This is a genomic window from Shewanella colwelliana ATCC 39565, from assembly GCF_000518705.1.
Taxonomy (GTDB): domain Bacteria; phylum Pseudomonadota; class Gammaproteobacteria; order Enterobacterales; family Shewanellaceae; genus Shewanella; species Shewanella colwelliana.
The window spans coordinates 57672-101002 of the sequence record NZ_JAEC01000022.1; the positions used below are offsets into that span (position 1 = coordinate 57672).

The window sequence follows — 43331 nt, forward strand, 5'->3', positions numbered from 1 at the left end:
CTGCCGATGATCTTTATCTCGCGCCAGGACGTGTCAACCTGATTGGTGAACACACAGATTATAATGATGGCTTTGTATTACCTGCTGCAATTAATTTTCACACCATTATCGCGGTAAAACGCCGTGATGATGATACCTATAGAGCGGTATCGGATGCGTTCCCTGGTAAAATACACAGCTGGCAATTTGGTCAAGAGGGCCAGATGAGCCCAGATGATGGCTGGATAAACTACCTTAAGGGATTTACTGCCGCCATGGCGGCTTCAGGACTGCCAGCCAAAGGGTTAGACCTTGCCGTTGTCGGTAACGTCCCGCTTGGTGCAGGCCTCTCTTCATCGGCAGCGTTAGAACTTGCTTTTGGCACTGCTGTAAATGATTGCAGTCAGTTACGCCTGTCACCATTAGCGGTGGCACAAATGGCGCAACGCGGCGAAAATCAATATGTGGGCTGCGCCTGCGGCATTATGGATCAGATGATCAGTGCCCTAGGTGAACAAGATCATGCGTTGCTCATCGACTGCGAAGATCTCGACAGTGAACCTGTGCCTATTCCTGAAAGCTTAAGCCTTATCATCGTCAACTCCAATGTGCAACGTGGACTTGTCGACTCAGAGTACAATCTACGTCGTGAGCAGTGCGAAGCGGTCGCTAACCATTTTGGCGTCGAGAGTCTGCGCCATGTTGAGCTCCATGCACTTGAAGCTGCCAAGTCGCAGCTCCCAGAGGTTAACTATCGCCGCGCACGACACGTGCTAACCGAAAACCGTCGCACTCAAAATGCCGCCCATGCCTTACAAGCAGGTAATATCAGCAAACTCAGTGAACTGATGGCACAATCTCACGCCTCGATGCGAGATGACTTTGAGATCACCGTCCCTGAAATTGATTCCTTGGTTGAGATTATCGCTACAGTAGTGGGGCAACAAGGTGGAGTAAGAATGACGGGGGGTGGTTTTGGTGGCTGTGTGGTGGCACTCGTCGACCATGAGCTCACCGACGCAGTGGTTGAAGCGATTGAAAGCCAATATCAGGCCAAAACCGGTATTGAGCCCACCGTCTACTTGTGTTCTGCAAGCGATGGCGCCACGCGCTTAGATGAAGAGTTGTACTAAAGGCTGCTAAGTAAAATGATTTTTGTTAGCGCTTTTGGCCTCTGGCTGAGTCATGGTCAACAATAGCCCAGCTTCCTTTAACTTACTGACTCGACATATAAACGCGGCTGTAGACACTGTGCTAGTACAACAATCCATAGAATACGTATTCACCATCTCTTATCAGACAAAATAGATAAACTGGGCCTAAATAGCTCAGTTTGTTATCAACAAGGACAGTGTATGGTTCGCTTTCGCCCGTTAGATGCTTGGATAGACCCTAGAGGAGGCTCAATTGAGCGTATTAATATCGATAACGGCATCATTGCCATAGAGGTATTGAGCCTTGGCGGTATTATCCGCTCACTGTGGACACCCGATAGAGAAGGCGAGCGAAGCAATATCGTATTAGGTTGCGATAGCGCTAGTGATTACTTAACCCAGCAAGCCCATCTTGGTGCTATTGCGGGCAGATATGCCAATCGCATTGCTGGCGCTAAACTCTCCCACCAAGGCACTGACATTATTCTTGATAATAATCATCAAGATAATTGCCTTCACGGTGGCAAAGAGGGTTTTAATCGCAAGCAATGGCATATTGGCCAACTCAGCGATGGGGTGCACCTCTCATTATTGAGTGCCGATGGAGATATGGGGTTTCCCGGTAACTGCACTGTGCAGCTCGACTACCGACTGGTTGCTAATAACCTGTACGTTGAAATCTTAGCTGTCAGTGATAGGGCCTGCCCAATAAGCCTTACTCAGCACAGTTATTTTAATTTGCAAGGCAGCAGCGGCATCACTAACCATAATCATCTACTCAGCAGCCCTAGCCGTCACTACTTGCAGTGTAATGAGCAAGGTATTCCAACAGAGATAGCCAAAGTCGATGGTACCATCTTAGACTTACGCCAAGGGCAAACCATGGCAGAGATTCAACAAGGATTGGCCCATACTGCCACCAAGGGTATAGATCATTGCTATTTAACGGGTAATACCGATAGCAAAGAACTCACTTACTTTGGCGCGCTAAGTGACGCCACATCTGGCAGGAAGATGAGTCTCTACACTAACCAACCGAGTGTGCAAATTTACGGAGCCAATTTTTTGCACGGTACCATAGGTAAGCATGGTGACAAATTAGCATCTTATCAGGGGGTTTACCTTGAACCTCAGCAACTTCCCGATGGCCCTAATCAGCCCCATTTACCGGGGAAAAGTTGGTTCGAAGCAGGTGAGGTATATCATCACATCAGTCGCTATCAGTTTGATACCTTCTAGGGACTTGGACTGGGGGAAATATTGAAACACATAATACCGAGCAGTCTAGCAAGAGGGTGGCAATATTGCGGCCTACTCAACAAGGGGTTTAGGTAGGGGGTCTAGCGCACTAGACCCTCATACCTAAACAGCTGATCACAAGGCTTTATGAGCGGTCATCGTCATCAGACCAATCATCAAAACCATCATCGAGACTATCGACTTCTAGCTCAGCAGTCTCATCGTCATCAGCATCAACCTCCGGCTCGGGCTTCGCTTTTTTAGGTGCAGGAGTAGGCTTAGCATGAATGGCTTCTACCCAACCCGCATGTTGCTGCATAAAGCTGTCTCGCGTCACCAACCAGTTAGCTTCAAACTCAGCCTTGGCAGTCTTAATCTCTTCATCATTGAGGTCGTGTAAATTGACCTTAACGATATCTTCAGCATACTCAATCACCGCATCTCTGAGCGTATTATAAAAATAGACTCGCCCAGCAGAGGCTTCAGGAAAATCCTTGTCATGGATAAGGATTGTATTACCTCGAACAGTGCGAAGTTCACCATACCAAACAGGTTCTTTAGACGTGTTATACATATATGCTAATACCCTTAAATCAACACATACCAACTGAAAATTAGTAAGCCAACAAATGTCCGCTTAGTCGTTGTCATTGCGGGAAAATACTTACCCCCAATAACCCTCACATTCTTAATAATTAGCGACAGAAATCAATAGCCAAATGGATCTAATTTATTCGATTGCTAGCAATTTGTGCACTGTCCCCTTACTAGTAACGAATTTAGCCGAACAAATCAGTTATTCAAGTTTTTTTTGCGTTGACCAACTTCATTTTTCCAAACGTTTCTGCTGGCTAATGGAATCGCCATGCACAGTAAACTCGCACTAGCCCATTGAAGGTAGCTTTAAGACTAACTTGCCTCGATGCTCTCCAGACTCCAACAACTTATGTGCCTCGACCACATCATCAAAATTAAACTCCGCAAAAATGTGGGGCGTTAATGAAGTTGCGTTGCCAGTAAATAATGGCCACACCTTGTCTAATAATGCCTGAGCAATACCTGCTTTAGCTTGCACCGATTGCGGCCGTAGCGTCGCCCCCGTCCAGGTAATACGTTTGCTCATTAAGCGAAATACATCAACATTAGCGGTCACACCACGTTGCAAGGCAATGGTCACCATTCTCCCCTCTTCAGCTAATGCCTTAAGGTTGAGATTAATCAGATCGCCAGCCGCCATGTCGAGTACTACATCGACACCGCCGTCCGATGCCGACAAGATCTGTGAGAGTAAATCATCATCATGATAATTAAAGGCAAAGTCAGCACCTAAAGATCGGCAATATTCACACTTATCAGCACTACCAGAGGTGGTAATGACCGTCACCCCAAACTGCTTTGCTAATGTAATAGCGGCTGAGCCAATACCACCTGAGCCACCATGGATAAGCAACGTTTCACCAGCCTTTAGCGCTCCCCGTATAAACAGGTGACCCCACACGGTAAAGAATGTCTCTGGTAACGCGGCTGCTTGTGCCAGTGTCAATCCCACAGGGATTGGCAAACAGTGGCTCGCATAGGTGGCAACCAGTTGACTATAGCCGCCTCCAGGCACTAACGCGCACACCCTATCGCCAACTTGCCACTGTGTCACTTGCTTTCCAATGGCCACAACCCTTCCCGATACCTCTAACCCCAACACATCGCTGGCTCCTCTTGGTGGTGGATAAAGCCCTTTACGCTGAGCAATATCGGGACCATTTACCCCTGCATAAGCCACCTCAATCAACACTTGTTCGTCGAGTAACGATGGCACAACACCGTCAGTGAGATAAAGCGACTCCGGCCCACCTGGTGAATCAAATCTTGCCTGCAAATTTTGTGTTTGATTTGCACTACGCATCGCGTTCCCCTCAATGTGACTGACCAAGTATTAACTATTTGCGCAAGTTAACCCGTTATTTTGCTCACTACAACCGCTATTTCAGCTCAAAATACCTTGCGCAGTGGCGCAGTCTAACTTTGCTTTTTCTCCTTTAATCCTAATGAGTATCAGATTCTAGCGATGAGACTTCTCAGGCTAAGCGTTATCACTAAAAATCCAACGATCTAGCTAATAAAAATTCAACAACTCCTCATCAACATTCTTTAGTTACTCAGCACAAAGCAAAAATCATAAATTATTTTTGCGATAGAAATTGTTATTTCATCGGCTAGGCAGAGGCTTTAAAACTCTTTATAAAGCAACCGACTATTCATTACTATTGCGCAAAAAACACCATAAATAAGCGCAAACCAATGGCGCAAAAAAACAACCCGGATATTGTATATTATATATTTATAGATATATTGTTAATTAGTTGTAACAGCTCTAGGATTTAAAATGTGGTCTCTTCGACGCACTTTGACATCACGTCAATCGATGTTTTCGGCGAATAGTTAAACCTGATCTGTATAGAGATAACAAGACCTGCTCAGCAGGCTAGCCACTTTGTTGCAGACAACAAAGTCATTTAAATTATGGAGATCTCATGAAACTAAAACTATTGGTCGTTGCATTAGGATTGGCTACCGCTACTGGTATTCAAGCCCAAACAGAGGTTTTACCCGCCTTGCAAACGTTTACCCCTCAGGTAGACACCAACTCACCTTGGCTAACATCAACAACGCCTATGGGCGCTCCAGGAATGGTTGGTCCAAATGGTCCTGCCGCCGATGAAGACTGCAGCAGCTTTATTGGCCTTAGCGGTGGTCCACTCGTAACAGCGGTCGCTAGCGCCAATCCGCAATGTGTGAGTCCGCTCTATAACCTAAAAGGCGCGGACGCAACCGCACTCTTTAGCGAAGCAAATATGCGCTCAATCGCAACAGCAATTCGCGATCGAGGCACCCGCTACAGCGGTACCGATACCGATGGAATTGAATCACTTATCTATTTCCAACGTGCAGCCCTATACGTGCAATTTTACAGCCCAGAAGATGTACCAGCTTATTCAAGTGCTGTCACCAGTGACATCAAAGCTGCGTTAACAAACCTGTTCAACAACAATAATATTTGGACTGCCAGCGAGGCTAACGCAGGCGTGCTTAAAGAAGCATTGATCTTGGTTGATTCAGCCTATCTAGGCGCCGACTTTAATCACATCACTAAAAAAGTACTCATTGAATATAACGCTGATTGGCAAGCCAGTAGGGGCATGAATGCAGCTGCAAATGCCATCTTCACCACGCTGTTCCGCGCACAGTGGGATGATAAGATGAAGGCGTTGTTTGCAACCGATCAAACCATTCTTGATGCCTTAAATAATTTTCAACTCAATCACCGGGATTTATTGGGTACCGATGCTGAGTACGTCCTCATCAACGCAGTCAATGAGATGTCTCGCCTATACTATGTGCCTGAAATGAAAAGCCGAGTAACAACCTTGGTTAAGTCAGTTCTCGACAGCAGCAGTAAAAATGATACGTCAAAAGTCCTCTGGATGGCCGCAGCATCAATGGCCGACTACTACGACCGCGCTAACTGTAACTATTACGATATCTGCGGCTTTAAGACTCAGCTGGAGGCCGACACCCTAAGCTTTAATTGGCAATGTTCTGATACCCTAAAAATGCGTGCACAAAGCATGTACCAAGCTCAGGCTAAATGGGCGTGTGATGTACTAGGTGGGCAGGAAACCTATTTTCACTCAAAGCTAGCCACCAACAATAGCCCTGTCGCCAATGACAACAACAGCGCCTTAGAGCTTATTGTTTTTAACAGCTCAAGTGACTACCAATCTTACGCGGGGACCTTCTTTGGTATTGCCACCAATAACGGCGGTATGTATTTAGAGGGCTCGCCCGCTGGTATTAAGAACCAAGCACGTTTCATCGCCTATGAAGCCCAGTGGCGACAACCCGATTTCCATATCTGGAACCTGCAGCATGAATATGTGCATTATCTTGACGGACGCTACAACTTAGCGGGTGACTTTAGTCGAGGTATCTCCGCAGATACCATTTGGTGGATTGAAGGTTTAGCCGAATATATCTCCTATCGCGATGCCAATACTCGTGCTATCGAAATGGGTGAAACCACCGAATTTGCGTTATCAGAGATCTTCAAAAATAACTACGAATCAGGCCAAGACCGTATCTACCGTTGGGGCTACCTTGCGGTTAGGTTCATGTTTGAGAATCATAAGTCCGATGTCGACCAGATATTGGCTTATCTACGCAACGACCAATACGAAGCCTATCAAACCTTTATGGATAACATAGGTACTCGCTATGATAATGAGTGGCGCGGTTGGCTCACTAGCGGCTTAAGCACGGCCGACAATGGCATCGTCGATCATGGGCCATCAGACAGCGAAGCACTGGCCAGTGGCAGTGAAGGAAACTGGGCGGGACCTAGCTCAACCATCAGCACCGACTACAGTCCTTGCAGCGTAAGCAACGAAGCCTACCGCTACACTCCTGATGCAAGCCTTGCTCTTGATACCCCAATGGAGTGTATTGATTCACAAAATGGCCGAGCTAGTTTTGCCATTGCCAATGTCGATCGCAACAATCAAGATGTGTGGATTAAAGTTGGCGGCGGTTGGGGTGATGCGGATATCTATTACAGCAGCACTGGGTGGGCAAATGGTGAGAACAATGAAGGTTATGGTATAGGCAATGGTAACCATGAGGTGATCAAGGTCAGTCTCAATCCTGACGAGTATTGGCACTATATTACCTTGTCTGGTGACTTTGGCGGTGTCGATCTGCTCATCAGTACCACAGAGGTCTCGGCCGATCCCGATCCCGCCCAAGGTGGCGATAATGGCGGCGGAGATAACGGAGGGGGCACAGATCCTATAGCAGATTGTGGCGTATCGACGCTCAGCTATGGCCAAATCTATTTCGGTCAAGATGAGTGCATCGCTGGCGGTCGCAGTAGCTTCTATTTCTATGTCGAAGAAGATAATACTGCTATCACTGTCACAACAGCTGGCGGTAGTGGCGATGCCAACTTGTATTATCACGCCGATACTTGGCCTGATAACAGTAATGCACAAGCACGCTCGAGCTCTGGAGGAAATAATGAATCGGTTCAAATAGTCGCCAATCGTGGCTGGCGCTACGTCTCGGTAGATTCAGACACCGAGTACAGTGGCGTCACATTATCGGTGACGTTATCGAATGACCATACCAGCCCAGTGGAACCGCCTGTTACGTCGATTGAAAATGCCTGTCTGACCCTGGGTTCACAGGGCGGTGGACGCCTAATCTCAAACCAAGCTATCTGTACTTCCCATGGGGTGAACTACTTCTCAATGTGGATTGACGAAGGTACAAGCCAGTTAGTGGTTAATACCGACCACGGAAGCGGTGATGTCAGCCTTTATGGTGGCCGCAGTTGGCCAAGTGCTACCAGCTATGAGCAAGCGTCAACCAATAGCAAGAGTAATGCTGAGTCGTTTACCGTGAATAATCCAAGTTCTGGCTGGTATTACATCACCATGATTGGCGATGCCACCAGCTCAGGTGTCGCCTTAGAAGCTCGATTGAAATAACCCAACTTGGCCCTAAGCATCCGCTTAGGGCCTTTATCGCTTTTATAGGAGTTGTCATGAAGTCAATTTACTCCCTCACCCTATTACTACTCTTCCTACCGACTGCCAATGCAGACAATCGCAGTCATCAGCTTGCCGCAGAGCAGGTACTACAGGCCACCTATGCTGAACAAGTAGTACCGCAAGCTTTACAACAACTTAAAGCCAGTTACAGCCATATGGTTAAAGACTTACCTTTACATCCATCTCAGGCTCCACTGGAAACGCGGTATCGTCAGCGAGCCTTTTTATTGGCTCAGCAGCAACTCTCTTGGCAGCAACTTAAACCACAATTTATCCAGCTTTACACCGATACCTATACCGAGTCAGAACTGAAAGAGATCGCACAGTTTTACCGCACTGAATCGGGAAAAAAATACTTAAAAAACATGCCCTCAACCTTAAGACAAACCAGCGTCATTGTGCACAAATATATGCAGACCATTCAGCAAGAATTTACCACTATCGTCAATGAACTCGCAGAGCAAGCAGACCTTAAAACACCGCCATCACACGCTCACTAAAAACAAAAAGGCCTGCTGTTAAGCAGGCCTTTCGTGATCTCAATAAACCGTCTGCTAGAACGGGATATCATCATCCCAACCATCATCCAAATCTGGAGTGAAGTTTTGTTGTGGCTGAGGAGCAGGACGCTGTTGCGGTGCTTGCTGCGGTGCAGCTTGCGGCTTAGGCGCATAAGCGGGAGCTGCTTGCTGTTGTGGTGCGTAACCCCCTTGCTGAGGTGCTGTTTGCTGCGGAGCTCCGTAACCTTGCTGTGTTGCAGCAGGTTGTGGCGCCGTAGGTTGAGCTGCTGGCTGCTGTCTGGCAGCTGGGGCACTTTGCTGCTGTGGTGTATACTGGTTTTGCTGCGGGGCATAACCACCAGCACTTTGACCCGTACCACCTTGTTGCTGTCCACCTTGACCACGGCTATCTAGCATCTGCATTTCACTAGCGTTAATCTCAGTCTTGTAGCGATCTTGACCAGTTTGCTGATCTTGCCACTTACTGGTTTGCAGTTTGCCTTCAAGATAAACTTTTGAGCCTTTCTTTAAGTACTCACCAGCCACTTCGGCAAGGCGACGATACATTACAATGTTGTGCCACTCTGTACGCTCTTGCATTTGACCTTGTTGGTCTTTCCAAGACTCACTGGTCGCCACTGTAAAGTTGGCTACGGCATTGCCATTTGGCATGTAGCGTACTTCAGGGTCTTTCCCTAAGTTACCGACCAAAATTACCTTATTGACACCACGACTGGCCATTGAAATCTCCTGCGATATTCTTACAAATCTAAATACAAATTCTGTCTTAGGCGAGCACTAAACTCAAGGCCCAAACAGTTAATTGACAGAGCCTAACACAGCTCGCGCTTCTCTCAAATCGAAATGCTCATCTACTTTTAAATAAGCCACCTTCTCTTCGAGTACCACAATGGCCTCCGCCACCCCTGTTAACTTAGAGAGTGCTGTAGCCATGGCGCGCGCCTGCTCTCTCCCTTCAACCGCAGCCTCTAAAGTGTAGCTCTTTAACAACACTGGATTTTTCATACCAAGCGTTAACAGTAACCAGACAAACATCAAACCTAAAGCCACTGCAAACACACCCACAGCACCTAATAATTGGTACGCTCCACCACCGAGCAAACCACCACAAAAAGCCCCTAAAAATTGACTCGTAGAATAAACGCCCATCGCAGAGCCTTTGTCACCTACCGGGCAAAACTTAGCAATAAGACTGGGTAGCGATGCCTCAAGGTAATTAAAGCCAGTAAAAAACAGCACCACAGCAATGCTCAGCATGATTAAGTTATCGGCATACAATGCCATCGTGGCGAGTGCAGCCATCATAATCAGCAGCGCCACTTGGAATGTGGCCTTGGTATTTTTCTTTTTCACGCCGATGATTATCAATGGCACCATTAAGAAAAACGCCCCCATAAATGCGGGGAAATAGAGCATCCAATGTTTCTCTTTAACCAGTCCGGCATCGACTAAATCCAGTGGCAGCGCAACAAACACTGCCGTGAGGACTAAGTGAAGAATAAAGATACCGGCGTCGAGACGAAACAGTTGTGGATCGCGAATCATCGCTTTCAACTTGGCTGGCGCGGCAACAGTATCGCCTTTAGGCGCCTGAGAAATCGGGGTGGGTACCAGTAATTGCACAATCAACATGCCTAGTAACGCCAGCCCTGCAGTCATGGCAAATAAGCCAGACAAACCAAGATGCTGCGCGACAATAGGACCCACAAGCAACGACAAGGCAAAGGAGAAACCGATACACATACCAATGATTGCCATCACTTTAGTACGCTGCTCATCACGGGTTAAATCAGCGGCTAATGCCAATACGGCTGCAGCAATGGCTCCCATGCCCTGCAGCGCACGTCCAGCCACCACGCCATAAATAGAGTCGGCCGTTGCGGCCACAATGCTACCAAAAGCAAACATCAGCAGACCCAAAAGGATAATAGGCTTGCGACCATACTTATCAGACAAAATCCCCATCGGAATCTGTAATACGGCTTGCGTCAGTCCATATGCACCAATCGCAATCCCCACCCATAATGGCGAGAATCCCTCTAAGTGTTGCCCATAAAGCGCAAACACGGGCATGATCATAAACAAGCCCATCATGCGCAAACCGAATACACTGGCTAACGAAAACGCGACTTTTTTCTCAGTCTTAGACAGTCCATTATTGGCCATTTTTCGCCCTGATCATAATTCATAAATAAGTCGCGCATGTTATCACGAAGATTCGATTCAGCTCAAAAAGAAAAAGCTAAAGATGCGATAACAATGCGAGATTAGCGATATCTTCCAGTGAGTAGCCAGATGTCAGTAGTCAACACGTTACGCGTCGCTTTTCTATGACCTACTTCAATTTTTATGCGATAATCAGTCTCTTTTTTCATTGGTGGCTGTTGAGCTTTACTGTTTCATTCTGCACCGATTTGGTGGCTTGTTAAACAAATCAAAAAGTGCAATAACGTTAGACAGTAGATAAGCCTGCGACATAAACAGACCCTAGACTATCAGAGAGACAGATGGACAAGATTGAAGTTCGTGGGGCGCGCACCCACAACCTAAAAAACATCAACCTGACAATCCCAAGAGACAAGCTGATTGTTATCACTGGTCTGTCAGGTTCAGGCAAATCCTCACTCGCGTTCGATACCCTGTATGCAGAGGGTCAGCGCCGTTATGTTGAATCTCTCTCGGCCTATGCGCGTCAGTTTTTGAGCTTAATGGAAAAGCCTGATGTGGATCACATTGAGGGTCTAAGCCCGGCTATTTCAATTGAGCAAAAGTCTACCTCACATAATCCCCGCTCAACCGTGGGTACGATTACAGAAATTTACGACTACTTGAGGCTGTTGTTTGCCCGTGTCGGTGAACCCCGATGCCCGACCCACAATCTGCCGCTGGCTGCGCAAACGATTAGCCAGATGGTCGACAAAGTGCTGGAGATGCCAGAAGGCAGCCGATTAATGCTGTTAGCACCAGTGATCAACGACCGCAAAGGTGAGCATGTCAAACTGCTAGACAGCCTCTCGGCTCAAGGCTTTATTCGCGCTCGTATCGATGGCGAGGTTTGCGACCTATCAGATCCGCCAACCCTTGAGCTGCATGTAAAACACACCATCGAAGTTGTGGTCGACCGTTTTAAAGTCCGTGACGATATTCAGCAGCGCTTGGCAGAATCTTTCGAAACCGCGTTAGAACTCTCCGGCGGTATTGCCACCGTTGCATCGATGGATGGAGACACCGAGGAACTGCTGTTTTCAGCTAACTTTGCCTGCCCTCATTGTGGGTATTCGATGGCAGAGCTTGAGCCGCGCATCTTCTCTTTTAACAATCCAGCAGGTGCTTGTCCCACCTGTGATGGTCTAGGCGTACAGCAATTTTTTGATGCCGACAGGGTGATCACCAACACTGAGTTGTCGTTAGCTGGCGGTGCAATACGCGGTTGGGACCGACGTAACTTTTACTACTTCCAGATGCTCAGCTCATTGGCAGAACATTATAAATTTGATGTGGAAGCCCCCTACGAACAACTCAGTGATAGAGTGCGTAAAATTGTGCTCCACGGCTCAGGCAAAGAGAGCATCGCCTTTAAGTACATCAACGATCGCGGCGATGTCGTGGTGCGTAACCATCCCTTTGAAGGGATATTGAACAATATGGACAGACGCTATCGGGAAACAGAATCTAACTCTGTGCGCGAAGAGCTAGCCAAATATATTAATACCCAATCGTGCAATAGTTGTGGCGGCTCACGCCTGCGGGAAGAAGCGCGCAATGTCTTTATCGACGATCTCACGTTGCCAATGCTCACCGAATGGTCAATTGGCGAAGCGATGACCCACTTTGAGCAGCTGTCCCTAACAGGTCAACGTGCACAGATCGCTGAAAAGATCTTAAAAGAGGTGCGCGATCGTCTTGGTTTCTTGGTCAATGTAGGTCTTAACTATTTGAGTCTTTCTCGCTCTGCCGATACCCTATCAGGCGGTGAAGCACAGCGTATTCGCTTGGCAAGTCAGATTGGTGCTGGGCTTGTGGGGGTGATGTATGTCCTTGACGAACCCTCTATTGGTCTGCATCAACGAGATAACGAGCGATTACTGCAAACGCTTATCCACCTGCGGGATCTCGGTAATACAGTCATCGTGGTTGAACATGATGAAGATGCGATCCGTATGGCTGATCACATTATAGATATCGGCCCTGGGGCTGGTGCGCATGGTGGCGAGGTGATCTGCGATGGTACGCTTAACGACATCATCAGCTGTAAAGACTCGATAACGGGTCAATACATTTCCGGCACCAAGCAGATCCATATTAGCGAAACTCGGGCCGAGTTCGATCCTAAACAGGTCATTGAACTCTATGGCGCCACGGGCAATAACCTGAAAAATGTCGATCTGACCATTCCAGTCGGTCTATTTACCTGCGTTACCGGTGTGTCTGGTTCAGGCAAGTCAACGTTAATCAACGACACCTTTTACAAGATAGCCCACCGCTTACTTAACGGTGCTACGGTCGATGAACCCGCGCCTTATAAACGGATAGAGGGGATGGAACACTGCGATAAGGTGGTCGATATCGATCAAAGCCCTATTGGCCGCACACCACGCTCAAACCCAGCGACTTATACGGGTATCTTTACCCCAATCCGCGAGTTATTCGCCGCGACTCAAGAGTCGAGAACCCGAGGCTATAAGCCAGGAAGATTCTCTTTCAACGTCAAAGGCGGGCGCTGTGAGGCATGCCAGGGCGATGGCTTAATCAAAGTAGAGATGCATTTCCTACCCGATGTGTATGTGCCTTGCGATAGCTGTAAAAGTAAGCGCTATAACCGCGAAACATTAGAGGTGCGCTACAAAGGCAAAAACATCCATGAAGTGCTAGATATGACAGTGGAGGAGGCGCGCGAATTTTTCGACGCCGTGCCTGCCATTGCGCGTAAACTGCAAACCCTGATGGAAGTCGGCCTTTCCTATATCGGCCTAGGCCAGAGTGCCACCACGCTTTCAGGCGGTGAAGCACAGCGGGTCAAATTAGCCAAAGAGCTGTCTAAACGCGATACAGGCAAGACACTGTATATCTTAGATGAGCCAACAACCGGCTTACACTTTGCCGATATTCAACTCTTGCTTGATGTGCTCCATCGCTTAAAGGCTCATGGCAACACTATCGTGGTCATTGAGCACAACTTAGATGTGATCAAAACTGCCGACTGGATTGTTGACCTTGGGCCTGAAGGTGGCTCAGGTGGCGGCACCATCTTGGTTACGGGCACACCAGAACACGTTGCAGAACATCCCGACTCGCATACGGCACGCTTCTTAAAACCATTATTAACAGACACCTAAACTCAATAAGCCCGCCCTTTTACGTAAGGTGCGGGCTTTTTCTCGCTTTATCGCACAACTCACGCTAGGTTATCCATTAAGTCCCCTTAACCATTATCGCCATGACATTGACCCGTTTTCACTCATTGGTATGTCGAATAAGACTTCCTATCCACGTCTTTACAGTGGCACTGCTCATACTGCTTAATGGCTGCACTAGCAACGGACCAAGCTGCAAGCGCCTATTTGAACTCACTTGGAGTCAGCACTCACCGCTACAGCAAGATGTAACACTCTTAAGTTCAGCAAAATTTGAAGGCAGAAAAACCGGTACCCAAGGGGCCGAATTGACACGGAAATTTCTAATCTCGCGCATGCAATCTATCGGCCTACAACCATGGAACAATACCTATCAGCACCCATTTGAATATGATTATCAATTTGATACACGCCAAGGGGTAAATATTATTGGCGTACTCAACGCAACACAAACCACACAGGATTGGCGAGTAGTTGTGGCTCACTATGACCATTTAGGTAAAAAGGGGTCGCGGCTCTACCCTGGTGCCGATGACAATGCCTCAGGGATTGCTGCGATGCTCGCCATGGCCGCCCACGCGAGTACACAACCGCGCCCCGTCAATATCCTATTTGTCGCCACAGATGCCGAAGAGCCCGGCCTGTTTGGTGGCAAAGCATTGGTGGACCAATTAAAACTTGAACAAAGTAACCCTAATAGTACGCAAATAGAGTTAACGGTTAACCTTGATATGGTGGGTCACCCAGGCAGACCATATTCTATCTATGTAGAGGGGCGCAGAAACTTTACTCAGTTTGACGCCATACAACAACGGCTCGAACAAACAGTTGGCCTATGTGTGCGGGCCAATCATCCACCAGAAGCTGGACGCACGACTCAAAGAGTTGACTGGCTAAGAGCATCAGATCACTATCCCTTCCATCAAGCTCAAATCCCCTGGCTCTATTTTGGCGTCCCCCCCCATGCCGACTATCACCAACCAACTGATAGTGCAAATAAGTTAGATTACAATTTTCTAGCGGCTGTTGCTGAATCCGCTTATGAACTGCTAATAATTGATAGTTATCTTCTAAAGAAATAACTTAATTGACTAGATTCTCTGTGTTTTTTGAAATACTTAACACTATGTTTAATAATGATTTTAACTCATAAATAGAAGCCTTTAATGCCAAATGCTAGTTGTTGGTATGGTAAAATATATAACATCTTGCTATAATAATCGGCTTACTGATTCGTTTTCGGTGCGGGAAGTCGACACGGGGTTGATTTTCTGTCTTATAAAATCTTTAGGTGCAGTCTCTGCACTTTGTTACACCACAAGGCTACAACCCATGTCATCCAGTGAAAAAACTTTCCGCGAACTCGGCCTTGCCGAGCCTTTGTTGCGTGCTCTTGACGAGCTTGGTTATGAAAAACCAACGCCAATTCAATCTGCTAGTATCGACCCTCTTATGGCCGGTAAAGACATTTTGGGTCAAGCGCAAACAGGTACCGGTAAAACCGGTGCTTTTGCACTACCACTTTTAAATGCTATCGACCCTACCTCAAATACGCCACAAATCTTGGTATTGGCTCCGACTCGTGAACTTGCTGTTCAGGTTGCAGAAGCATTTGGTAGCTACTCTAAATTCATGAAAGGAATGCATGTACTGCCAATTTACGGCGGCCAGAGCATGCATCAACAACTTAACGCGTTGCGTCGTGGACCACAGATTATTGTTGGTACACCTGGCCGAGTTATGGACCACATGCGTCGTGGCACTCTTAAATTAGAGTCGCTAAAAGCAATGGTACTTGATGAAGCTGATGAGATGCTAAAAATGGGCTTCATCGATGATATCGAATGGATCCTTGAACACACGCCTAAGCAACGCCAACTTGCATTATTCTCAGCCACTATGCCTGAGCAAATTAAGCGTGTTGCTAACAAATATTTGTCTGAGCCTGTACACGTTAAAATCGCTGCAACGACTACCACAGTTGAAACCATTGAACAGCGTTTTGTACAAGTATCGCAACACAACAAACTTGAAGCACTTGTACGTGTGCTAGAAGTTGAGAAGACCGAAGGTATTATCATCTTCGTTCGTACTCGTAACAGTTGTGTTGAGCTAGCTGAAAAATTAGAAGCTCGCGGTTACGCTTCATCACCATTGCATGGTGATATGAATCAACAAGCTCGTGAACGTGCGGTTGATCAACTTAAGCGTGGCAAGCTAGATATTATCATTGCAACAGACGTTGCCGCTCGTGGTCTTGACGTTGAGCGTATTGGACACGTAGTTAACTACGATATTCCATACGATACAGAAGCTTACGTTCACCGTATTGGTCGTACTGGTCGTGCTGGTCGTACTGGTATGGCGATACTCTTCGTGACACATAGAGAGATGCGTATGCTACGCACTATCGAACGTGCCACCAATAGCCGCATCTCACCAATGGACGTACCAAGCCCAGAGACTGTGACTGAACGTCGTCTTTCTCGCTTAGGTGAGCAAATTGGCGAAGTGATTGCTAAAGACTCTTTAGACTTCATGAAAGGTGCAGTTGCACAACTATGCCAAGAATTAGAAGTCGATACCGACGTGCTTGCAGCGGCCTTATTGCAGCAAGTTCAGAAAGATCGTCCGCTACAATTACCTGCGATTAACGAACGTCAACGCGATAGCCGCGATGACCGTAGCAGCCGTGAACGTGGTGATCGTGCTCCGCGCGAACGTAACCGTCGTGATTCTCGCCCGACACCTACTAACCTAGGTAAGGCCGATACACTTAAAGATCATCCAGACGTTAAGATGTGTCGTTATGTCATCGATGTGGGTCGTGATCACGGTGTTGGTGTAGGTAACATTGTTGGTGCCGTCGCAAACGAAGCGAATATTGACAGCCGTTATATCGGTCAAATTCAATTATTTGATTCAATGACTGCGATTGATCTTCCTGATGGAATGCCAAAAGATGTGCTTCAGCACCTTAAGAAAGTACGTGTATGTGGCAAGCCGTTAAACATCCGTGAAGCCGGTACAGAATTACCAGCAAGCAGTGGTGACGATAGCCGTCCACCACGTCGTCGCAAGCCATCTGGCGATCGTCGTCCAGCGGGTGACAGAAAGCCACACCGTAAAGGTGGCGCGCCAAAAGATAATGGCTAATTAGCCTATCGATTTTAAAAGGGAGCCTTTAGGCTCCCTTTTTTGTTTCCAGCCCCCAGATCACACATAACCTACAACTCCCTTCAACGACCACAACACCCATAAAACTGCAAACAAACAAAATAGATACAGTCACTTAAACAATGAAGGTTTAATCTGTGCTGGCTCACATAATGCCATTTTTATAGGTTACCTTTTCACGTTACTGAATAAACTCAGCCGCGAGCCAGATAAGTGTAGGTGTTGTAATAACACATACCAGCTTTCACCGTGGAGTCGCTCTGTGTTGCAATTGAATCAAGAAGTTTGCATGAAAGTGGATGATATCTTCGTTCAGTACTACCTCTTCAATATGTCTAGTCCTGTGATGATCACTTTCCCACCTGGATGCCAGTATTTAACTCAGGAAAACATCGATGCGGGTAAAAGTGCATGGAGCTTTGATTTTTTCACCAAACAACAGATCAATGTCATCGCCTGTAACCACATTGGTGCTGATAACTATTTCGACTCCCCCCTGTTTGCTGAATTCATTAATACGCTTGCAATACATCTAGCACAGTTCCCTAAACGTTTAGGCTACGGTATCAGCCGTGGCGGTTATGCCGCATCTTTGTATGCCGACACTCTAGGCCTTGATGGCGCACTCCTGTTAATGCCTCTTAGCACTTATAATCCAACGTTGGCGCCATGGGATATTAAAGTCATTTCGGCAAATAAGCAGCATCCTGCGACTACAGAGCGAAAAGATGCAGCAAACTGCTCAACACCGCTGACCATTATTTACGATCCGCTATCACCCGCCGATAGAAAACACGCAGAGCGTTATGGGGAATCAGTTGAGAGAATTAGGTTACCCGGTGTTGGCCATAGAATATCAAGAACGCTGCAAGCATTAGGTATACTCAAATCAATCGTACTCATGTATCAACACGGCGAGATAGATAAGCACTATTTCTATACAGAGGTACGAAGAAGGCGACAGACAAGCTTTTACTTTAAAGGGCTATCGGTCAACCCAACAAAAAAACTCACGCTGAAACGCTTAGGCATTATCTATTACCATCAGCTTCGCTTCAAGCTCATGCATATTGAGCAACAGCCACAAAAAATAGCGTGTCGATGGCGAGATAGTTTACGCAAGCGTTGCCCAACAATAGTAATCAGCTACAAGTGGCTTTCTCCGTTATCAAATAATCACCTAATGCTGGCTAGTGGCGCGTTTGTATTTTGCTAAGTGTGATGATCACTCAAGCAATTCATTCGCAACATACTCAGCAATAGCCAAGCTTGCAGTCAATCCTGGTGACTCAATGCCAAATAAGTTCACTAAGCCTGGAATATGGTGCGTCCCAGGTAATTGAATATTAAAGTCTGCAAATCCACTACTTGGCCCCTGCAATTTAGGCCGAATACCCGCATAAGCTGGCTGTAACCGCTCCAATTCAACCTTAGGAAAATAGTTGACTATCGCTTGATAGAACGTCTCTCTTAAGGCTTCTGGAACCGTATAATCGGCACTATGATGCTGGGAAATATAAAGCGTATCTGGTCCAAACTTTAATTGCCCAGCCATATCAAGCGTTGCATGCACACCAAGGCCTGTGGTGTTAAGCTCAGGCATAGGATAAACCAGATGCGAAAAGGGATGACGACCCCTGTATGAGAAGTAGTGTCCTTTGCACCAATGCAATTGCGGAATATCTTTACGGTTGAGCCCCTCTATTCGCTGTGCGATATCCACACAGTGAAGTCCAGCGCTGTTAATAAGGTAACGTGTTTTAAGGCGCATGGTTTCACCACTATTTTCTAGTCGTAAAATAAAGCCATCATGCACTCTCTCGGCTCCAACAAACTCCGTGAGCCCAACAAAGTTACCGCCTTGGCGTTCAGTTTTTGCCATCAGGCTTAACATATAGTTATGGCTATCAATAATACCTGTAGAGGCAGAATAGAGAGCTTCACTCGCACGAATATGAGGAGCAAGCGCAGCAGCTTGAACCTTAGTCAGCAATGCTAAGTTGGTAACACCGTTATCCTTGGCCTGCCTAGCAAGTTTATGCAATGCCAACGTCTGCGCTGCCCCATTAGCGATAATCAGTTTTCCCGCTCGACGACAGGGTACCTGCCACTCTCGACAGTGTTGGTACAAAAGGTGCTGACCCTGAACACATAACTTGGCTTTTAAGCTATCGCTAGGATAATAGAGTCCAGCATGGATCACTTCACTATTGCGACTGCTTATTTCACCGCCAATATTTGTGTGGCGATCAACGACCAGTAAATTGGGGTAGCACTGACTTAACTTAGCTGCGATAGCTAAACCTATAACCCCAACCCCAACTACAACAACGTCAACTTGTTCCATCGAATATAAAATCCAGTTAAGTAATTTACAACAGATGCCATAGGGCAGATTTCGATATTAATACGTAAAACTGCGAGTAGTCAGTTCTCCTATTGTGTCGCTTTTATGACCATTGGCACCAAAGCTATAGTGAGCATTCAGAGTGCGAATTAACCTAATATTAACCATTCATAACAAAAACTTAACAACAGAGAATAGTACTAAAGTGCTATGGAGTTAATTAAATGTAACTGTTAGTAATAGATATTAACATTATCCAAGGATTCGGTTTATGAAGGGCACCATCGCACGACTGTTATTATTCATTACGCTCATGCTTAACTCTCAGGTAAGTTACAGTATCAATTTAGAAGCTTGCGATACCCTTTTGTGTAAAGAGTACTTTGAGGCCTACACGATATTGACCAAGCGCGGACATTCAGATGCAATGGCAACCTTAGGCGAACTTTATTACGTCGGTTATGGTACTGAAAAAGATCTGGATAAGGCATTTAAGTGGTTTCGACGTGCAGCAAAATTCGGTAATACTACCGCCCAGTATAAAGCTGGAGTCATGTATCTACAGCAATCTGACTATCAAGATATCGACAAAGGCCTTAGTCTGCTTGAAAAAAGTACTAAAGTATCCTTTTCGCCAAGTGCATTCCTATTAGGCAAACTTTACTTACAGAGTCATTTGATCAAACAAGATCTCGAACTCGCCGATAAGTGGCTATCAAATGCCTACCAACTTAATAATGTTGAGGCAATGAAGTTTGCTAAAGCCCTACGCCTAAACCCGCAATCACATAATTTAGCCCTACCAACACTGTTTGCACTGGTCGATGACGAAGCGCCAGTCTCTAAGGAATACGCCAGCCCTGTCGGTGAAATGGAGGTGATCATTGTTACTGCACCCGATTACACCGCCTATTTCGATGATGAAATTGCACGTTTAAATCGTACTCGTCCAGATACTGAGTCAGGCACTGGCTCAAATATCGCTGGCAGAACCTGTTCAGATCTCTGGGCCTGCTCTAGTGAAGGAGATGGCGAACGAATAAGAGATTTCATGCTCTCTGGCTGGGGCGGCGCAATTTAAATCCTAGATAAACAACCCACATCAACTAGTTGTACGCAGGGCCTTAACCAAGGCTCTGCGGGTTGAATTTACTCATTAAAAAAGGATCAACCATGATACGGAAAATCAAACAACTCACGCTATTTACAGCACTGTTACTTGCACTGCCATCCAGCTATGCAACAGGCTTAGAAGCTTGTAATACGGCTGAATGTAAAGACTATTTTGACGCCTATAAAATCTTAACCAAACGTGGTCACTCTGATGCGATGGCAACCTTAGGTGAGCTATATTATTCCGGCTACGGCACAGAGAAAGATATCAAGCAAGCATTGAAATGGTTTCGACGTGCAGCAAAATTTGGTAATACCACAGCTCAATACAAAGCGGGAGTAATGTACCTGCAAAACACCGATTATCAAGATATCGATAAAGGGATCACCCTGCTGAAAAAGAGTACTAAAGTCGATTTTTCCCCAAGTGCGTTAGTCTTAGGCAAGATCTACCTAGGCGGACATTTGGTAGAACAAGATCAGCAAGAAGCTGATAACTGGTTAGCCAAAGCGTACGAGCTAAATAACAGCGAAGCTAAAGCACTAGCTAAACAGCTTAAAGAAGCAGAGTACGCCAATACGTTGGCACTACCTAAGCTGTTTAGCTTAGTGGAGGCTGATAAAGGGGCGGCATCTGGTAGTGATTCGCCAATAGGTGAAATGGAAACAATCACAGTAACAGCACCAGATTATAAAAAGTACTTTGACGATGAAATTGCCCGCCTAAACAATACTCGTCCAGATACTGAGTCAGGCACTGGCTCAAATATCGCTGGCAGAACTTGCGCCGAGATGTGGGGTTGTAGCTCGGAAGGAGATGGTGAACGAATTCGAGATGTCATGTTTTCGGATTGGGGAAGAGAAACCATTCAATTCCGTATAGAGGGAGCAAACTATTTTCAATAGGTTAAAGCATTATCCCTAAGTAAAAAGGAGGTTATCTAAACCTCCTTTTTCTTTAGTCAAAAATTAAATATGGTCAAAATCCACACTATAAGCCAGTGCTCGACAACTTAAAAAATCGGGACAGTCATTATTAATTTTATAGTCGACACACTCCATCACAACAATGCCATTGGCCCCTAACTTCTGCGCTTTATATTTTAGATTACCGAGCAATAAGGATTCCGTTGGCCTTGGCTGATCTGGACGTGTACGACAAAAAGACGCTTCTACTTTTCCTAAAGATTGAGCGCTATAGCGGCTAATTTCCGCTAACGAGTACTCTTCAACCTTGTAGGTTTTTAACGCATCTTCTGGATTAGGGCTAAAGACAGAATTAACCCTCACCCCACTGCACCCGGTTAAAACACTCAATGTCAGGATGATGCCATAAACTTTATACATCTTGATTCTTCCCTAAATCTATCCAACTAAAAATTAATCCACTCTTTTGATCGCAATATCATATTCCACCGCTAACGCCAGCATGCAACGTTGGCACACACAGGTTCCTAGTGATAACACTTTCTCATCCACCATGACTTTCGGTGGGAAAGCGACCTGCTGACACCAACAGTCATCGATGCTTTGCTGATTGGCAACGGCACAAGCATTGGTACCATGGCATATCGGACATTGCTTTGTTTCGTCATCCATTGGAGGCTCAGTTAAAAAGGTGTAAAGAAAGTGCTAATAAGGCAAAACTAACACTCCCATAATCTAGACTCAAACAGTTTTACTACTTGTCTGGATTCACGGGATAAGCCTTACTACCCAGCATAGGGCCATTATCAACCGCCTTGCCATAGTACCCCTGGTGCTGGTGATATTGTTTCGCCAAATCGGCAACACCTTTATTGGTCAAGCGAGGATCTTGTGGGCGCTCTTTTGAAGTAACATAAGCCGCCACATCCCAGGCTTGCTGGTTTGTCAGCGTAATACTCTTACCAAAAGGCATATTCTCATAAATAAAGTTCGCTGCGGTATTCACTCTGTGCATTCCTGCTCCCCAGTTAAAGCTATCTGGTCCCCACAGTGGTGGTAAGCTATAAATACCAGCGATGGCTAATCCTTGCCCATTATCACCATGGCAAGCTTGGCAGTGAGCTTTATAGACCTCTGCTCCACGCTCAGGTGAATAAGCGAGCTCTGGCTTAGGGATTGCGGGGAAGCCTCGTCCAGCAAGCTTGGCACGCTCATCCATCGTCATCGCCGAAGCGATCGCCTCTGGCAATGAAAAATCATCACGTTTACCCCCCAAGACTAGCGCTTTATCGCTCAACTCAGGAACCTCTCCAGCCACTTGATATTGATCCATCAACCCACCCATCGCTAACCAATAGGAGTAAGCAGATAAAGCTATTAACTCAGGACTATCATTGTCAGGCGCTTGCCCATTCATCGAATAAGTGAAACAGCCTTGTAAGCGCTCTTGATAGCTGTTTACTTTGTCATTTTTTTTACGATAAGCGGGATACGCTAAATAGGCTGCCCATAATGGCGATGCATTCGCTTTGCGCCCGGCATCCATATGGCAATTAGAGCAATTCAACTCATTACCCACATACTGACCACGCAACTGCTGAGTATTTACAAATAGCTGATACCCCATACGGACTTTGTCGCCAAACTCTCCTTTAGGGATACTTGCCAACGATCTAACTGGTAAATAGCTGTCGGTTGGCTTTTTCGGCGATGTAAACAACTCCGCTTGTTTATCAGGTAACGCCTCAGATACGCCTTGAATACTCACACTGCTTAGCAACAATAGTGGAACACTCCATAAAATAACCTTATTCATTACTCGCTCCCTATTTTATTGCGGCTAAATAACTGGCCAGCGCATCAATCTCTGCGGCGGTGAGCTTATTGGCAATGGAGGCCATCATCCCATCGACATCCCCTTTGCGGGTCCCGGTTTGCCATGCCAATAATTGCGTCTTTATATAACTGGCTTGCTGGCCAGCGAGCCTTGGAAACTGCCCGCCACCCAAGGTTGATGAGCCGTGACAGGTCACACATGCCGGTATTAACCGCCCCCAATCGCCTTGGTAAACCAAGGTCGAGGCGGGCTCATTAAAACTCACCGTGTCACCACGAATATGCAGTTTGATTTCAGGCAGCGCTTGACTGGCGAAATATTCAGAGACCTGTGTAATCTTATCCCCTTGAAGTGTCATCGCCATCGGCGCCATAATGGGGTTTTGCCGTTTACCTTGTTGAAACAGCGCTATTTGCTGCGCAATATACTCAGCAGAAAGTCCGGCAATACGAGGACCAACAGGTTCTATCCCTCCCCCTGTAGGGCCATGACAACCGACACACAGCTGGGCGGATGCGGGCATAGGAAGCGGTTCTGAAAAAGCGGGCTGTGCAAGTAAACACAAGCTAATTAGACAGGCAAATACTCTCATCTCAATCTCCTTATTCTTAGAGACTAATCATAGAGGGATTTGCCCAATACAACATAATCAATTGGACTTAAACTGCAAAAACAAAAACGCCCCATAGCAATATGAGGCGTTATCTTAACCAGTTGCAGCCTATTTTCCCGGTCTAACCCCTAGCGTATGACAGATAGCATAGGTTAACTCAGCACGATTTAGCGTATAAAAATGGAAATCTTTCACCCCTTCACGAGACAAGACTTTTACCATATCAATCGCCACATTCGCACCGACAAGCTGACGAGTGGACGGGTCATCATCGAGTCCTTCAAACTGCTTATGTAACCAGCCAGGAATAGAAACGTTAGTCATCCCTGCAAAGCGTTTAAGCTGCTTAAAGTTAGTTACTGGCAAAATACCAGGGACTATCTCCACATCAATCCCTGCCGCGACACAGCGGTCACGAAAACGCAGGTAAGACTCAACATCGAAAAAGAACTGGGTAATGGCACGATTAGCCCCTGCATCGATCTTTTTCTTCAGGTTGATCAGATCTGCCTGGGCATTGGTCGCATCAGGATGAACTTCAGGATAAGCAGCGACTGAGATATCAAAATCAGCCACCGAACGAAGCAAACGAACTAAGTCGTTTGCAAACCGAGTGGGTTTTGGGCTGCCATCGGGTAGGTCGCCACGTAGGGCTACAATATCGCGCACGCCAGAATTCCAATAATGCTTGGCTAACTCGACCAATTCTTCATCACTGGCATCGACTAACGTGAGATGAGGAGCAGCAACTAAATCGGTCTCTTTTTGGATACGCTCTATCACACCATGGGTGCGATCTCGAACACCGGAGTTAGCCCCATAGGTCACCGAAACAAACTTAGGATTTAGCGGCTCCAATCGACGAATCGAGTTCCAGAGGATCTTCTCCATCTCTGGCGTCGCTGGCGGGAAAAACTCAAAAGAGACATTAATATCACCATTTAGCTCAGACAAGCTTTGGTTCAACGAATTTGCATGTTGTGCGTGGTGAAAAGCCATCTTATTTCCCTCAACGTTCGAATAGTTACCAAATAGACGTTTGGACGTCTATATGTCCATATACTAGAGAAACTGAGTTTGAAGTCAAGCGTAAAAATGAGTAGAAGATAAAATAATCTATTCCCGATAACAGGCGACTGAAAACCACATGGCAAGAGTAAACTCAAGCAGCTGTTTTAAATAGATTTATCAATATTAAATCACAAGGGGAACAGCAACAAAAAATACTTGTGGAAAGTCAGGGGAATGATAAGAGAGTGCCTTAATACGGATTAAGGCACTTTATAACGCCAGTTATTCTTGTAACAGATCGCGGCAGATCTGAGCCAAATCTGACTGCACAGCGGCGGCAGTCACCTCACGCCCAGCACCAGGCCCACGAATAATGAGTGGATTGTCTTGATAAAAAGCGCTGCGGATAACAAACACATTGTCACCAGGGGTGAGGTTGGCGTACGGATGAGTGCGATCGACCCATTGTATACCGACCTCAGCCTTGAGCCCCCCTTCAAGCCAATCTAACGAGGCGACGTAGCGCAATACCTTGCCTTGCTCTGCAGCGGCTTGATATTGCTGCTGCATTTCAACATCTAACTCTGATAACCGCTCAATAAACTGAGGCAGAGGAATATCGACTAAGTGCTCAGGGACTAAAGAATTTAGCACAATCTCATCGAGCTCAATGTCATGCCCTATCTCTCGCGCTAATATCAACAACTTGCGTTGCATATCTCGCCCTGAAAGATCGTCTCGCGGATCCGGTTCAGTAATACCCAGCCCTTTGGCTTCTAGCACTAATTCTGAAAACGGCTTTTTACCATCAAAGTGCTCAAACAGCCAGCATAGTGTACCGGAGAAAATCCCACCAACAGCCTCAATATTGTCGCCGCTATTATGCAGATCATTAAGCACATGTTGCACTGGCAATCCCGCACCGCAGCTGGCATTGTAGCGCCAAAAAAGGCGGCGATTTCCCAACTGTTGCTTAAGCTCTCGATAGAAAGTTAACGGTCCAGAACCTGCCAACTTATTCGCACTCACCACATGAATGCCGCGAGCAAAAAATTCGGGGTACTGCAAGGTTAAATCGGCGCTAGCACTGATATCTAAGGCAATAATTTCATCACAATCTAGTTGCTGTAGTTGATCAAACAGGCTGGCATATTCCCAATCTGTTGCTGTTTGCTCAAATTGATCTTGCCAGGTATCGAGCGCAATATCGTCATCACTTATTAGTGCTTTCTTCGAGCTGACTAAACCGATCAACTCAACACTCACCTCGAGCTCTTTATTCAGTACTGGCCTTGCACGTTTAAACAGATCGATCCACGCTTCACCGATATTACCAATTCCCAGCAGTAACACGCCAATACGCTTACGTGGTCCCGCACAACGTCGATGAACTTTTTGCGTAAGCAGATTAACCTGACCTTTAGGCACCAAGGTGACTAAACTTAAACCATCGTTGCACAATGGGTGGGCGTCACGATTGAGTAAGCGCGCGAAGCCACGGCGATATAAGCCAGCATCAGCACTCACTAATGCCACCAGTCCGAGATCATCTCTGATCTGCAAGCCTTCAATATGCAAATAATCATTATTGGCTTCAAAAATGGCTAAAGCCTGCTTTTGATTTTCATGAGTAAAGGCTAGTTCAGCACGGCCATGAGCGAGTGACCAATAAGCCAATGGGGTTAACCCTGCTTCAGCAAAGCAGCTTAATAACTGAGGTAGCTCCGCCTTTAAGGTCACATTGAATAAGGAAACACTTGGCAAGCTAGTCACGACTGGCGCACTGGCTGAGGAGCTTTTAGGCGCAATGAGAGTAAAGTCAGTATGGGGGGCGTAACTAGAGCGAACTGCTAAGCTAACTTCGGTATCAAACAGTGGCTGTAAGGTACGATTGTGCAGCACGGGCGATCCAAGATGTGCCAGTCGATTAGCCTCAGTAAGCGACATACTCTTGAGCAACTTTGCGTCATTGATACGGTTTGGGTCCGCATTAAAGACCCCTTCTACGTCGGTCCATATCGTGACGCGTTCTATATTGGCAAGGCTTGCCAATAGGGTGGCACTAAAGTCTGAACCATTGCGACCTAAGAGTAACGTGTCACCTTGTTCATTGGCACAAATAAAACCAGTGATCACCAAGCGCTCATTAGGGTGAGCCGCAAGCATCTGCTGCACTTTATCTTTTGACTCTTGTAGGCGGATCTGCGGCACTGCACCTTCATCGGCCACCAATAGTGTGCGAGCATCAATATCTGCCGCCGCAACACCCGATTCACGCAGTAACGCTGCCAATAAACGTGATGACCAACGCTCGCCGAAACTCACCACTTGATTACTCTGGTAATCGTTGAGCTTTTCCAGTGACAGTAAACTGGTCAACTGCGACTTATCAGTCGATAGACGCTCACGTAGACTGCGAGCTTGCTCGTTAGATAACAGCTGTTCAATCAGGTTCTGTTGGTAACTAATGAGGACTTGAAGCTCCTCTTGCCAAAGTTGCTTACCGTCACTCAGCTCCAATAACTTATAAAGAAAATTCGTACTCTTACCCGCGGCAGAAACCACGATTAAATCATCGCTATGGCCATGAGTAAGTAGAATATGAGCTACGCGGCGGTAACAATCAGCGTCCGCTAGACTAGAACCACCAAATTTATGCAAATGACATCGTGTCATTTTTCGCTCCTCAAACCTTTTAACAACTTGCTGCAACAGCGGCATCTAGACCTAATTGAATATCGGCGACCAAATCGTCGCTATCTTCAATGCCCACTGACAATCGAATTAGAGTATCTTTAACGCCCGCTTGCGCGCGAGCTTCTGGTTCCATTGCTCTGTGGGTCATTGTAGCAGGAACCGCGACTAAGCTCTCGACTCCCCCCAGGCTTTCAGCCACAGAAAAACATTTTAACGCATCTAAAAAGGCAATAAGTTCGGCTTCGCCACCTTTTAGCTCAAAGCTGAGCATTGCACCGAAACCTTTTTGCTGTTTTGCCGCAATTTCATGCCCTGGGTGGTCGCTTAGCCCAGGATAATAAACCTTTTCAACACCAATATGGGACGTTAATACCGCCAGCACCTTTTGAGCATTGGCTTGGTGCTCACGAATTCTTACGGCCAGAGTACGCAAACCACGCAGGGTTAAGTAACTGTCAAACGCAGACCCCGTTAAACCTAAGGTATTTGACCACCAATGAAGTAACTCACCCACCTCAGCGTCTTTAGCCACAACAGCCCCACCAACCACATCGCTGTGGCCATTGATATATTTGGTCGTTGAGTGGATAACAATATCTGCGCCCAACAGTAACGGCTGTTGCAAAATAGGAGAAAGGAAGGTGTTATCTACCACAACTTGAGCGCCAACGTTATGACTCGCATTGGCAATAGCCTCAATATCAACCACACGAAGCAGCGGATTAGATGGGGTTTCTAACCAGACCATTTTAGGCTGTTGCGCAATAGCGGCATCGAGGGCGGCCTGGTCAGTTTGATCTACCACGGCGAGTTTAAATGCCCCTTTCTTAGCAAGGTTGGTGAATAAGCGGTAGCTTCCGCCGTAACAATCATGAGGCACTACGAGCAGATCATCCGGACCCAGTAAACTTGTCACTAAGGTGATAGCAGCCATACCTGTACAAGTCACGACACCCGTCGCCCCTTTTTCAAGCTCGGCGATGGCATCCCCCAAAATAGATCGGGTCGGATTGCCTGAACGGCTATAATCGAAATCTCGTGGGTTTTTATGGCCATCAAAGGAGTAGTTGGTCGACAGATAAATTGGCGGAACAACCGCACCATGTTGGGTATCAGATTCGATACCTCGACGTACTGCGGCGGTGGCTAATTTTCGCTCTGTCATCTTGCACTCCTATCAATCAAATTGGTTTCATTCATCGGTAAAGATGTCTGGACGTCTAAATGTACCTAAGCTAGCCCTGACCGTCAACACATTTAGACGTTTAGACGTCCAAACATTTAGAAATCTATTTGCAATTAACAAAAATTACAGGCAATAATTTGACTGTAATTTGTAAGGGTATAAAATCTGCCCCGAATTTGAGAATTTACAGGTGAGTCGATGACTGAGTGGAATGGCGATTATATCAGCCCATATGCTGAACATGGTAAGAAGAATGAGCAGGTCAAAAAGATCACTGTCTCAATTCCTCTAAAGGTACTTAAAGTGTTAACCGATGAGCGCACTCGTCGTCAGGTTAATAACTTGCGCCATGCCACCAATAGTGAACTGTTGTGCGAAGCCTTTTTGCACGCATACACAGGTCAACCCTTACCAGATGATGAAGATCTTTCAAAAGATAAGCCTGATAGCATCCCTGCTGAAGTGAAAAAGCTCATGACCGAAATGGGCATTGAATGGGAAGAGCTAGAATAGATATCACTCGCATGAGTCGTTAGTGACAACAGCGCGAATAACAGCAACAGGGATCGCTTAGCGGTCCCTGTTTGTTTTTTCACTCGCATCACCCCGTAAGGATAACTAACACGTGACCGACATCTCCTTAGATCTTGTCACTTTTGGACTTGCCTTTATTATCATTTTCCTTGGTGCACTCACCCAAAGTCTCATTGGCTTTGGGCTTGCGGTAGTGGCATCGCCACTGCTCTATCTCGTGGATCCAAGTTTAGTGCCTGCACCTGTCATTATAATGGGGTTTTCTATCTCATTGATGACGCTATTTCGTGAGCGTAACGCATTAGAATTTAACGGCTTACAATATGCCTTACTTGGAAGGATTCCAGGCGGCTTGCTCGGTGCCTCGTTACTGCTATTCGCTCCTCAAGCGGTTCTGGGCTTAGCCATTGCCACCATTGTTGCGCTAGCCGTGCTATTAAGTTTGTTAAAATTCAGTATTCCCGTCAATCGTCGAAGTCTATTTGCCGCAGGCATAGTGTCAGGCATATTTGGCAATATTGCAGCCATTGGCGGACCGCCACTGGCAATACTGCTATCAGGTAAAGATGCCAAACAATTTCGAGCCGCACTCTCAGCCTTTTTTATCTTCAGTTCAACCATTGCATTGCTAATTTTAGCCTTGGCGGGGCTATTGACGACGTACCATTTCTACATCTCATTGCTTTTGTTGCCGGCGGTGTTGTTTGGCTATCTCGTGGCGGGACGTCTCGTTGGTCAAATCGATAAAAACAAAACACGCTCAATGACCTTAATACTTTGTTCTGTGAGCGCATTAATATTAGCGACTAAGTCATTCATAGAGCTATAGGTCTCTCTTTAAAAAGCAAAAAGGCTGATAGTGAGTATCAGCCTTTGAGTCATATCCACGTTAATTAAAAATGATAGGATGTTTGAATCACACCACCAATGGCATCGTCACTGCCTACAATACCGGTAAAATCAAGATTAAAAGATTGGCCAAAGGTAAAGCCTGTGCCCACAGAATAAACATCTGTGGTGCTATCTTTCAAATCATGTCGATAACCTAAACGCACCGCTAACCAATCAGTGGCTTTCACCTCACCACCGACACGCCAATACTGGGTAGAATCAATCCCATCAAATCGTTTATGACTATTCAGGTCAACATCAGTGGTTACACTAAAGTTCGACCAATCATAGGCAACACCTGCCGTGTATAAGGCATCGATACGATAGGTAAACTGTCTGCCCAGTGATTCAACAGTATCCACTTTTTGGCTAATAAGGTTACGACCAGACAAACCAACAGTCAGGCCATCCATCGGCTGCATCGCAATACCAACGTCAAGGTTAAAGGCGGTTTCGTTGTTGCGATACTTTTCATCATCAAAGTCATCGGCATCATAATTGTTTGCACTGACAACATAGTTGTATGTGTCGATACGTTGCATTTTGGGTGAAATTCCCACAGCGATAGGCATATTAACGATCGATAGGGGAAAGCTAAGGGCAACACCCAAATCCGATACGGCGCCAGCCACGACAGCGCCCTGGGAATCTAAATCAGTCACCGCAGGAGGGTTATTGGGATCTAGGCCGTTGAGAGCATCTAAGTCACTCTGCTCAATAGCGGCCACACTCAACGCATCAAGATACGTCTTATAAAAAATAGCCATGGGCATACGCTTAGTTGGCAGCACCACTGATAGGCCTAAACCAAAGCTCGCATAAGCATTGTCACCGTTTAACGATTCAAGATCGCCTACAAGCGCGTTGCGATAGGTATCGATAGCTGTGGTATCTCCCGAATCAATCGCAGCCTCTAAGCCATCATAGGACAGCTGCAGCGCATCGAATTTATCGGTGAAATTACTGACATTGCTGGTATCAAAGCCCAGAGCAGGTAGCATCACCACGCCACCAGCATAATGTGGCGCATGAATCGCGAGCAGCGCGGGGTTTATGAACGCAGCGCCTTCGCGATTAGAGGCTGCGACACCCGCACCGCCCATTGCATCACCGCGCGCTTCGTAAAACTGTTGTCCCGCCAATGCGGTAGACGTAACACAGCACATAGATAGAACAAGAAAAGCATTCCTCAACTTCATCCCTTCACCCCTGTCATTTATTCTTATTCTGACTGCAAAAAACCAACACAGATCGAATATAAAGATAGTCCATTGCCAGAAATTGTGGCGGATATTCCGGGTAAAAAGCAAACTATTTCGCAACATATTCTTAGCACCACACTTATCGCCATTTTCCATACTGATACGAGGTGCTAAAAATAGCGCTATTGTCATTTAAAAGTGGTGGTTAAAATACTCAGTAACAAACTTGGTAAATGCCTTCAACCGTTCAGGCTGGTAATTATCCTTGTGATAAATCAAATAAAAAGGTGAATCCGCCATAAACCAATCATCGAAAACAGGGGTGAGTTGTTGGTTGTCTAATTCGGTTTGGCAATAGAGATAGGGCAAACGCGCAATGCCATTTCCCGACAGCGCAATATTTTTCATCACACGTCCATTTTTGCAGCGTACATTGCCAACAATATCGACCTCCACCTTTTGAGTAACATCGCTTTGGTGCAAAAACTCCCAATGGCTGACCGAGCCAGAGATGCATTGGTGTCGCAGTAGATCTTTGGGATGCTGCGGAGTGCCAGCCATGGATAGGTATTTAGGCGATGCAAACACACCATTTTTAATCATCATCAGCTTACGTGCCACTAAACCTGAGTCTGCAAGAGCCCCCATTCTAAAAACCATGTCAAACTTACCCAAAACCAGATCGACTCGCTCACTGCTAAAATCGAGATTAACTGTGACCTCAGGATGAAGGTTGATAAATTCACTCACGACATTCGCCACCACCTCTTCGCCGAGAAAACCACCGACACAGTTGATATTGATATGTCCATGTAGGTTTTGCGCATTATCCATCGTCATTGCAACGGCACTGGCAATGTTATCTAACGCCGTTTTGCAGTGACTAAATAGCTGTTCTCCTTGCTCGGTGAGGCGCTGCGCTCTCGTTGTACGAGTGATCAAACTCACCCCAAGTTCCGCTTCTAGGTGAGTTAACTGCCTAGAAAGGTAAGAGCGAGAACACCCCAATAGCTCTGCGGCCGCCGTAAAACTGCCCGCCTCTGCGATAACCGTAAATGCCTTAATATCTGCGAGACTAATCTCTTGATTCATACAGACTCCCTGCCAATACGCACACAATTTGTCATTAATAGTAAACAATAATGTTACTTGGGAACTATATATCAACAATAGTGTAGAGGCTAAACTTTGCCTCAATGAAATAATTTTTTAATGAGGTAGACAATGAAACCACTTATCGTCATAACAGGTGCATCTTCAGGGATCGGCGCAGCAATGGCACAAGCCTTTAGCGTAAAAGGTCATCCGCTATTATTGCTTGCTCGTCGCGTTGAACCAATGGAAGCACTTGGGCTAGACAATACCTTATGCATCAGTGTCGATGTGACCGATGCGACAGCGATGAAAGATGCCATTGCTAGAGCAGAAAAGGCATTTGGCCCGGTTGGTGGCTTAATCAATAATGCTGGTGTCATGTTACTCGGCGCTGCAGACGTGCAAGATCCGGCAGAATGGAGCCAAATGCTCAACATCAATGTCATGGGAGTACTCAATGGTATTCATGCGGTACTTGCTGAAATGAAAGCGCGCAAAACTGGTACCATCATCAACATTAGCTCAATTGCCGGACGTAAAACCTTCCCTAACCATGCCGCTTACTGTGCAACAAAATTTGCCGTACACGCCTTAACAGAAAACATTCGTGAAGAGGTAGCCATGGATGATGTGCGTATGGTCACGATTGCGCCGGGTGCAGTTGAAACCGCCCTACTGAGCCATACCACAGATGAAGAGATCAAAGCTGGCTATCAAGAGTGGAAAGCGTTCATGGGCGGTGTGATAGAACCAACTGCCGTTGCAGATGCCGCCGTGTTTGCCTTCGAACAACCACAAAATGTTTGTGTACGTGAAATCGTTCTAGCACCTACTCGTCAACAGCCTTAATTCGGCACTCGATTTTTGCTTTGCAGCGCCCTTTAAATAGGTGTCCTACTTATTTAGAGGGTGTTTAACTACAAAAATGTGACTTAAATCCAGTCTTAATTCACTTACAAAATGCTCATCACTTCAGCAATCATAAAAATAAAAATTAATTTTATCAATAAATTAACGCCAATCCATTAGATTTTTATTCATGATATTTTTATCAATTAGATTTTTATTATAAAAGTGATCAACATCAAGTTCACATCTACCTCCTTTTGGTAAATTTATTAACAAGAAGCAAGCATTTTGTTTCAGGTTAATAAATCACTCGGAGTAGTGATTAAGGAAATGATGATGAAAAATGTAGTAAAAATTGCCACCTGTATCATGTTAACTCTCTCACTCGGCGCCCATGTTTACGCAGTAGACGGCGGCAATCCTAAAAAGGGCAAACATCTCTACAAAAAAGAGTGTAAAGCCTGTCATAGCAAAGGTGATGCCGCCGGCGAACTCACACCGATGACCAAAACCATGAGTCAGTGGGATCGCTTCTTTAAGCGCGACCAGCACAAGGTAAAGCCTGAAGTATTCGAAAAGTTATCGGAGAAAGATCGTCTAGATATTCAGCAGTTCCTTTATGACCATGCTGCCGATTCAGACCAACCACAGACTTGCGGTTAACCACTCATTTCGATATTGACGCGCTCCATTAAAGTAACAATGACGATGAGCGCACTAGGAGAGATAAGATGCGTACTCTACTTTCTATACTGATCGCCAATGCGTTAGCTTTTTCCGCTACCGCTTATGCAACCGACACAGAACAACAAAAACTTGCTGATCTCAAACAACAGCTCGCTGAATTGACCGAAGAGATCGATGATATCAATAGTCGTGTGGACAAAAATGAGCGCCACACTGCGTTAGATAGACTTGAGATCACCGGAGATTTTCGTACCAAAGCCCACTCATTGCACTACCGTAATGTCACCTGGAACCCTGCAATCAAGGTCGACTTTAATGATTTCGGTGCTAAAGCGATGTCTGGGGCTTTTGGACAACCTAATGACCCAAACTCCCCACTAGGACAGATGCTTAGCGCTAATCCAGACCTAGCAATGGCATTTCAAAGCGGCATGTTACAAGGGGTTATGCCTTACGTTTTAGCCCCCAAAAGCACGCAAGATATCGATAATGATATTTACTACACCACACGCCTACGCTTAAACCTTAAAGCAAAAGTTTGGGATAACGTCAGCTTCGCAGGGCGACTCACCATGTTCAAAAACTGGGGAGATTCAACTGGTGTGCAAGTATTTGACTCTTGGCGTTCATTCACCATGGATGGCACCAGCAGCGGCAACCCAAGTGGTGACTGGTTACGTGTCGAGCGCGCTTACTTCGACTGGAAAAATATCGGTGGCACGAACACATACCTTTCTATAGGTCGTCGTCCTTCAACCTATGGCCCACCTAGCCAATACCGTGAAAATGAGAAACGTGGCGGTACACCATCTGGACACTTAGTTAACTTTAACTTTGATGGGGCAACACTGGGCTATAACTTAGGTGAAATTACAGGTATTGATGGTCAGGTAGTACGCTTTTGTTACGGCCAAGGATTTGAATCACAGTGGGGAAATGGTGAGATGTTTGGCGACATCGTCACTAAAGACACCCACCTTGGCGGCTTTAATATCGACGCAATTAATGACGGCAATCACTTCCTTCAATTCACCCTATTTGGCGCCAAAGATGTCAATGATGGCTTTAAAGGAACCATGGCGTTCCCTACACAGTTAGCGGGTATTTTTGCCCCAACCATGTACCAAGATATGCAAAAGTTCTCTAACTTCAACTTCGAAACGCGCGTGCAGCCCAGTGGTGTCATAGGTGACATGTATTTAGGCGGTATCGGTTATGCGTATGAAAGCGATGACGACTTGAAAATGTTTGCATCACTAGGTTGGACGCGCGCCGAAGGTAACGGTAATGCGGGGATGTTTGGCGGCATGCTAAGCGACGCTGTATTTGAAGCACAACTCAACGCCGATGGCAGTGAAATCATTATGATGCCAAGCGCTGCAGACTCTGACGATGCAAAAGATGGTTACGGCGTCTATGTCGGTATTCAAATGCCAGCACCGTACGGTAAGTTTGGCCTTGAATATAACTACGGTTCAAAATATTGGACACCATTCACTCAGGCACAAGATGACCCTATTGGCAGCAAGCTCGCTACTCACGGTCACGTCGCTGAGGCCTATTACATGTTTGACATCAATCCTCGCATGTTTATCAAAGTCGCAGGGCTTTACTACGACTATGAATATACAGGCAGTGGCACCCCGGTTGGCGCACCGCAGAAAATCGATGATGTGATCGCTGGCAGTGCATTCTCAATGCTACCTGTTGTCGATACGGCTTACGATGTGAACGCCTCATTAGTCGTCAACTTCTAGTACTACTGTTTTTCCCCCAGCATTAGCTGGGGGTAGGGATTCTCCAATGAAATATCCACGTTCCATAGCCACCATTGCGTTCAGCGCATTATTAGGGATGGCGACATTCAACGTCACCGCCGAAAACCCTCACAAAGAGGCAATAGAAGGCCCGTTCACATCAGGCTCACAAGTCACAGAACTGTGTATCGCTTGCCATGAAGACCATGCGAAAGATTTTATGAAGTCTTCACATTGGACATGGGAACTAGAGCAAGAGCTACCAGGCAGAACGGTGAAACGCGGTAAGAAAAATGCCATTAACAACTTTTGTACTTCAATTTCGGGCAATGAACCACGATGCACCAGTTGTCATGCGGGCTACGGTTGGAAAGATGATAGCTTCGACTTTACCGACATGACCAAGGTCGATTGTTTAGTGTGTCATGACACCACCGGCACCTATATTAAAGATCCAGCTGGGGCCGGCGAAGCGCTCGCTAAAGTAAACCTTGAGCGCGTCGCACAAAACGTAGGAAGCCCGGTGCGTGATAACTGTGGTACCTGTCATTTCTACGGTGGCGGTGGCGACGCGGTTAAACATGGCGATCTTGACTCATCTATGGCTTATCCTGATAAAGCCACTGATGTCCATATGGATACGGATGGCAACGATTTTCAATGCCAAACCTGCCATACAACTGAGCAACACCAAATCACAGGTAATGCAATGGGCGTCTCGCCTGGTGGCATGAGTGATATAGGTTGTGAAAATTGTCATGACGCAGCGCCCCATGAAAACAAGCGCCTTAATACGCACACAGCGAGTGTAGCCTGCCAAACTTGCCATATCCCCTTCTTTGCGCGCAACGAGCCAACAAAAATGAGCTGGGATTGGTCAACAGCTGGTAGCGATCAAGCTGAAACTGTCGACGAATATGGCAAGCACACCTTTATGAAGAAAAAAGGCAGCTTCGAATGGAAGAAGATGGTTGAGCCCGAGTATGCTTGGTACAACGGTAAAGCCGACGCCTATATGGTGGGCGATAAGATGGATCCCAACAAAGTAACCAAACTCACGTACCCCTTAGGCGATATCGCAGATAGTAAAGCTAAAATCTACCCATTCAAAGTCCATAGAGGTAAACAGATTTACGACAAAAAGCAGCAAATTTTTGTCACGGCCAAAGTCTACGGTAAAGGTGGTTATTGGAAAGAGTTCGATTGGGATAAGGCCGCTAAGCTAGGGATGGAAGCTAACCAAGCACTCACAGAGAAAGGCATCAAATACAGTGGTGAACATGGCTTTGCTGAAACTGAAATGTGGTGGCGTATTAACCATATGGTTTCTCCAAAAGACCAAGCACTTAATTGTAATGATTGTCATAACAAAGGCACGCGTTTAAATTGGCAAGCACTGGGTTATGAGGGCGACCCAATGAAAAACAAAAAGGGTGTAAAGCACGCTAAATAGTTTACGCCTTCTCCATACGTATCATCTCCTACAAAGGGCCTTTTGTTAGATAAAGGCCCTTTTTACTTATACGGCCCTAATTACACGTGATAACAATCACCCACATGCAAGACTGATCGTTACTTAAGCCTACCAACGTATAACTAATTAGCGCCGCAGTCATACCTATCTTTTACAAACTTATTCACTCGGTTTCTCAGCGGTTTTACCCATGAAAATCACTTTTAAGTGGCTACTCTATATAGAAATTTGACTGATTTACTCCGGTCAAGATCAATGCTAGTTTACAAAGTGTGACATGTACTACACTTTTGACAGGTGTAAAGACCAACAAGGAAAGTATTAGATGGTGAGTTCTTTTCGTTTATTGATGCAAAACCGGGCTTTTACAGAGCTATTATTATCGTCGACATTTATCAACTTACTTTCACTTGCATTGCCCTTTACCATGCTCCAGATTTACGACCGTATTTTGCCGAATGAAGGGTATGGTACAGCTTCCATCTTAGCGGCTACAGTAGCAATCGCTATCTTATTAGAACTTCTGCTTCGCTACGCAAGGAGTTGGTTGCTCGCCTCATCTTCCGCCAACTTTGAGCTGCAGACCACAACCCAATTAGTCAAATCTCTGCTCAATGCCGACTACCGCCATCTGGCTGCGCTGGGACCAGGAAAAATAGCCAATGGTTTAAACAGTATCACAACCGTGAGAGAGCTTTACTCTGGCCAAGCCGCGGTCGCGATGATGGATTTCCCTTTTGTGATCCTATTTTTAGCCCTGCTCACCTATATTGGCGGACCACTGGTCTTTATCCCGATTGCTGTATGGGGGGCGGTTGGCATTTTTGTTTACCTTATTGGCCAGAAACTCACCGCTGTTGCACAGCAGTTAACCCTGACAGATAGCGAATACTCGCGCATGTTAATTCGCGTACTGTCAGGCTTGACCACCACCAAGGCGCTGGCTTTGGAAACACAGTTATCATCTAACTACGCAGCCATAAACTATCAACGCTTGGCACTGCAACAACAGGTGGACTGGCTCTCGTCTAAATTACAGGAGCTAATCCAAGGCGCCTCACAAATAACGACTTTGTTAATCGTCTTCATTGGTTGCTTTGAGGTGTTAAATGGCAGTTTAACAACTGGCGGATTGGCCGCCTGTTCCATTTTAGCAGGCCGCGCAATTGCACCGCTGAGCGCAATAATCAGTTTACGCTCACGTTTAGCCAGTGCAAAAACAGCCATGACTCAAATTAACAACATTAATAAATTACCTGCTGAACAGTTTCAAGGGAGTCAGGTGTACCAGCAGAAATTACCGCTAGGTCCGATTGAATTTAACAAGGTAGAGGCTGTTCAACCCGGTGCAATATTACACACTTTGTCCGCAACCATTGCGCCAGGGTCTTTGACCTGTATTCACTCCAATCCTCTTACCCATTCAAGTCTATTTTTGAGTCTGCTAGGAGGATTCCATCAACCGAGTGAAGGACGCATCACCATTGCAGGTGAACCCATCTCTGCCCATGATGCCAATGAATACACACAGTCGGTGGCTTATGTCCCTCCCTGGCCATCATTATTTTCAGGAACAATAATTGAAAACATGACCATGTTTCGTCCTGAACGGGAGATGGCAGCGATGGAAGTCGCCGAACAATTAGGCTTAACCAACACCATTGCGCAACTCCCTGCGGGTTACCAAACCCAGCTCGCCAATAACGAGAGCCAAATGCTAAACAAAGGTGCGATTAAGCTCATCGCGATGGTGAGAGCCATGGTGCAATCCCCATCCATATTGCTGCTCGATGAACCTATGGTATCGCTAGACATAGATGGACAGACTCGCCTGTTAGCCTTGATTAAAAACCAGCAATCGCAGATGACGATTATCGCCGCGACCTACTTTACGTCGATGCAACAATGCGCAGATCAGATTATTGATCTAACCCCCAAAGCTCCCGCAGCATCCAAAACAAATCGTGGGGAGGGAGAGCTATGACTCAGCCAACATCCGTCAATATAAAGCCAGCATTAGTGATGCTACTTCAACAAATAGGGCTTTACGCTCAAGCTAATAACTTAAGCTGTGAACAGGAAACCAAAAGCTTTGATTCGGTAATGGTGGTTAACACCTTAAAAAAACATCAAATTAGCTATAGCGTGCATGAGATAAGCACAGCCGAACTCAGTCATACCATACACCCGTTTTTACTACTGCCCACCGACTCCGCCCCTATCGTCGCGCGTCGTAGCGGTGAGCGTTATGAACACTTAACCTTGTCGGCAAATCAGCCACAGTGGCAAGCCCTGGCACCTGAGTCTCTTACTATTACAGGCCATGTGATCACCATTGATGCACTCCCATCGGCCAAAAGTGGCGCACATGCCTTTGCTGCCCACATGAGCAAGCGAACCAAATGGTACAAACCCGTTTTTTGGTTAAGTTTACTCTCCAGTTTAACTGGGCTCGCGGTGCCACTATTTACCATGGCTGTTTACGATAGGGTCATAGGCGGACAAGCTCCCGAAGTCCTGCCAAGTTTGGCACTTGGCGCCATTCTTGCTGTCACGATTTTGATCTCCTCTCGCTTAGCTAGGGCGAGTATTTTATCGAGCACCAGTAATCGCTTCGCGCGCGATCTGTCAAATATCACCTTTCGCCGCCTATTAAGCATGCCGCTTATCGTGTTATCCAGAGTAGGGTTAACCAACCATCTAGCCAGAATTCGCAACGCCGAAAAAGTTAGAACATTATTATCTGGCCCAAGCGGTGCGGGACTCATTGATCTGCCCTTTACCAGCATTGCATTGGTCACCATCGCCCTGCTCAGCGGATGGCTAGTGTTAGTTCCCTTAGTGATGCTACTGCTGTTTTATCTCGTCATGAAAGCGGTAAAAAAATACACCCAAGCGGCTACCCCAACCATAAGTAGTGAATATCAGAATGCCAGCAATGATTTGGCTAAACAGTTACTACAACTAAAAATAAGTGGCGATACACAAGGTTGGAACACTAAGTTTTCACGCCTGTGTAAAGAGCACTGCCGACAAAACTTTTTATACAGCAAACGCAATGGATTAACGGGAGCCATTGCCCATGCCATGAGCCTAATCACAGCACTAGTAACCGTATTTACCGGTATTTTCTTGGTTCTCAATCAAAGTATCAGCCCTGGTGCGTTAATCGCGTGTGTGATGCTAATATGGCGCATTACAGGCCCCGCACAGTTGGCTTTTTCCTCTAGCCAAAAAATCACCATGATGGATTCGGCTATCAAGCAATTTGATCGCTTTATGGAAGCTGGGACCGAGCACAACGAGTTGCGCCTCGATGTGCCCGACACGACACAAGCACCAGAGGTGTCATTTAAACATCTAACCCTGCGTTATTCTGCCGATGTCGAACCAGCACTGTCAGGCATATCCTTTGATGTGGCTCCAGGAGAGATTGTCGCCATTATAGGTCCTAATGGCTGTGGCAAAACGTCACTATTGCAAACCGCCATTGGCATACTCGATGCTCAAGCTGGTTATATCTCTGTTAATGGTAAAAACCTAAAACAGTACGACCCACAGAGTTTTAGGCAATGGGCAGGCTTCAATAGCGCCCAACCCGATCTCTTTCCGGGGTCGCTAGCAGATAACTTACGTATAGCAAAACCCGACGCCACTGATGAAGAGCTTTTTCAAGCACTCGATAATGCTGGCGCGAGCACACTCTTTGCCTCGCTGAATAACGATTTAAATGTTGACCTCTTTGCCCAAGGCCATTCCATTCTTTCTGACATAGAAGGTAGTTATATCTGTTTAGCACGAGCCTTACTTAAGAGCTCAACTTATTTGGTGCTCGATGAACCAATAGCGAACCAAAACCCCTATGCACGACACGCATTCATTAATATGCTGAATCGTATACGCGGTAAGGCAACCATACTGTTTACCACCCATGATCAGGCCTTGATTCAACAGGCTGATAAAGTAGTGATATTAGATAAAGGCGCGGTAGTTTACGCTGGACCACTTCCTGACCAAGCCGAAACCTCGCCCTCAAAAGCCACAATGCAGGAGTCAAATGCCAATGGATAATCGACAACTAACCAACAACATGTGGCCAGAACATGAGTTTGCCGAAGCGATTGAAGCCCCCGCAGAAAAACGTTTTATCAAACGAATGACACTACTCATTGCAGGTTCTGTGAGCATCATGCTGCTGTGGTCGGTTTTTACCCAAGTTGAAGAAATTTCAAAATCTAAAGGGCAAGTCGTTCCGCTTGGACATCGACAAGTCATTCAGAGCCAAACCGGTGGAACATTGGCCACCGTTATGGTTGAAGAGGGCGATGTGGTAAAAAAAGGTGATGTACTTGCTAGTTTTGTTGCAATCGACAGCCAATCTGCCGAAGAGGAACTGGCCAGTAAACGCGCCAATTTAGTGTTGAAAATCGAACGCTATGATGCATTTATTGATCAACGTCAGCCCAACTTTGAAGAATTTACCGCTGAATACCCGCAACTTGTTGATCATCACAAAAAATCACTGCAACGTATGAATGAAGAACGCACGTCAATTCAAGCGCTTTCTGAGTCAGATATAGCCAAATCTCAAGCGGAGATTGATGGATTGAAAACCGAGATCCCCCCCCTTGCCGATCAGATTCAGAACGCAGAAAAAACCATTAAGATGATGACCTCTGTTAAAGAGGAGCAAGCTGTCTCAAAACTCCGAATATTAGAGTCACAACAGAAACTCGACGCCTATATACGTGAGCTCAAAGTGATGGAAAGCAAACAAAACGTGTTAACGAAAAACTTGATTAACCTTGAAAATCAATTAGCCCAAAAACAAGCTAGCTTAATTAACGAAGTGGGTGAGAAACGCACTGAAGCACAGGCAGAACTACTCGGGGTGATCGCGCGCTTAAAGTCTACCGACTCTCTGGTGCTGCAAAACACAATCACAGCTCCCGTCGATGGCATTATTCAATCCATTCCCACCACGTCGTCAGGCAGCGTAATTCAGCCTGGTGGTACAGTCGCCGTCATCGTGCCCATGACAAAAACAGGCCTAATGGAAGCCAAGTTGTCTCCTAGAGATATTGGCTTTGTACGTGTTGGTCAAGCCGCCAGAGTCAAAATTGATGCCTTCGATTACAGCCGCTACGGCGCGCTTGATGGCATTGTAAAACGGATATCCCCCAGTACTGACTCTGATGAAAAAGGCGGTGTTTTTTATAAAGTGCAAATCGCGATCGACCGCCCCTACTTTGGGGAGTCGCCAGGGCAGTTTGACTTGATCCCAGGTATGACAGGTGAAGCCGATATCGTCACTGGCGATAAAACCGTCTTCCAGTATATGTGGAAACCTGTATTTACCAACATCACAGAAGCCTTTGGTGAGCGTTAGGGGAGAGTGAAAGATGTCAGACAATGATTCAAAGAAAACCGCTACGCCGAATGACGACACAGGTAAAAACAACAGTGAATTGCAGCAACGCCACGCTAAACAGAGTCTGGCCGCCGTAAAGAAACTTGATAAAGATGTCAAAAAGCTCGCCGCTAAAGAACTCAGAGATGCCGAGATCAAAAACGTAGGCAACAAAGACCTCGTGGCGGACAAATCTTGGCAGGCCACAAGTGCCGATACCAGTAATCCTAACCAAGTGGAAGCACCTGAGGTTAGCACAGCCGCAACACAGGCTCCCTCTGAACCAAAGCAACGCACAGAAACAGTCGACCAGCCACTGAAGGGGGATATAACGCCAGAACAGATTGCAGCCTCGACTAACAGCAGCCCAAAGCAGCATGTGATTACGGAGAAAGGCTCAACTGAAACCACCTCAATAGAACATGCAGCACTCCCAGTGAACGCTCATCAAGTGACGCCCTCACTGACACCGATAGCTCACGCTTTAAACACCAATGAGACCCATCAAAATCCGCCAGCCTTTACCGTTTCACTGCAAATTGATCCTACACCAGAACACACCCTAGGTTCGCCCCACCACACTGGCACTGGCACTGGCACTGGCACTGGCACTGGCACTGGCACTGGCACTGGCACTGGCACTGGCACTGGCACTGGCACTGGCACTGGCACTG

At 46.3% G+C, this 43331-nt stretch carries 34 protein-coding genes (1 of these 34 only partly in view); 20 read left to right on the forward strand and 14 right to left on the reverse strand.

The annotated features are described in order from the left end of the window. Together galK and L876_RS0110825 are read left to right on the forward strand one after the other, a co-directional pair. Positions 1-1112, forward strand: the 3' portion of a protein-coding gene (gene galK, locus L876_RS0110820; RefSeq protein ID WP_028763830.1) for a galactokinase. 55 nt of this gene lie to the left of the window's left edge; the window shows 1112 of its 1167 coding nt (coding positions 56-1167); the start codon falls outside the window, past its left edge; its stop codon occupies positions 1110-1112. A gap of 222 nt (positions 1113-1334) precedes the next feature. Next, on the forward strand, positions 1335-2372 hold the full coding sequence (locus L876_RS0110825) for an aldose epimerase family protein (protein ID WP_028763831.1): 1038 nt from the start codon (positions 1335-1337) through the stop codon (positions 2370-2372). 145 nt (positions 2373-2517) lie between these two features. Here L876_RS0110825 and L876_RS0110830 read toward each other — a convergent pair whose 3' ends face one another. After that, entirely contained in the window at positions 2518-2946 is a 429-nt protein-coding gene (locus L876_RS0110830; RefSeq protein ID WP_028763832.1) for a hypothetical protein, read from the reverse strand. 309 nt (positions 2947-3255) lie between these two features. Beyond that, positions 3256-4272 carry an NAD(P)H-quinone oxidoreductase gene (locus L876_RS0110835; protein WP_051413081.1) on the reverse strand — a complete coding sequence of 339 codons (1017 nt, stop codon included), beginning with the start codon at positions 4270-4272 and terminating at the stop codon, positions 3256-3258. Between the two features lie 628 nt (positions 4273-4900). On the opposite strand from L876_RS0110835, the gene L876_RS0110840 reads away from it, so the two are divergent. Continuing rightward, on the forward strand, positions 4901-7912 hold the full coding sequence (locus L876_RS0110840; protein WP_028763834.1) for a M9 family metallopeptidase: 3012 nt from the start codon (positions 4901-4903) through the stop codon (positions 7910-7912). A 56-nt stretch (positions 7913-7968) separates the two neighbouring features. Then, positions 7969-8475, forward strand: a complete 507-nt coding sequence (locus L876_RS0110845) for a DUF2059 domain-containing protein (RefSeq protein ID WP_028763835.1) — start codon at positions 7969-7971, stop codon at positions 8473-8475. Positions 8476-8529: 54 nt separating this feature from the next. Here the strand turns inward: L876_RS0110845 and L876_RS0110850 are convergent, their stop codons facing one another. After that, positions 8530-9216 (reverse strand): single-stranded DNA-binding protein, encoded by a 687-nt coding sequence (locus tag L876_RS0110850; RefSeq protein ID WP_028763836.1) that lies wholly within the window; start codon positions 9214-9216, stop codon positions 8530-8532. Positions 9217-9294: 78 nt separating this feature from the next. Further along, positions 9295-10662: an MFS transporter gene (locus L876_RS0110855; RefSeq protein WP_028763837.1), complete on the reverse strand. Its 1368-nt coding sequence runs from the start codon at positions 10660-10662 to the stop codon at positions 9295-9297. 341 nt (positions 10663-11003) lie between these two features. Here L876_RS0110855 and uvrA point away from each other — a divergent pair, with 341 nt between their 5' ends. The 4 genes from uvrA to L876_RS0110875 all read left to right on the forward strand — a co-directional run bounded on the left by uvrA (position 11004) and on the right by L876_RS0110875 (position 18243). Further along, on the forward strand, positions 11004-13832 hold the full coding sequence (gene uvrA, locus L876_RS0110860; protein WP_028763838.1) for an excinuclease ABC subunit UvrA: 2829 nt from the start codon (positions 11004-11006) through the stop codon (positions 13830-13832). Positions 13833-13933: 101 nt separating this feature from the next. Further along, positions 13934-14932 carry a M20/M25/M40 family metallo-hydrolase gene (locus L876_RS0110865; RefSeq protein WP_037428455.1) on the forward strand — a complete coding sequence of 333 codons (999 nt, stop codon included), beginning with the start codon at positions 13934-13936 and terminating at the stop codon, positions 14930-14932. Positions 14933-15182: 250 nt separating this feature from the next. Further along, entirely contained in the window at positions 15183-17006 is a 1824-nt protein-coding gene (locus L876_RS0110870) for a DEAD/DEAH box helicase (RefSeq protein ID WP_028763840.1), read from the forward strand. 283 nt (positions 17007-17289) lie between these two features. Further along, positions 17290-18243: an alpha/beta fold hydrolase gene (locus tag L876_RS0110875; RefSeq protein WP_037428457.1), complete on the forward strand. Its 954-nt coding sequence runs from the start codon at positions 17290-17292 to the stop codon at positions 18241-18243. A 9-nt stretch (positions 18244-18252) separates the two neighbouring features. Here L876_RS0110875 and L876_RS0110880 read toward each other — a convergent pair whose 3' ends face one another. Next, complete coding sequence (locus L876_RS0110880; RefSeq protein WP_028763842.1) at positions 18253-19374, reverse strand: NAD(P)/FAD-dependent oxidoreductase; 1122 nt, start codon at positions 19372-19374, stop codon at positions 18253-18255. A 271-nt stretch (positions 19375-19645) separates the two neighbouring features. On the opposite strand from L876_RS0110880, the gene L876_RS0110885 reads away from it, so the two are divergent. Both L876_RS0110885 and L876_RS0110890 read left to right on the forward strand, forming a co-directional pair. Beyond that, a complete protein-coding gene (locus tag L876_RS0110885) occupies positions 19646-20455 on the forward strand; it encodes a tetratricopeptide repeat protein (protein ID WP_028763843.1) in 810 nt (269 codons plus the stop codon). Positions 20456-20547: 92 nt separating this feature from the next. After that, positions 20548-21393, forward strand: a complete 846-nt coding sequence (locus L876_RS0110890) for a tetratricopeptide repeat protein (RefSeq protein ID WP_028763844.1) — start codon at positions 20548-20550, stop codon at positions 21391-21393. A 63-nt stretch (positions 21394-21456) separates the two neighbouring features. On the opposite strand, the gene L876_RS0110895 is transcribed toward L876_RS0110890, so the two are convergent. The 7 genes from L876_RS0110895 to metB form a co-directional block, all read right to left on the reverse strand. After that, positions 21457-21834, reverse strand: a complete 378-nt coding sequence (locus L876_RS0110895; RefSeq protein ID WP_028763845.1) for a hypothetical protein — start codon at positions 21832-21834, stop codon at positions 21457-21459. Between the two features lie 33 nt (positions 21835-21867). Continuing rightward, complete coding sequence (locus L876_RS0110900) at positions 21868-22086, reverse strand: cysteine-rich CWC family protein (protein WP_028763846.1); 219 nt, start codon at positions 22084-22086, stop codon at positions 21868-21870. Between the two features lie 82 nt (positions 22087-22168). Then, the gene (locus L876_RS0110905; protein ID WP_028763847.1) at positions 22169-23218 is read right to left on the reverse strand and encodes a c-type cytochrome; all 1050 of its coding nucleotides are present in this window, start codon (positions 23216-23218) and stop codon (positions 22169-22171) included. A gap of 22 nt (positions 23219-23240) precedes the next feature. Beyond that, positions 23241-23843 carry a c-type cytochrome gene (locus tag L876_RS0110910; protein ID WP_028763848.1) on the reverse strand — a complete coding sequence of 201 codons (603 nt, stop codon included), beginning with the start codon at positions 23841-23843 and terminating at the stop codon, positions 23241-23243. 129 nt (positions 23844-23972) lie between these two features. Further along, on the reverse strand, positions 23973-24863 hold the full coding sequence (metF, locus tag L876_RS0110915) for a methylenetetrahydrofolate reductase (RefSeq protein WP_028763849.1): 891 nt from the start codon (positions 24861-24863) through the stop codon (positions 23973-23975). Between the two features lie 294 nt (positions 24864-25157). After that, a complete protein-coding gene (locus L876_RS0110920) occupies positions 25158-27551 on the reverse strand; it encodes a bifunctional aspartate kinase/homoserine dehydrogenase II (protein ID WP_028763850.1) in 2394 nt (797 codons plus the stop codon). A gap of 19 nt (positions 27552-27570) precedes the next feature. After that, positions 27571-28737, reverse strand: coding sequence for a cystathionine gamma-synthase (gene metB / locus L876_RS0110925; RefSeq protein WP_028763851.1), 1167 nt, complete (start codon positions 28735-28737; stop codon positions 27571-27573). Positions 28738-28956: 219 nt separating this feature from the next. Here metB and metJ point away from each other — a divergent pair, with 219 nt between their 5' ends. Both metJ and L876_RS0110935 read left to right on the forward strand, forming a co-directional pair. Continuing rightward, a complete protein-coding gene (gene metJ, locus L876_RS0110930) occupies positions 28957-29271 on the forward strand; it encodes a met regulon transcriptional regulator MetJ (RefSeq protein ID WP_028763852.1) in 315 nt (104 codons plus the stop codon). A 121-nt stretch (positions 29272-29392) separates the two neighbouring features. Beyond that, positions 29393-30121, forward strand: a complete 729-nt coding sequence (locus tag L876_RS0110935) for a sulfite exporter TauE/SafE family protein (RefSeq protein WP_028763853.1) — start codon at positions 29393-29395, stop codon at positions 30119-30121. 64 nt (positions 30122-30185) lie between these two features. On the opposite strand, the gene L876_RS0110940 is transcribed toward L876_RS0110935, so the two are convergent. Together L876_RS0110940 and L876_RS0110945 are read right to left on the reverse strand one after the other, a co-directional pair. Beyond that, on the reverse strand, positions 30186-31382 hold the full coding sequence (locus tag L876_RS0110940; protein WP_028763854.1) for a conjugal transfer protein TraF: 1197 nt from the start codon (positions 31380-31382) through the stop codon (positions 30186-30188). Positions 31383-31577: 195 nt separating this feature from the next. Then, positions 31578-32477: a LysR family transcriptional regulator gene (locus tag L876_RS0110945; RefSeq protein WP_028763855.1), complete on the reverse strand. Its 900-nt coding sequence runs from the start codon at positions 32475-32477 to the stop codon at positions 31578-31580. Between the two features lie 132 nt (positions 32478-32609). Here L876_RS0110945 and L876_RS0110950 point away from each other — a divergent pair, with 132 nt between their 5' ends. The 8 genes from L876_RS0110950 to L876_RS0110985 all read left to right on the forward strand — a co-directional run. Continuing rightward, positions 32610-33329, forward strand: coding sequence for an SDR family oxidoreductase (locus tag L876_RS0110950; RefSeq protein WP_028763856.1), 720 nt, complete (start codon positions 32610-32612; stop codon positions 33327-33329). Positions 33330-33662: 333 nt separating this feature from the next. Continuing rightward, complete coding sequence (locus tag L876_RS0110955; RefSeq protein WP_028763857.1) at positions 33663-33992, forward strand: c-type cytochrome; 330 nt, start codon at positions 33663-33665, stop codon at positions 33990-33992. A gap of 68 nt (positions 33993-34060) precedes the next feature. Beyond that, positions 34061-35773: a DUF3373 domain-containing protein gene (locus L876_RS0110960; protein ID WP_028763858.1), complete on the forward strand. Its 1713-nt coding sequence runs from the start codon at positions 34061-34063 to the stop codon at positions 35771-35773. Between the two features lie 97 nt (positions 35774-35870). Then, positions 35871-37226: a tetrathionate reductase family octaheme c-type cytochrome gene (locus L876_RS0110965; RefSeq protein WP_037428479.1), complete on the forward strand. Its 1356-nt coding sequence runs from the start codon at positions 35871-35873 to the stop codon at positions 37224-37226. A gap of 346 nt (positions 37227-37572) precedes the next feature. Then, complete coding sequence (locus L876_RS0110970) at positions 37573-39231, forward strand: ABC transporter transmembrane domain-containing protein (protein ID WP_028763860.1); 1659 nt, start codon at positions 37573-37575, stop codon at positions 39229-39231. Further along, positions 39228-41318: a peptidase domain-containing ABC transporter gene (locus tag L876_RS0110975; RefSeq protein ID WP_028763861.1), complete on the forward strand. Its 2091-nt coding sequence runs from the start codon at positions 39228-39230 to the stop codon at positions 41316-41318. Before L876_RS0110970 ends, L876_RS0110975 begins: the two co-directional genes overlap by 4 nt. Next, positions 41311-42636: an HlyD family type I secretion periplasmic adaptor subunit gene (locus L876_RS0110980; RefSeq protein WP_028763862.1), complete on the forward strand. Its 1326-nt coding sequence runs from the start codon at positions 41311-41313 to the stop codon at positions 42634-42636. Before L876_RS0110975 ends, L876_RS0110980 begins: the two co-directional genes overlap by 8 nt. Before the next feature lie 13 nt (positions 42637-42649). Further along, positions 42650-43331 (forward strand): hypothetical protein (locus tag L876_RS0110985; RefSeq protein WP_028763863.1); only part of this gene is annotated, 682 nt, incomplete at its 3' end.

Coding starts and splice junctions, on each gene's coding strand:
- L876_RS0110880 (WP_028763842.1), bottom strand. CDS start 19,374: ATGGAACAAGTTGACGTTGTTGTAGTTGGGGTTGGGGTTATAGGTTTA.
- L876_RS0110885 (WP_028763843.1), top strand. CDS start 19,646: ATGAAGGGCACCATCGCACGACTGTTATTATTCATTACGCTCATGCTT.
- L876_RS0110980 (WP_028763862.1), top strand. CDS start 41,311: ATGGATAATCGACAACTAACCAACAACATGTGGCCAGAACATGAGTTT.
- L876_RS0110920 (WP_028763850.1), bottom strand. CDS start 27,551: ATGACACGATGTCATTTGCATAAATTTGGTGGTTCTAGTCTAGCGGAC.
- metJ (WP_028763852.1), top strand. CDS start 28,957: ATGACTGAGTGGAATGGCGATTATATCAGCCCATATGCTGAACATGGT.
- L876_RS0110830 (WP_028763832.1), bottom strand. CDS start 2,946: ATGTATAACACGTCTAAAGAACCTGTTTGGTATGGTGAACTTCGCACT.
- L876_RS0110865 (WP_037428455.1), top strand. CDS start 13,934: ATGACATTGACCCGTTTTCACTCATTGGTATGTCGAATAAGACTTCCT.
- L876_RS0110975 (WP_028763861.1), top strand. CDS start 39,228: ATGACTCAGCCAACATCCGTCAATATAAAGCCAGCATTAGTGATGCTA.
- L876_RS0110945 (WP_028763855.1), bottom strand. CDS start 32,477: ATGAATCAAGAGATTAGTCTCGCAGATATTAAGGCATTTACGGTTATC.
- L876_RS0110825 (WP_028763831.1), top strand. CDS start 1,335: ATGGTTCGCTTTCGCCCGTTAGATGCTTGGATAGACCCTAGAGGAGGC.
- L876_RS0110855 (WP_028763837.1), bottom strand. CDS start 10,662: ATGGCCAATAATGGACTGTCTAAGACTGAGAAAAAAGTCGCGTTTTCG.
- L876_RS0110840 (WP_028763834.1), top strand. CDS start 4,901: ATGAAACTAAAACTATTGGTCGTTGCATTAGGATTGGCTACCGCTACT.
- L876_RS0110965 (WP_037428479.1), top strand. CDS start 35,871: ATGGCGACATTCAACGTCACCGCCGAAAACCCTCACAAAGAGGCAATA.
- L876_RS0110910 (WP_028763848.1), bottom strand. CDS start 23,843: ATGAGAGTATTTGCCTGTCTAATTAGCTTGTGTTTACTTGCACAGCCC.
- L876_RS0110900 (WP_028763846.1), bottom strand. CDS start 22,086: ATGGATGACGAAACAAAGCAATGTCCGATATGCCATGGTACCAATGCT.
- L876_RS0110870 (WP_028763840.1), top strand. CDS start 15,183: ATGTCATCCAGTGAAAAAACTTTCCGCGAACTCGGCCTTGCCGAGCCT.
- uvrA (WP_028763838.1), top strand. CDS start 11,004: ATGGACAAGATTGAAGTTCGTGGGGCGCGCACCCACAACCTAAAAAAC.
- metF (WP_028763849.1), bottom strand. CDS start 24,863: ATGGCTTTTCACCACGCACAACATGCAAATTCGTTGAACCAAAGCTTG.
- L876_RS0110955 (WP_028763857.1), top strand. CDS start 33,663: ATGATGAAAAATGTAGTAAAAATTGCCACCTGTATCATGTTAACTCTC.
- L876_RS0110950 (WP_028763856.1), top strand. CDS start 32,610: ATGAAACCACTTATCGTCATAACAGGTGCATCTTCAGGGATCGGCGCA.
- L876_RS0110850 (WP_028763836.1), bottom strand. CDS start 9,216: ATGGCCAGTCGTGGTGTCAATAAGGTAATTTTGGTCGGTAACTTAGGG.
- L876_RS0110960 (WP_028763858.1), top strand. CDS start 34,061: ATGCGTACTCTACTTTCTATACTGATCGCCAATGCGTTAGCTTTTTCC.
- L876_RS0110940 (WP_028763854.1), bottom strand. CDS start 31,382: ATGAAGTTGAGGAATGCTTTTCTTGTTCTATCTATGTGCTGTGTTACG.
- L876_RS0110845 (WP_028763835.1), top strand. CDS start 7,969: ATGAAGTCAATTTACTCCCTCACCCTATTACTACTCTTCCTACCGACT.
- L876_RS0110890 (WP_028763844.1), top strand. CDS start 20,548: ATGATACGGAAAATCAAACAACTCACGCTATTTACAGCACTGTTACTT.
- metB (WP_028763851.1), bottom strand. CDS start 28,737: ATGACAGAGCGAAAATTAGCCACCGCCGCAGTACGTCGAGGTATCGAA.
- L876_RS0110895 (WP_028763845.1), bottom strand. CDS start 21,834: ATGTATAAAGTTTATGGCATCATCCTGACATTGAGTGTTTTAACCGGG.
- L876_RS0110970 (WP_028763860.1), top strand. CDS start 37,573: ATGGTGAGTTCTTTTCGTTTATTGATGCAAAACCGGGCTTTTACAGAG.
- L876_RS0110835 (WP_051413081.1), bottom strand. CDS start 4,272: ATGCGTAGTGCAAATCAAACACAAAATTTGCAGGCAAGATTTGATTCA.